Here is a 57,671-nt window from a genome sequence, read left to right as displayed (position 1 = left end):
TGGTACTGGACGAGAACGACAACGTGCTGCACAGCGAACTGGTCAGCGAAATCGGCCAAGAGCCGAACTACGAGGCAGCCCTGGCTGTTTTGAAGTAACTGTTACTACGCATTACTGTCGTTTTGCAGTAACACGCGTGATGCAGTATTACGGCCTGGCCTAGTCCAGGCCGTTTTTATTTGTGCTTCAGATGCTTAGCCAGATAGCGAATGGACTAAGCACAGAAGTTAAAAGTTGTAATCCAAGGTAAATAGCCGGTAAAGGCGCTTTTCTTAACGCGCCCCAGTGCTTATCTTTCAGCCTCCCGAAGAAGAAGCTCTCGCACCCAATGGTTGATCACTCCATGCAATCCACCCCTCGTCACTCCCGCCGCTGGCTGTTCGGCCTGCTCGTGCTGCTGGTCATTGCCGGCCTGTGCTGGAAGTTCTGGCCTGGCACCAGCCACAAGGACAGCGCCGAGAAGAAGCCCGCCGGGCATGCCGGCAAGTCGGGGATGATGCGCCCGGGCTTTGGGGGTTCTACTGGCCCGGTGCCGGTGCGTGTGGCGCCGGCGGTGCTGGGCGAATTCCCGGTGTACTACAAGGCGCTGGGTACGGTGACGGCACTCAACACCATCAATGTGCGCAGCCGGGTTGGCGGAGAGCTGGTCAAGATCGCTTTTGAAGAGGGGCAGATGGTCAAGGCCGGTGACCTGCTGGCGGAAATCGACCCGCGCAGTTACCAGAATGCGTTGCTCCAGGCCCAGGGCACGTTGCTGCAGAACCAGGCCCAGCTGAAAAACGCCCAGGTCGACGTGCAGCGTTATCGCGACCTGTATGCCCAGGACAGTATCGCCAAGCAGACCCTGGACACCGCCGAAGCGCTGGTGTTGCAGTACCAGGGCACGGTCAAGACCAACCAGGGCGCGGTGGATGACGCCAAGCTCAACCTCGAATTCACCAAGATCCGCGCACCGATTACCGGGCGTGTCGGCCTGCGCCAGGTGGACGTGGGCAACCTCGTCGCCGCCAACGACACCACCTTCCTGGCGGTGATCACCCAGACCCAACCCATCAGCGTGGTCTTCACGTTGCCGGAAAACACCCTGGAAACCGTGCTGGCGCGTTATCACGCCGGCAACAAGCTGCCGGTGGAAGCCTGGGACCGTGGCGATGTCGCGGTGAAAGCCACGGGGGTGCTGCAGAGCCTCGATAACCAGATCGACGTCACCACCGGCACCCTGAAATTCAAGGCGCGGTTCGATAACAAGGACCAGGCGCTGTTCCCCAACCAGTTCGTGAACGTGCACTTGCTGGCCGACACCCTGCACAACGTGGTGCTGGCGCCGTCGGCGGCGATTCAGTTCGGCAATACCGGCACCTTCGTCTACGTGCTCGATGGCGACAAGAAGGTCAAGGTGCGTCCGCTGGTAATCGGTGATTCCGACGGCGACAACACCGTGGTCAAGCAAGGCCTGGCCGCCGGCGACCGTGTGGTGCTGGAAGGCACCGACCGCCTGAAGGACGGCAGTGACATTGAAGTGGTCAACGACAGCACTGAAGTGCCGACCACGCCGACCGAACACCTCCAGGGTCAACCGGCAGCCAAGACGCAACAAGGCCCGGCTGATGCCGCCAAGGCGCAAAAGGGCGGCGCATGAACCTCTCGCGGCTGTTCATCCTTCGCCCGGTAGCCACTACCCTGAGCATGCTGGCCATTGTCCTGGCCGGCGTGATCGCTTATCGCCTGCTGCCGGTCTCGGCCTTGCCCCAGGTGGATTACCCGACCATCCGGGTGATGACCCTGTACCCCGGCGCCAGTCCGGACGTAATGACCAGCGCGGTCACGGCGCCCCTTGAGCGTCAGTTCGGGCAGATGCCCGGCCTGACCCAGATGGCGTCCACCAGCTCCGGCGGCGCCTCGGTGCTGACCCTGCGTTTCAACCTCGACATCAACATGGATGTCGCCGAGCAACAGGTGCAGGCCGCGATCAACGCCGCCACCAACCTGCTGCCCAAGGACCTGCCGGCGCCGCCGGTGTACAACAAGGTCAACCCGGCGGATACCCCGGTGCTGACCCTGGCCATCACCTCCAAGACCATGTTGCTGCCCAAGCTCAATGACCTGGTCGACACGCGCATGGCGCAGAAGATCGCGCAGATCAGCGGCGTCGGCATGGTCAGCATCGCCGGCGGCCAGCGCCAGGCGGTGCGGATCAAGGTCAACCCCGAGGCCCTGGCGGCCAACGGCCTGAACCTGTCGGACGTGCGCACCCTGATCGCCGCCTCCAACGTCAACCAGCCCAAGGGTAACTTTGACGGCCCCACGCGGGTGTCGATGCTCGACGCCAACGACCAGTTGGTCTCGCCCAAGGAATACGCCGAACTGATCCTCGCCTACAACAACGGCGCGCCGTTGCGGCTCAAGGATGTGGCGCAGATCGTCGACGGCGCCGAGAACGAACGCCTCGCGGCCTGGGCCAACGAAAACCAGGCGGTCCTGCTGAACATCCAGCGCCAGCCCGGGGCCAACGTCATCGAGGTGGTGGACCGCATCAAGGCGCTGTTGCCAAGCATCACCGACAACCTGCCGGCGGGCCTGGACGTGACGGTGCTTACCGACCGTACCCAGACCATCCGGGCCTCGGTCAAGGATGTACAGCACGAATTGCTGATCGCCATTGCCCTGGTGGTGATGGTGACGTTCCTGTTCCTGCGCCGCTTCAGCGCGACCATTATTCCGTCCATCGCCGTGCCGCTGTCCCTGGTGGGCACCTTCGGCGTGATGTACCTCGCCGGTTTCTCCATCAACAACCTGACGCTGATGGCGCTGACCATCGCCACCGGTTTTGTGGTGGACGACGCCATCGTGATGCTGGAGAACATTTCCCGCTACATCGAGGAAGGCGATACACCGCTCAATGCGGCGCTCAAGGGCGCCAAGCAGATCGGCTTCACCCTGATTTCCCTGACCCTGTCGCTGATCGCGGTATTGATCCCGCTGCTGTTCATGGCGGACGTGGTGGGGCGGCTGTTCCGTGAATTCGCGATCACCCTGGCGGTGGCGATCCTGATTTCCCTGGTGGTGTCCCTGACCCTGACGCCGATGATGTGCGCGCGGTTGCTCAAGCGTGAGCCGAAAGAGGACGAGCAGGGCCGTTTCTACAAGGCCAGCGGCGCCTGGATCGACTGGCTGATCGAGGCCTACGGGCGCAAGTTGCAGTGGGTGCTCAAGCATCAGCCGCTGACCCTGCTGGTGGCCATCGCCACCCTGGGCCTGACCGTGGCGTTGTACATGGTGGTGCCCAAGGGCTTCTTCCCGGTGCAGGACACCGGCGTGATCCAGGGCATTTCCGAAGCGCCACAGTCGATTTCCTTTGCGGCGATGAGCCAGCGCCAGCAGGAACTGGCGAAGATCATCCTCGAAGACCCGGCGGTGGAGAGCCTGTCGTCCTATATCGGGGTAGACGGTGATAACGCCACCCTCAACAGTGGTCGCCTGCTGATCAACCTCAAGCCCCACGGCGAACGGGACCTGAGCGCGGCGCAGATCATCACGCGCCTGCAGCCGCAGTTGGACAAGCTGGTGGGGATTCGCCTGTTCATGCAGCCGGTGCAGGACCTGACCATCGAAGACCGCGTCAGCCGTACCCAGTACCAGTTCAGCATGTCCTCGCCGGACGCCGAGCTGCTGGCCTTGTGGAGTGAAAAGCTGGTACACGCCCTCAGCCAGTTGCCGGAACTCTCCGACGTCGCCAGCGACCTGCAGGACAAGGGCCTGCAGGTGTACCTGGTGATCGACCGTGACGCCGCATCGCGCCTTGGTGTGTCGGTGTCGACCATCACCGACGCGCTGTACGACGCGTTCGGCCAGCGGCAGATATCCACCATCTACACCCAGGCCAGCCAGTACCGCGTGGTATTGCAGGCCCAGTCCGGTGAAACCCTCGGCCCGGACGCCCTGAACCAGATCCATGTGAAAACCACCGACGGTGGCCAGGTGCGGCTGTCGAGCCTGGCCCATGTGGAACAGCGCCAGGCCCAGTTGGCAATCGCGCATATCGGTCAGTTCCCGGCGGTGATGATGTCGTTCAACCTGGCCCCCGGCGTGGCGCTGGGCAAGGGCGTCGACCTGATCAACCAGACCCAGAAAGACATCGGCATGCCGGTGGGCGTGCAGACCCAGTTCCAGGGCGCGGCCCAGGCATTCGAGGCTTCGCTGTCGAGTACCTTGCTGCTGATCCTGGCGGCGGTGGTGACCATGTACATCGTGCTCGGGGTGCTCTACGAGAGCTACATCCACCCGATCACCATCCTCTCGACCCTGCCGTCGGCAGCGGTGGGCGCCTTGCTGGCCTTGCTGCTCAGTGGCAACGACCTGGGGATGATCGCGATCATCGGCATCATCCTGCTGATCGGCATCGTGAAGAAGAACGCGATCATGATGATCGACTTTGCCCTCGACGCTGAGCGCAACCAGGGCCTGGACCCGCAAACCGCGATCTACCAGGCGGCGCTGTTGCGCTTCCGGCCGATCCTGATGACCACCCTGGCGGCGCTGTTCGGTGCCGTGCCGTTGATGCTCGCCACCGGCTCCGGCGCCGAGTTGCGCCAGCCGCTGGGCCTGGTGATGGTGGGCGGGTTGCTGGTGAGCCAGGTGTTGACCCTGTTTACCACCCCGGTGATCTACCTGTATTTCGACCGCCTCGGCCGTCGCTGGCGCAAAGAGCCGGTGCGCCTGGAGCCGGTTGAGTCATGAACCTGTCCGGACCTTTCATTCGCCGGCCGGTAGCCACCATGCTGCTGAGCCTGGCGATCATGCTGCTGGGCGGCGTCAGCTTCAACCTGTTGCCGGTGTCGCCATTGCCGCAGATCGATTTCCCGGTGATCGTGGTGTCGGCCAGCTTGCCGGGGGCCAGCCCCGAGGTGATGGCGTCTACGGTGGCCACGCCGCTGGAGCGCTCCTTCGGCGCGATTGCCGGCATTACCACCATGAGCAGTTCGTCGAGCCAGGGTTCGACCCGGGTGATCCTGGCGTTCGACTCCAATCGCGACATCAACGGCGCGGCGCGGGAAGTGCAAGCGGCGATCAACGCCTCGCGTAACCTGCTGCCCAGTGGCATGCGCAGCATGCCCACCTACAAGAAGATCAACCCGTCCCAGGCGCCCATCATGGTGCTGTCCCTGACTTCGGACGTGTTGCCCAAGGGCCAGCTGTACGACCTGGCCTCGACCATCCTGTCCCAGAGCCTGTCCCAGGTGCCGGGCGTGGGTGAAGTGCAGATCGGCGGCAGCTCCTTGCCCGCCGTGCGTATCGAACTGGAACCCAAGGCCCTCGACCAGTACGGAGTGGCCCTGGACGATGTGCGTAATACCATCGCCAATGCCAACGTGCGCCGGCCCAAGGGTTCGCTGGAGGACAGCCAGCGCAACTGGCAGATCCAGGCCAACGACCAGTTGGAAAAGGCCAAGGACTATGAACCGCTGCTGATCCGCTACCAGAATGGCGCGGCCTTGCGCCTGGGGGATGTGGCGAAGATCAGCGACGGCGTCGAGGACCGCTACAACAGCGGCTTCTTCAACAATGACTCGGCGGTGCTGCTGGTGATCAACCGCCAGTCCGGCGCCAACATCATCGAGACGGTGAAGCAGATCAAGGCACAACTGCCGGCCTTGCAGGCGGTGTTGCCGTCCAGCGTCAAGCTGAACCTGGCCATGGACCGTTCGCCGGTGATCACCGCCACCTTGCACGAAGCCGAGATGACCCTGCTGATTGCCGTGGCCCTGGTGATCCTGGTGGTGTACCTGTTCCTCGGCAACTTCCGCGCCTCGCTGATTCCCACCCTGGCGGTGCCGGTGTCGCTGGTGGGCACGTTTGCAGTGATGTACCTGTTCGGCTTTTCCCTGAACAACCTGTCGCTGATGGCGCTGATCCTCGCCACCGGCCTGGTGGTGGACGATGCCATCGTGGTGCTGGAGAACATTTCCCGGCACATCGACGAGGGTGTGCCGCCGATGAAGGCGGCGTACCTGGGGGCCCAGGAAGTCGGCTTCACCTTGCTGTCGATGAACGTCTCGCTGGTGGCGGTGTTCCTCTCGATCCTGTTCATGGGCGGTATCGTTACCAGCCTGTTCCGCGAGTTTTCCATCACCCTCGCAGCGGCGATCATCGTCTCGCTGGTGGTGTCGCTGACCCTTACCCCGATGCTCTGCGCCCGCTGGCTCAAGCCCCATGTCAAAGGCCAGGAAACAGGCTTGCAGCGCTGGAGCCAGAAGATCAACGACCGCATGGTGGCAGGCTACGCCCGCAGCCTGGACTGGGTGCTGCGCCACAAGCGCCTGACGCTGCTCAGCCTGTTGGTGACCATCGGAGTCAACGTCGCGCTGTATGTGGTGGTGCCGAAAACCTTCATGCCCCAGCAGGACACCGGGCAACTGATCGGCTTTGTGCGTGGCGACGACGGGCTGTCATTCAGTGTGATGCAGCCGAAGATGGAAATCTTCCGCAAGGCCGTCCTGCAGGACCCCGCGGTGTTGAGCGTGGCAGGCTTTATTGGCGGCAACAGCGGCACCAACAACGCGGTGATGCTGGTGCGGCTCAAGCCCATCAGCGAACGCAAGATTTCTGCCCAGGCGGTGATCGAGCGCATGCGCAAGAATGTGCCACTGGTGCCCGGCGGGCGCCTGATGCTGATGGCTGATCAGGACCTGCAATTCGGCGGCGGCCGCGACCAGACCACCTCGCAGTATTCCTACATCCTGCAAAGCGGTGACCTGGCGGCCTTGCGCCTGTGGTACCCGAAAGTGGTTGCCGCGTTGCGTGAGCTGCCGGAGCTGACCGCCATCGATGCCCGTGAAGGGCGCGGCGCGGCCCAGGTGACGTTGATTGTCGACCGCGACCAGGCCAAGCGCCTGGGCATTGACATGGACATGGTCACTGCCGTGCTCAACAACGCCTACAGTCAGCGGCAGATTTCCACCATCTACGACAGCCTCAACCAGTACCAGGTGGTGATGGAGGTCAATCCGAAGTACGCCCAGGACCCGATCACCCTCAATCAGATGCAGGTGATCACGTCCACCGGTGCGCGCGTGCCGCTGTCGGCCATCGCTCACTATGAGAACAGCCTGGCGGACGACCGGGTCAGCCATGAAGGCCAGTTCGCCTCGGAAAACATTGCCTTTGATATGTCGCCCGGCGTTACGGTGGAGCAGGGCACGGCCGCCATTGAGCGGGCGATTGCCAAGGTCGGCCTGCCGGAAGAGGTGATCGCGAAGATGGCCGGTACGGCCGACGCCTTCGCCGCTACCCAGAAAGGCCAGCCGTTCATGATCCTCGGTGCACTGGTAGCGGTGTACCTGGTATTGGGGATTCTGTATGAGAGCTATATCCACCCGCTGACCATTCTGTCGACCTTGCCGTCGGCGGGGGTGGGCGCCTTGCTTTCGATTTACCTGCTGGGGGGCGAGTTCAGCCTGATCTCGCTGCTGGGGCTGTTCCTGCTGATCGGGGTGGTGAAGAAAAACGCGATCCTGATGATCGACCTTGCGCTGCAACTGGAACGCAAGGACGGCATGAGCCCGCTGGAATCGATCCGCGCCGCTTGCCTGGTGCGGCTGCGCCCGATCCTGATGACCACGCTGGCGGCGATTCTTGGCGCCGTGCCGCTGCTGCTCAGCACGGCCGAAGGCGCGGAAATGCGCCAGCCTCTGGGCCTGACGATTATCGGCGGGCTGGTGTTCAGCCAGATCCTGACCCTCTACACCACGCCTGTGGTTTACCTTTATCTCGACCGCCTGCGCCACCGTTTCAACGGTTGGCGCGGAGTGCGTACCGATGCTGCCCTGGACACTGCGCTATGACCGATTCAACGTTTCCCACCGTGCAACGTCTGGCGATGACTCGCGGCTCAAAGCTGCTGAGCCTGGCCCTGTGCGGCGTCATGCTCAGCGCCTGCGCCGTCGGCCCGGACTACAAACGCCCCGAATTGACCGAGCCGGCCCAGTACAAAGAGGCCCAGGGCTGGCGCCAGGCCGCGCCCAGCGACTCGCTGGCCCGGGGCGCCTGGTGGGAGCTGTACGGCGACAAACAACTGAATGAGCTGGTAGAAAAACTCAACAGCTCCAACCAGACCGTGGCCCAGGCCGAGGCGCGTTATCGCCAGGCCGCCTCGCAGGTGCGCAGTGCCCGTGGGGCGTTCTTCCCCACGGTTGACCTGAGTGCCTCGAAAAGCCGGGCCAGCCAGGGTACCGGCAGCAGTAACGCCAGCCTCAGCAGCTCCAGCAGCGGTATTCGCGACACCCTCAACACCCAGTTGGGCGTGAGCTGGGAAGCCGATATCTGGGGCAAACTGCGCCGGGGCCTGGAAGCCAATGAAGCCAGCGCCGAAGCCAGCGCGGCGGATCTTGCGGCGATGCGCCTGAGCCAGCAATCGGAACTGGTGCAGGATTACCTGCAACTGCGGGTCATGGACGAACAGACCCGTTTGCTGCAGGCCACGGTGGACACCTACCAGCGCTCCCTGCAGATGACCCAGAACCAATACCGCGCCGGTGTCTCGGGCAAGGACGCCATCGCCCAGGCCCAGACCCAGCTGAAAAGCACCCAGGCCAGCATGATCGACCTGATCTGGCAGCGGGCGCAGCTGGAAAACGCAATTGCCGTGCTGATCGGTGTGCCGCCGGCCAACTTCAACCTGGCGGTGAGCAAGGACATTCCGGCGCTGCCGCAGATTCCGGTGAGCCTGCCGTCGCAACTGCTGGAGCGCCGCCCGGATATCGCTCAGGCGGAGCGCTCGGTGATCGCGGCCAACGCCAACATCGGCGTGGCCAAGACCGCTTACTACCCGGACCTGACCCTGAGCCTGGCCGGCGGCTACTCCAGCAGCACCTACGCCGACTGGATCAGCCTGCCGAACCGCTTCTGGTCGGTGGGGCCGAAACTCGCCATGACCCTGTTCGACGGGGGCCAGCGTTCGGCCGAAGTTGACCGCGCCGAGGCGTCCTACGATGAAACCGTGGCCAAGTACCGCCAGACCGTACTCGACGGTTTCCGCGAGGTGGAAAACTACATGGTCCAGCTCAAGGTCCTGGAAGACGAGGCTGTCGTGAGTAACGAGGCCCTCGAAGCGGCCCGGGAATCCCTGCGCCTGACCCAGAACCAGTACAAGGCCGGGTTGATCGCCTATCTCGATGTGGTCACCGTGCAAGCCACCGCCCTGAGCAACGAGCGTACGGTGCTGACCCTGCTGCAAACCCGGCTGGTTGCCAGTGTGCAACTGATCGCTGCACTGGGCGGTGGCTGGGATGGCCAAATGCAGCTGAGCGACAAGAAGTAAACACCGCTCTGGCTGGTGTACGGGCTTGTGTGGGAGCGGGCTTGCTCGCGAAAACGGTGGGGCAGTCAACTGTGTATGAACTGACCCGCCGCTTTCGCGAGCAAGCCCGCTCCCACAAGGGTTCTGCGGTGTTTTTGAGCCAGCGGATTGGCGTCAAATTTTGAATGATGGCTATACGACAATATTTCAGGTGTACAAGATTTATTCTCGCTACAATCCCTGACTTTTCAGCCCGGCACGGATGCTGTTCGGCCCATAGGTCACGAGAAGTCCCATGCTCACCGGTAGTTATTCCCCCGCCCTGGTCCTGATTTCCCTGTTCGTCGCGATCCTCGCATCCTATACGGCGTTGGACCTGACCGGCCGCATCGCCACTGCCAGGGGCCGCGCGGTGTACCTGTGGATGGGCGGCGGCGCGCTGGCGATGGGCGTGGGGATCTGGTCGATGCACTTTATCGGCATGCTCGCCTTCCGCCTGCCCATCAGCCTCGGCTATGACGTCGGCATCACGGCGCTGTCGTTGTTGATCGCGATCCTGTCCAGCGGTTTTGCCTTGTGGCTGGTGAGCCAGCCGCGTTTGCCGGCGTGGCAACTGGCATTTGGCGCATTGATCATGGGCGCCGGCATCAGCGCCATGCACTACACTGGCATGGCCGCCATGCGCATGACCCCCGGCATCGACTACGACCCCACGCTGTTCACCGCCTCGTTGCTGATTGCCGTGGGTGCGTCGGCGGCGGCGTTGTGGATTGCCTTCAACCTGCGGCGCAACACGCCGTATGTGCGGTTGGCCCGAGGCGGGGCGGCGATGGTGATGGGCGTGGCGATTGTCGGCATGCACTACACCGGCATGGCCGCCGCGCGTTTCGCCGATGGCAGCTTCTGCGGCGCGGCCCTGGACGGCTTGAGTGGCAAGGGCCTGGATAACCTGGTGCTGGTTACCACCCTGGCAGTGTTGATCATCGCGCTGCTGACCTCCCTGGCCGATGCCCGCCTGGAAGCCCGCACCGCGGTGTTGGCCGACTCCCTGACCCAGGCCAACCAGGAACTCACCCACCTGGCCCTGCACGACATGCTCACCGGCTTGCCCAATCGCACCCTGCTCGCCGACCGGATCCAGCAGGCGATACAGCGGGTGAACGAAGAGGGCGGCTGCTTCGCGCTGATGTTTATCGACCTGGACGGCTTCAAGCCGGTGAATGACGCTTTTGGTCACCACATGGGCGACCAGCTGTTGCAGCAAGTCGGCCTGCGCCTGCGCGAAGACTTGCGCAGCCAGGACACCCTGGCCCGCATCGGCGGTGACGAGTTTGTATTGCTGGTGCAATTGGGCCAGCCCGACGATGCGTTGCGCTTGGCCGAGCGCCAGGTGGGCATGATCAACCAGGCCTTCCACGTCGCCGAGCATGAGCTGAAAATCTCCGCCAGCATCGGCATCGCACTGTTCCCCGGCAACGGCGCCACGCCCCAGGAACTGCTGATGAACGCCGACGCGGCGATGTATCACGCCAAGGGCATGGGCAAGAACGGCTACAGCTTTTTCGACGTGTCGATGAACACCAATGCGCGCAAGCAACTGCAACTGCTGCAGGACTTGCGCAATGCCGTGGAGCACGAGCAGTTCCGGCTTTATTACCAGCCCAAGTTCGACGCCATCAGCGGCCGCCCGGTCGGTGCCGAGGCGCTGCTGCGCTGGGAGCACCCGCAACAAGGCCTGTTGTTGCCGGACAAGTTTATCGAGCTGGCGGAAAAGACCGGGCTGATCATCCCCATCGGCGAATGGGTACTCAACGAAGCCTGCCGCCAGATGCAGGTGTGGTATGCACAGGGCTATCACGACTGGCGCATTGCCGTGAACCTGTCGGCGTTGCAGTTCTGCCACGCCGGGCTGGTCAAGAGTGTCGCCGCTGCCCTGGAACGCCACCGCTTGCCAGCCAACAGCCTGACCCTGGAAATCACCGAAACCACCGCCATGAGCGATGCCGACGCGAGCATGACGGTGTTGCAGAAGCTTTCGGACATGGGCGTCGACCTGTCCATCGACGACTTCGGTACCGGCTATTCGAGCCTGATGTACCTCAAGCGTCTGCCGGCCAATGAGCTGAAGATCGACCGGGGCTTCGTGCGTGACCTGGAGCACGACAGCGACGACGCCGCTATCGTCTCGGCCATCGTCGCCCTCGGTCAGGCCCTGGGCCTGCGCATTGTGGCCGAGGGTGTAGAGACCGACTCACAGCAGAGCTTCCTCACCCGGCTGGGCTGCGATTCGCTTCAGGGGTATCTGCTGGGGCATCCGTTGCCGGCCGAGGGTTTCATGGCCGACATCCAGCGCGCCGAGCAGGTGGTGAGTGTGCATTCGGTGATGTGAGCCCATGCAAAACCTGCAGGGCGCAGGTAGTATTGGATCCATCAGCTCACGTTGAACCAGGAGACCTTACACATGGACAAAGTCGTCGTCATCACCGGTGGCAGTCGTGGGATCGGCGCCGCCACGGCGCTGCTGGCCGCCGCCCAGGGCTATCGCATCTGTATCAATTACCAGGCCGATGAAGACGCCGCCCACCGCGTACTTGAGCAAGTGCGTGCCCTCGGCGCCCAGGCGATTGCCGTGCGGGCTGATGTCAGCATTGAAGACGAAGTGATTGGCCTGTTCCACCGGGTCGATACCGAACTGGGCCGGGTGACGGCACTGGTCAACAACGCAGGTACCGTCGGGCACAAGTCGCGGGTCGATGAGATGTCCGAGTTCCGCATCCTGAAGACCCTCAGGACCAATGTGTTGGGGCCGATCCTGTGTGCCAAGCATGCGCTGCTGCGCATGTCGCCCAAGCATGGCGGGCAGGGCGGCAGCATCGTCAACGTTTCATCGGCCGCCGCGCGGTTGGGCTCGCCGGGGGAGTATGTGGATTACGCCGCGTCCAAGGGTGCGCTGGATACCTTCACTCTCGGGCTCTCCAAGGAAGTGGCGGGCGAGGGGATCCGGGTCAATGGCGTGCGTCCCGGGTTTATTTTCACCGACTTCCACGCCCTGAGCGGCGACCCGGATCGGGTCAGCAAGCTTGAACCGGGCATCCCCATGGCCCGTGGCGGGCGTGCAGAGGAAGTCGCGGAAGGGATTATCTGGCTGCTCTCGGACAAGGCGTCCTATGCGACGGGAACCTTTCTTGACCTGGCGGGCGGTCGTTAGTTTTGTACCGCCTGTGGCGAGGGGCACGCCGCTCGCCACAGCCCAGGTATCAGGCGCCGCGCAGCGCTTCATAGCCCCTGAGGGAAAACGCCTTGAGCAGGCTGGCCTCCGAGTCTGGATGAATGGCGTAGCCGTGATTCGAAAAACCGTCCAGGACACCGTTGCGGCTATGGCTGGCGCTTAATTTGAGATCGTCCACGTTGTCGATAAATCGCAGTACCTTATCCAGGTTGTAGGTGGCGTCGGCGCGAGAGTCCGGGTCTTGGTTGGCCGCGCTCCAGTCACCCACCTGGCGCTTCAGGTCATCGCTCACTTCGTAGTGGTCGCGGTTATCCAGGAAGTTCTTCAGCACAGGGCTTTGTTCGGTAATCTGGTCACTCGATCGATGATCTCCCGCGGGGCGCCCGGTAGCGCCTGTCATTTCGCGCACCTGTTGCTGCTCTGCGGCACGCATATAGTGGGGAGGAACGGGAAGGGGGCGCAGGCCGGCAGCTGAAGAAATAGTCATAAGGCATCTCTGATGTGAACCAAGTGAATGCGCTCTTTCTATCGTAAGAAATAGCGCACTCCTGTGTGGTTCTTAGCCCGGCTACGGTTCCCATCCGTAGGTTAAAACGACCGCACAATCTTCCCCAGCGTCTCCATCGCCTTCTCACACGACTCATCCCACGGGCTGCCGTAGTTCAAGCGAATGCAGTTCCTGAAGCGCTGTGTCGGCGAGAAGATCGGCCCCGGTGCAATGCTGATGCCCTGGGCCAGCGCCATCTGGAACAACTTCAACGAGTCGGTCTGCTCCGGCAATTCCAGCCACAGGAAGTACCCGCCGGCAGGCTGGCTGACCCGTGTCTGCGCCGGGAAATAGCGCGCGATGGCGGCGAGCATGGCGCTTTGCTGTTCTTCCAGCGCGTAACGCAATTTACGCAGGTGCCGGTCGTACCCGCCGTGTTGCAGGTAATCGGCAATCGCCGCCTGGGCGGGCATCGAGGCACACAGCGACGTCATCAATTTCAGCCGCTCGATCTTCTGCGCATAACGTCCCGCGGCGACCCAGCCGATGCGGTAGCCCGGAGCCAGGCTCTTGGCGAACGAGCCGCAATGCATCACCAGGCCTTCGGTGTCGAACGCCTTCGCCGGTTTGGGCGCCTGTTGACCGTAGTACAACTCGGCGTACACGTCGTCTTCGATCAGCGGCACCTGGTGGCTGCGCAGTAACTCCACCAGTTCCTGTTTCCGGGCCTCGGGCATGGTTGCGCCCATCGGGTTCTGGAAACTGGTCATGCACCAGCAGGCCTTGATCGGGTAGCGCTCCAGGCTTTGCGCCAGCACCTTGAGGTCGATGCCATCGCGTGGGTGTACGGGGATTTCCACCGCCTTGAGTTTCAGGCGCTCGAGGATTTGCAGGCTGGCGTAGAACGCCGGTGCTTCGATGGCCACCAGGTCGCCCGGCTCGGTCACGGCTTGCAGGCACAGGTTCAGTGCTTCAAGGGCGCCGTTGGTGATCAACAGTTCTTCCATGGGCAACATCAGCCCGCCCACCATGTAGCGCAAGGCAATTTGCCGGCGCAGTTGCGGGTTGCCCGGCGACATGTCGGTGACCACCATGCGCGGGTCCATTTCCCGGCTGGCGCTGGCCAGGGAACGGGCCAGGCGTTGCAGCGGGAACAGCGTCGGGCTGGGGAAGGCCGAGCCGAAGGGCACGGTTTGCGGGTCCTTGATGGAATCGAGCACCGAGAACACCAATTCGCTGACGTCCACCTCGGTGGACTCGTGCACATGGGCACTCACCACCGGCTCGGAAAACGGGCTGGGCGCATGGGTGTTGACGAAGTACCCGGAGCGCGGCCGGGCGCGGATCAGCCCGCGTCGCTCCAGCAGGTAGTACGCCTGGAACACCGTGGACGGGCTGACACCGTAGGTCTGGCTGGCATAACGCACCGAAGGCACGCGCTGGCCGGGCCCGAGCACGCCGGAGCGGATCAGTTCTGCGATGTCGTCGGCGAATTTTTCGTAGCGTTTCATTGGGGCTCAGTGCTTTGAACAGATTTTGCTGATTGAACACAGATCAAACGGTGGGAGCGGGCTTGCTCGCGAAAGCAATCTTTCAGTTGATGTATCCATTGACTGGCACACCGCTTTCGCGAGCAAGCCCGCTCCCACATTTTGATCTCCAGTGTTGCTGAAAGCTGGGCTCAGCGATTCAATGGCGGCACAAACCGGCTGTCCGCCGCGCTGTAAATCCACGGCTCATCCACGTCCGAGACCTTGAAGCGGATCGTCTGCGAACTGCTGGCGGGCTTCTCTGCGGTCATCGCCACCGACACCGGCACATCGGTAATCTCACCTGGTGCCAGGCTGATCTCGGTCTTGCCCTGCAGCTGGAAGCCGTCGCCGTCCATCAGCTCCATGCGGTAATCCTGGCGCTGCTGGGTCTTGTTGATGACCTTGAGGCTGTAGATGTTCTCGATCAAGCCGTCACTGTTCTCGCGGAACATCCCCCGGTCCTTGGTCACGTCCAGCGACACCATCGGGCGTTCCACCAGCGCCACCACCAGCGCGCCGATCATCACCAGCAGCACGGCACTGTAGCCGATCAGGCGTGGCCTGAGCAGATGGGTCTTGCCACCCTGCAACTGATGCTCCGAGGTGTAGCTGACCAGGCCACGGGCATAGCCCATTTTATCCATGATCGAATCACAGGCATCGATACACGCGGCGCAGCCGATGCATTCCATTTGCAGGCCGTCACGGATGTCGATGCCGGTGGGGCATACCTGCACGCACAGCTGGCAGTCGATGCAATCACCCAGGCCGACGTCCGCCGGTTGCACGTCTCGTTTGCGCGGGCCACGGTTCTCGCCGCGGGCTACGTCGTAGGAAATGGTCAGGGTGTCCTTGTCGAACATCACACTCTGGAACCGTGCATACGGGCACATGTGCATGCACACCGCTTCACGTAGCCAGCCGGCGTTGATGTAGGTGGCGCCGGTAAAGAACAGCACCCAGAACAGGCTTACGCCACCCATCTGCCAGGTCAGCAGCTCCTCGGCCAGCGGCCGGATCGGCGTGAAGTAGCCGACAAATGTCAGCCCGGTCAGCACGCTGATCCCCAGCCACAGCGTGTGCTTGGCCGAGCGCCGCGCCAGCTTGTCCAGGCTCCAGGGCGCAGCTTGCAGCTTGATGCGTTGGTTTCGCTCGCCTTCAGTGACCTTTTCGCACCACATGAACAACCAGGTAAACGAGCTTTGCGGGCAGGTATAGCCACACCACACACGCCCTGCGAATACGGTGATCGCGAACAGGCCGAACGCGCAGATGATCAACAGCGCCGACAGCAGGATGAAATCCTGGGGCCAGAACGTGGCACCGAAGATGTGGAATTTGCTTTCAGCCAGGTCCCATAACACCGCCTGCCGTCCGCCCCAGTTCAGCCACACGGTGCCGAAAAATGCCAGGAACAGAAAGCCTGCGCCTGCCACGCGCAAGGTACGGAACAGGCCGGTAAAACTGCGGGTGTGAATCAGGTTGTCGCTGGATTTGGCCTTCATCTTCTTTGGATGTGCAGGCTCAAACACTTCTACGGTTCGGACGGGGATTCTATCGCTCATGGTCTTTCGCTCATCAGCCTCCATCAGGCAGATGAACTATGACCGGCGCTCTGTTTGCATAACAGACTCAGGTATGGCGATAAAAAGCGGATCAGATGGGCCGCCCGTGCATGCCTGCGACAATGTGCTGCACCCGGTGGTGCGCGGGGTGCAGCGCTTTTGAGGCGGGGCTGATCCAGGTCAATCAAATCACCGAATCACCGTCGGTAGCTTTCAAGTGCTTACGGCCGTCTTTGGCACCCGCTACGGTCAATGCGTCGGCTTCGGCTTCGGTGATATAGGTGCGGTCACCGTTCAGCTTCACGAACGACATGGATTTCTCGCTGTCGGTTTCGACCGTGACATGGGTGGCTTCCAGTTGTTTCTCGTGGCCGTCCACATCGACGGTGAAGAAACATTGCTGACCTTCGATACGTACGGGCATATCGATCTCCTTTTTGTGGACTATTACTGATTAGGGTGGGATGCGCAGGCAATGGTTCTGCGCAACTGACTGACGGTCGATGCTGTCCATGTTCTATCGACCCCCAACAAGGAAACGTCCATGGACGCCTGGTGGCATGAAGTCTGGGTAACCCTGCAAGCGGAATTTGCCGATATCGGCGATGCCCGGCAACTCACGCAAATCACCATTCGGCTGCTGATTGCGGCGATATTGGGCGGGATCCTGGGTTACGAGCGCGAACAGAAAGGCAAGGCCGCCGGGGTACGCACCCACATGCTCGTGGCCCTGGGCGCCGCGCTGTTCGTGTTGGTGCCGAGCATGTCCGGCTCCCAGGCAGACGCCATGAGCCGGGTGCTGCAGGGCGTGATCGCGGGCATCGGCTTTCTTGGCGCCGGCACTATCCTAAAGGGCAAGGAAGACGAGGAGGGTCAGCACGTCAAAGGCCTGACCACCGCCGCCGGCTTGTGGATGACCGCCGCCATTGGGGTGGCGGCGGGAATGGGGCGGGAATCCACGGCGGTACTCAGCACGTTGTTGGCCTTGGCGGTGTTCAGTGTGATGCCAAGAATCGTCAGGCTATTGGAAAAGAATTAGTCGCCGTATGTTTCATCAGGTCGCGCGTGAATGGGCTGACAGCGTGATATCGAGGCGTGTGCAACTTCACGCTCCTGCTGTATTGATCACTGTACCGGAATGGTGATTTGATCTTCTTTGTGATACGCGAATATGCGTTGGTCTTGAGCGAGCAAGTCAACACGAACCACCGGAAGCAGGCGCTGCGTATAGCCGTAATACTCGCGCTGAAGTTTCTTGGCCGCATCTCTTCCTGGCAAGTTGGCAGCGTTATAGAAGAAAGCCTGGAAGGGGACTTTATCAATCTCGGACACTGTCCAGGCTGAGGTGACGACTTCATTCCAATCTTCAATATAGTTTGCCGGCATCAGTTTTCTGACAGTGATGCTTAGAGAAAACTGCTGCACCGATCCACGAAACGCACACATAAAAAAATAAGCCGGTTTGACTTTGTTGAAGTGGGCCAGCCAGGTGGGGCCATCCACCACGCCTTGCTCATCGCAGTGCCGGCTCCATTCACGCTGGTAGCCTGGCAGCTCCCTGGAAGTTTCGCCGCATCCATCCGGGCGGTCACCTGTCGCACCATTGGTGGGAAAAGAGCAGCGCACGCTGATTGGGCCCGCTGCGGTGGAGGGCAATGCCGACATTATTACGCCAGCGTCCCGTGCAAACAGCTTCCTGATACCCAGGTCGGCTCGCAGGTAAGAGAATGCGGCGGCATTGCGCTCAAGCTCGCCGGGCGATGCTATGAGGCTGTCAGTGACGCGAATAAGCACCCCATTGCAGTGATACAGGGCCACGCCTTCGGCACACTGAGCAGCGGTGTCCTGGTAGCGGTTGTTTAATTTGCTTGCGATTTCCGTATCGAGCGGGCCGGAGGGTTCGGTGGTGCAGGCGGTCAAGGTGCAAAGGAAAAGCAGCAGGTAGGCGGCTGTTCTTTTCATGAGGTATCTCCGAGAGGTTTTATTGTTCTGTTCTTCGCGCGTCGCACACTTTGATCATGGGCGGCGTTCGTCTCGGTTGATACTGTCGGTTTTGACAGTTCTTTATAATTTTTTGTGAATGAAGTTGCAGCTTATAGATTCAAGTAAACGCGGAAGCCTGAAGCTTCCGCTTTTTACTTCCTGTGATCGGTCTCTTCAGACAATCACCGGCGGCATCGTCGTCGGTGGTTCCTCCACCGGTGGTGGCTGTGTGCCTGGCGGTTCCTGCTCGGGAACCGGGTCGGGTTCGGTCGGCGGTAATGTGGGCTTATCTATATTGGGATCAGGCGTTTCAGCCGGAATAGGGATATTCATCGGTATGGCCTCCTTTGTGCTTTGCTCTATCGGTGGACAATCGCGTGGTGGATTTGATTCCCCGCCCGATGGCGGGATATCCGCCTGAACTTTTCACTCGTCGGCATGCTCGGAACCTAGACGGCCCTGCTCAGGGAGAGTGGCGTCGTTTCAGAATTTGAATCAAGCACAAGAGCGTCCACTGGGCGTTAAGGGGAGATGCTCGATGACTGCTGAAACACTGACTCAAGACGATTCAACCTCCACATTACCGCTGTCCCAGGCACTGTTGCTGCCAAGGATCGCGATTGAAAGCACGACCCCGGTGATCGGTGGCGGCGAGTTCGCCGTCAAGGCTGTGGTTGGCCAGCGCGTGCAGGTTGCCAGCAAGGTGTTCGCTGATGGCCACGACAAGCTTGCGGTGATGATCCGCTGGCGCCCGCGCAGTGAAGAAAGCTGGCACAGCGTGGTGATGACCGATGTCGGCAACAACGGCTGGGAAGGCGCATTCACCGTGACCGCCCAGGGCCCGCATGAGTATTGCATCGAAGCCTGGATCGACACGTTTGCCAGCTTTCGCTACGAACTGAGCAAGAAACACGAGGCCGGGGTGCCGGTCAGCCTGGAGTTGCAGGAAGGCCGCAGCCAGGTCCTGCAAGCCGCCGAGCGCAGTGACAATGAGTTGCGTGACCGGCTGATGTTGCTGCACCACGAACTCTCCGGTTTGCTGGAAACCGAGCAGGTTGCGTTGTTCCTGCACGAAGACAGTGCACACCTGATGACCCAGGCCGATCACCGCGCCTATTTGAGCATCAGCCCGGTGTATCCGATTGATGTAGAGCGCGAGGCTGCGCAATTTGCCAGCTGGTACGAGTTGTTTCCCCGCTCGATCACCGACGATCCCGCCCGCCATGGCACATTCAACGATGTGCACTCACGGCTGTCGATGATCCACGACATGGGCTTTGACGTGCTGTACTTCCCGCCGATCCATCCGATCGGTCGCAGCCACCGCAAGGGCAAGAACAATTCCCTGACCGCCGGGCCGGACGACCCGGGCAGCCCGTATGCCATCGGCAGCGAAGAGGGCGGCCACGAGGCGATCCATTCGCAGTTGGGCACCCGTGAGGATTTCCGCAACCTGGTCAAGGCCGCCGCCGACCATGGCCTGGAAATCGCCCTGGATTTTGCCATCCAGTGCTCCCAGGACCACCCGTGGCTCAAACAGCATCCGGGCTGGTTCAACTGGCGGCCCGACGGCACGATCAAATACGCCGAGAACCCGCCGAAGAAATACCAGGACATCGTCAACGTCGACTTCTATGCGGCCGACGCGATTCCCAGCCTGTGGGTCGAGTTGCGCGACATCGTGGTCGGTTGGGTGGAAGAGGGCGTGAAGACCTTTCGCGTCGACAACCCCCACACCAAGCCGCTGCCGTTCTGGCAATGGCTGATCAGCGATGTGCGTTCTAAATACCCCGAAGTGATCTTCCTCGCCGAAGCCTTCACCACCCCGGCGATGATGGCGCGCCTGGGCAAGGTTGGTTACTCCCAGAGCTACACCTACTTCACCTGGCGCAACACCAAGGCCGAGTTGAGCGAGTACCTGAGCGAACTGAACGAGTCGCCGTGGCGCGAGTGCTTCCGGCCGAACTTCTTCGTCAACACCCCGGACATCAACCCCGGCTTCCTGCATGAATCCGGCCGCGCCGGCTTCTTGATCCGCGCCGCGTTGGCCACCATGGGCTCAGGCCTGTGGGGCATGTACTCGGGTTTTGAACTGTGCGAAGCGGCCCCGGTGCCGGGCAAGGAAGAGTACCTGGACTCGGAGAAGTACGAGATCCGCCCGCGAGACTTCACGGCGCCGGGCAACATCATTGCCGAGATCGCCCAGCTCAACCGCATCCGCCGGCAGAACCCGGCCTTGCAGACGCACCTGGGGCTCAAACTCTACAACGCGTGGAACGACAACATCCTGTACTTCGGCAAACGCAGCGAGGATGGCAGCAACTTTATCCTGGTGGCCGTGAGTCTCGACCCGTTCAACGCCCAGGAGGCCAATTTCGAGTTGCCGCTGTGGGAGCTGGGCTTGCCGGACGATGCCCAGACCCAGGGCGAAGACCTGATGACCGGCCACCGCTGGACCTGGTACGGCAAGACCCAGTGGATGCGCATCGAACCGTGGCATCAGCCGTTTGGCATCTGGCGCATTACCGTTTCCTGAATCGACACCGATCTCCAAACCACTGGAGATCAAAGGTGGGAGCGGGCTTGCTCGCGAAAGCGGAGTGTCAGTCTCCGAATCGGTCCACTGATATACCGCTTTCGCGAGCAAGCCCGCTCCCACATTGACCGAGTTCCTTCAGGCAGAATTTTTCGAATTCCCAGGAGTTTCCAATGGCGAAGAAACCCAAGGCTGCCACCTTTATCAAAGATCCGCTCTGGTACAAAGACGCGGTGATTTATCAGGTTCACGTCAAATCCTATTTCGACTCCAACAACGACGGCATCGGTGATTTTCCCGGGCTGATCGCCAAGCTCGACTACATCGCCGACCTTGGTGTGAACACCATCTGGCTATTACCGTTCTACCCCTCGCCACGCCGTGACGATGGCTACGACATCGCCGAATACCGCGGCGTGCACAGCGACTACGGGACCATGGCCGACGCCAAGCGCTTTATCGCCGAAGCCCATAAACGCGGGCTGCGGGTGATCACCGAGCTGGTGATCAACCACACCTCCGACCAGCACCCCTGGTTCCAGCGGGCCCGCAAGGCCAAGCCCGGCTCGGCGGCGCGGGATTTCTACGTATGGTCCGATGACGATCAGAAATACGACGGCACCCGGATCATTTTCCTCGACACCGAAAAGTCCAACTGGACCTGGGACCCGGTCGCCGGCCAATACTTCTGGCACCGCTTTTACTCCCACCAGCCGGACCTCAACTTCGACAACCCGCAGGTCATGAAAGCCGTCCTGTCGGTGATGCGCTACTGGCTCGACATGGGCATCGACGGCCTGCGCCTGGACGCGATTCCGTACCTGATCGAGCGCGACGGCACCAACAATGAAAACCTCCCCGAAACCCACGACGTGCTCAAGCAGATCCGCGCCGAGATCGACGCCAACTACCCCGACCGCATGCTCCTGGCCGAAGCCAACCAATGGCCGGAAGACACCCAGTTGTACTTCGGGGACAAAAAGGGCGACGACGGCGATGAGTGCCACATGGCGTTCCACTTCCCGCTGATGCCGCGCATGTACATGGCGCTGGCCCAGGAAGACCGTTTCCCGATCACCGATATCCTGCGCCAGACCCCGGAGATCCCGGCCAATTGCCAATGGGCAATCTTCCTGCGCAACCACGATGAACTGACCCTGGAAATGGTCACCGACAAAGAGCGCGACTACCTCTGGAACTATTACGCTGCCGACCGCCGTGCACGTATCAACCTGGGGATTCGCCGCCGCCTGGCGCCGCTGATGGAACGTGACCGCCGGCGCATCGAGCTGCTCAACAGCCTGCTGCTGTCGATGCCGGGCACGCCGACCCTGTACTACGGCGATGAGATCGGCATGGGTGACAACATCTACCTCGGTGACCGCGACGGCGTGCGTACGCCGATGCAATGGTCCATCGACCGCAACGGCGGCTTCTCCCGCGCCGACCCGGCCAGCCTGGTATTGCCGCCAATCATGGACCCGCAATACGGCTACCAGTCGGTCAACGTCGAAACCCAGACCCAGGACCCGCACTCGTTGCTGAACTGGACGCGGCGCATGCTCGCGGTGCGTAAACAGTCCAAGGCGTTCGGTCGCGGCAGCCTGAAAATGCTCTCGCCCAGCAACCGCCGCATCCTGGCGTATACCCGCGAATACGCAGGCGCCGATGGCAAGAATGAAATCATCCTGTGCGTGGCCAACGTGTCCCGCAGTGCCCAGGCCGCAGAACTGGACCTCTCGGCGTTTGCCGGCATGGTTCCGGTGGAGATGCTCGGTGGCAATGCCTTCCCACCGATTGGCCAGCTGAATTTCCTGCTGACCCTGGCGCCGTATGGCTTCTACTGGTTCGTGCTGGCGGCGGAAAACCAGATGCCAAGCTGGCACGTGGAACCGGCACAAAGCATCCCGGACTTCACCACCCTGGTGCTGAAGAAACGCATGGAAGAATTGCTCGAAGCACCGTGCCGCACCACCCTGGAACAGAATGCGTTGCCGGCGTGGCTGCCCAAGCGCCGCTGGTTTGCCAGCAAGGATACGGCAATCGACAGCGTGCACATCGCTTATGGCGTGCGCTTCGGCGACCCGCAGCATCCGGTGCTGCTCAGTGAAATCGAAGTCACCAGCGCCGGCCAGGTCAGCCGCTATCAACTGCCGTTCGGCTTCCTTGGCGAAGACCAGTTCACCAGCGCCTTGCCGCAACAACTCGCGCTTGCCCGTGTACGGCGAGTGCGTCAGGTAGGTTTGGTGACCGATGCCTTCAGCCTCGACACTTATATCCGCGGCGTGATCCAAGGCCTGCAAGCCAAAACCGTCCTCGACTCCACCGATGGCGAGATTCGCTTCGAGCCCACGGCGCAGTTGGCCAAGCTGGAATTGAACGACGAGTCGGAAGTGCGCTACCTCGCGGCGGAGCAGTCCAACAGTTCCGTGGTGGTGGGCGGCAGCCTGGTGCTCAAGCTGATCCGAAAAGTCAGCGCCGGGGTTCACCCGGAACTGGAAATGGGCGCCTACCTCACCGAAGCCGGCTACGAGCATATCTCGCCGCTGTTGGGCTCGGTGATCCGCCACGATGCCGATGGCCAGGACAACCTGCTGATGATCGCCCAGGGTTACCTGAGCAACCAGGGCGACGCTTGGGGCTGGACCCAGAATAACCTGGAGCGAGCGATTCGCGACGAACTGGCCGAAGCCATGTCCGAGCAGGAACAGCACTACAACGCCCTTGGCGAGCTGGCGGATTTCGCCGGCTTGCTCGGCCAGCGCCTGGGCGAGATGCACCTGGTGCTGGCGGCGCCCACCACTAACAAGGCGTTCAAGCCCGAGGTCACAACCCTCAAGGACAGCCAGGGCTGGGCCAGGCACGTGGGCGCGCAAATCGACCACGCCTTGCAGTTGCTCAAACAGCATCAAACCAAGTTGAACCCTGCCGATCAGGCGTTGGTCAGTGCTTTACTGGAGCAGAAAAAGGCCATCGCCAGTCACGTTCAGGACCTGGCGAAAGCCACGGTGGGCGGGTTGCGCATTCGCGTGCACGGCGACCTGCACCTGGGCCAGGTACTGGTGGTCAAGGGCGATGCCTACCTCATCGACTTCGAGGGCGAACCGGCGCGGCCGCTGCCTGAGCGTCGCGGCAAACACAGCCCGTACAAGGATGTGAGCGGGGTGCTGCGCTCGTTTGATTACGCGGCGGCCATGGCGGTGAATGTGCAGGGCGTCGACCAGTCGCCCGAGGCCAATGCGTCCCGGCAACGTGTGGCGGATCGCTACTTGCATGAGGCCAGGCAGGCATTTATCCAGGCCTATCACGCTGCCACGACTACACTGGCCCATGACTGGCAGGATGCCAAAGGCCAGGACGCAGCGCTGGCGTTGTTCAGCCTGGAGAAGGCCGCGTACGAAGTGGCCTACGAAGCAGAGAATCGCCCGAGCTGGTTGCCGGTGCCGTTGCAAGGTTTGCACGGGCTGCTCAGCGGGTTGAAACCAATATCGAAAACTGCACGCGGTGGGGAGACGTCATGAGTTTTACAAGCAAAGAACCGCTGCAGGAAAAGTTGAGTGTGATGCCCAAACCTGCTGATATCGAAGCCCTGGTGCGGGCCGAGCACCATGATCCATTCTCGATCCTGGGTCCCCATGACGACGAGCAGGGCGGCCAGTTCATTCGCGCCTTCCTGCCGGAAGCACTGAGTGTCCAGGTCCTGGCCCGCGACAGCGGCGACCACATCGGCAGCCTCGATGCGACCCAGGTGCCGGGCTTGTTTGTCGGGCATTTCGGCAGCCGTCAGGCGTACTTGCTGAAGATCCAGTGGGCCGGTGGCGAACAGATCACCGAAGACCCTTACAGCTTCCAGCAACTGCTGCTGGGGGAGATGGACCTGTACCTGTTTGCCGAAGGCAATCACCGCGACCTGAGCAGTTGCCTCGGGGCACAAGTGACCAGCGTCGACGGGGTCCAGGGCGTGCGTTTTGCGGTATGGGCACCGAATGCCCGCCGGGTCTCGGTGGTGGGCGACTTCAATATCTGGGACGGGCGCCGTCATCCGATGCGCCTGCGCCATCCGTCCGGTGTGTGGGAGATTTTCATCCCGCGCCTGCAACCCGGCGCGGCCTACAAGTATGAAATCCTCGGTGCCCACGGGATTCTGCCGCTCAAGGCCGACCCCATGGCCCTGGCCACGCAGTTGCCGCCGGATACTGCGTCCAAGGTCGCTTCGCCGCTGCAGGTCGACTGGCAGGACCACGACTGGATGCAATCGCGCAGCGAGCGACAAAAGCCCAGCGCACCCTTGTCGATCTACGAGTTGCATGCCGGTTCCTGGCAGTGCGAGCTGGATGAAGTCGGCGAGGTGTCCCGCCAGTACAGTTGGCGCGAGCTGACCGAGCGGTTGATCCCTTATGTACAGCAGTTGGGCTTCACCCATATCGAACTGATGCCGATCATGGAGCACCCGTTCGGCGGCTCATGGGGTTATCAGGCGCTGTCGCAATTTGCCCCGACGGCACGTTTCGGCTCGCCGGAGGATTTCGCGTTTTTCGTCAACGCCTGCCATCAGGCCGACATCGGCGTGATCCTGGATTGGGTGCCGGCGCATTTCCCCACCGACACCCACGGCCTGGCGCAATTCGACGGCACCGCGCTGTACGAATACGCCAACCCGCTGGAAGGCTTCCACCAGGATTGGGACACCCTGATCTACAACCTCGGCCGCACCGAAGTCCACGGCTTCATGCTGGCGTCGGCGTTGCACTGGCTCAAGCATTTCCATATCGATGGCCTGCGGGTGGATGCAGTGGCCTCGATGCTGTACCGCGACTATTCGCGCAAGGCCGGGGAATGGGTACCCAACCGCCACGGCGGTCGGGAAAACCTCGAGGCCATCGACTTCCTGCGCCACCTCAACGATGTTGTTGCCCTTGAGGCCCCCGGCGCGCTGGTGATCGCCGAGGAGTCCACCGCATGGCCGGGCGTAAGCCAGCCGACCCAACAGGGCGGTCTGGGGTTCAACTACAAGTGGAACATGGGCTGGATGCACGATTCGCTGCACTACATCCAGCAGGACCCGGTGTACCGTGCCCATCACCACAACGAGCTGAGTTTCGGCCTGGTGTATGCCTGGTCCGAGCGTTTTATCCTGCCGATTTCCCACGATGAAGTGGTACACGGCAAGCACTCGTTGATCGACAAGATGCCCGGCGACCGCTGGCAGAAATTTGCCAACCTGCGGGCATACCTGAGCTTCATGTGGATGCACCCGGGCAAGAAGCTGCTGTTCATGGGCTGCGAGTTCGGCCAATGGCGCGAGTGGAACCACGATCAGCAACTGGACTGGTACCTGCTGCAATACCCCGAACACCGGGGCGTGCAGAAACTGGTGGGCGACCTCAACCGTCTGTACCGCGAAGAGCCGGCGCTGCATGACCAGGACGACGCGCCACAGGGCTTCCAGTGGTTGATTGGGGATGACGCGATCAACAGCGTCTACGCCTGGTTGCGCTGGAGCAAGGATGGCAGGCCGGTGCTGGTGGTGGCCAACTTCACGCCGGTGCCGCGTGAGGCCTACAAGGTCGGCGTGCCGTTTGCCGGGCGCTGGAGCGAGGTGATCAACAGCGATGCCGACACCTATGCCGGTTCCAACTTCGGCAACGGTGGCGGGGCGTTTACGGAGGAGGAGCCCAGGCACGGGCAGCCGTTGTCGCTGTCGTTGAACCTGCCGCCATTGGGCGTGCTGATCCTGCGACCGGACGCCTGACTTCCAGACGATGAAGACCCCATGTGGGAGCGGGCTTGCTCGCGAATGTGCAGTACCAGTGCCAGATTTTTTGGCTGACACACTGCATTCGCGAGGAAGCCCGCTCCCACAGTGGGGATGTGTTGTGGCTTAGAAGTCGACCCTTATGCCAATCGTGCCTTTGCGCCCATTCAGCTGATTACCGTCCAGATTGCTGTTGTACCCCACCTCGCCATACACACTGACCGTACTCGATACCTGCAGCGTTGCCCCGGTGCTGACGTCCAGCGTGGTGGACTTCTGTTCGGTGCTGATGTCCGTGCTGTCATTGAACGTGACGGTGTTATTCCCGGCGCTGGCGTGCCACACGTTGGTACGCACATAAGGCAGCAGGGGCATGCCGCTCACGCTGTAGCTGCCCTTGAGGCGGACACCGAGACGGGTGACGACGTTAGTGTCGGCGCGGAATGAGACATCCGAGATTCCGTCGTTCTGGCTGCCCACATAGCTTCGATCGACAATCACCTGGGCCTGCGGCTCGACCTCCCACTGTTCAGACACCGCAAACGGCATTCCCACCTCCACAGACCCCAGCACGTTGTGGTCCTTGGTTGGGAGTTTGACGCCCCGGTCGGATTCACTGTGGCCATCGAACCGCGTGCCCATCAGCACGACATCGATATAGGCGCGGTTGGCGCCGATGAGCGTCCAATACGCGCCCAGGCTGTCACCGCGCAGGGTGGTGTTGCCGGCGTCCTTGCCCTGAAAACCGCCATTGAAACCCGCCACATTGCCGGTCAGGCGGCTGTGGCCGACAAAGAAGCCGAAGCGTTGGGTCAGGCCAGCGTCGTTGGTCCAGGCATACAGGTCAGTGCCAACCTGGAAACCGGACAGGGAGCTGTCCAGCGACGGGCTGACGGTGCCGGCGAATGATTGCCGCGTGCTGCTGCCATACACCCGGCCCCAACCGGCCGCTAGTGCACCAGGTTGGCGTTGCAGGCTTTGGTCGCCCATGCGTTCGTGGTAGGTGCCCAGCATGCCCTGGACCATCTGCTGCACGGCGGGAAACAACACGGCATACACCGGGACTTCCGGGCGATAGATGGGTATGGGTTCTTCTCCCGGGAAAATCCCCGGGAGGTCCGGCGTGCCATCGGCGGGTACGGGGGGGAGAATGCCCACTGGGTCGTCAGGATCCTCAGGGTTGGGCAGCGGCGGCGCCACCACCGAGGACCGCAGGAACCAGTTTTGCCCGGTGCCCGGCGTTACGCCTCCTTTGAACAGGTAGTACTCATAGGCGCCTGCGGAAACGGATCCACCGCGCAGGGTAAACGCCAGGTCGCTGCTCGTGGCACCGTTAAGCGCTTCAACCACCTGGATGCCGTTCTGCAGCGTCATGGCGCCGGGGCCGGCAAGGTTGGTGACGGTGATGGTAGTGCCGCCTTGCAGCGTGCCCTGGCTGACTACCAGCTTGTCACTGGCCGAGCCGTCGGCGCCGAGTACCGATTGCAGCGCGAGTTCGCCACCATTGCCGGTGTAGTTGCCGTTGACGGTCAGGCTGTCGGTGGCGCTGGAACTGCCGGTGGTCATGTCGATCAGGCCGCCGTTGTTCAGGTTGGCTGGTTGCCCGGCCGCGAAGGGGCTGATGCTGCCCTGTGTTACCTGCAGGGCGGCACTGCCAAAAATATTCAGGGTACCGGTGGCTGTAGCGCTGTCACCGAGCTTGAAGTCGCCGCCCAGGGTCAGGCGCGAATTGTTGTCCAGGTTGACGGTTTCCCAGTTGACATAGCGGGTTGGCGTGGCGGATCGGGTGTTGTCGAAGGTCAGGGTGTCGTTACCCAAACCACCGTCCAGAAGTGGTGTGGAGGCCAGGGTGGTTTCGGTCAGGTTGAGCAGGAAACCCCTGTCAGCGCCATCACCCATGAGGATTTCCTTATGGATCAGACCGCCGCCTTCCCAAGTGAACTCATCGTTGCCAAAGCTGGCGAGGATCTGCCCACTTATTTCCCCTCCGCTGACGTTGATGATGTCGTCGCCGCCGCTGACGCTGATGTTGCCACCAACCGTTCCTCCGGAAACCAGGATGGTGTCGTTTCCGAAGCCAGTAACGAGGTTGCCGATGATCGCTCCACCCCGCAGGTCAAACAGGTTGTTGTCGAGCTTCATGTCGACCCGCCCGATGCTGCCACCGGTCATCAGCGCTACATCTCCATCTTCAAAAGCACCGACAATCCTGCCACTGCTCATGGTGAACTCGTCACGGCCGTCGCCCTGAGCCAGTGAGGCGACGGTGCCACCGCTCTGGAAGTACTGGTCTACCCCGTCACCCTGGGAGATTGCACCGGAGCTGCCGCCGCTGATTTGCGCAATATCACCGCCCGCGCCTTGCGTCACCGTGCCGGAGATATTGCCATTGAACAGCTGGAAAATATTTCTTCCGTCACCTTGATTGATCGCACCGTTGATCGCGCCGGAATCCATCGTGACCCGATCATCTCCCGCTCCATAAGTCACGTTGCCGACGATGATGCCGGTGCCGCCGACGGGGAACTCAAGGATGTTGCTTCCTTGTAAATCCGTCAGCGCGCCAGCACTGCCATCGCTGCACAGGGTGGTGTCGTTGCCTGCGGTTATGACCAGCGTACAGGCGGCGTGCGCGGGGAGGGGCCAATTGAGCAACAGCGTCGTCACGCTGCAGACGCTCAGATACGTCACTGATGAAAACCGCGTGCTCATGATTCGCCCTCCCTGCAAGCCGGTGTTCCAAGCTAGCCACACAGAGAGAGCGTTCGCTACTGTCAGAAGTTACAGGTATAGACGAGTGGGTGCGCCTACAAAAACACAATCTCATAGGGCTCGCGCATGCGCTCCAGCAGCACCTGTGCCAGGATCGGCGCCAGGCCGATTTCCGGGTCGCCTGCCAGTTGGCTGGCATAGGCGTGGGCGGCGTGCAGCTTGCGGGCGACGCTCCAGGTGTCGAGCCGCACCTTGCGCGCGCGCTGCCAGGGGATGGCGGCGGTTTCCCGAAGCGGCCAGTGCCACGCCCAGATCGGCAGTTCGTGCAAGCGCACGCCCTTGACTGCGCAGGCTTTGGCAGCGGCACGGCCGACGGCGTCGTGGTCGTCATTGCCGTCGTTGCGCCAGGTGGTGAACACCACGTCGCCGGGTTGCAGGTAGCGCGCAATGAACTGGCTCATTTGCTGTTCCCGCGCGGCCAGGGCGTTGTCGGCGAAACCGCCGCGTATCCATTTCAGGCTGTGCAGGGGCACGCCCAGGCGGCGCAGGGCTTCGACACTTTCCTGGGGCCGCACCACGCTCAAGCGTTTGGCCGGCCACACGGCAGACCCCGGATGGCTGGCGCTGCCGTCGGTGATGGAGATCAGTTGCAGGGAGTATTCAAGGGTGCTGAGCAATTGCAGCAGACCGCCGCAGGCGATCACTTCATCGCCGGGATGCGGGGCGATGATCACCACGCGGGCGCCCTTGGGCACCAGGGTTGCGGGGTTGATGGCAGGGATTTGCGCGAGTTGCGGGGCGCTGTTCCAGATTTGCGCGGGGCCCCGGCGGTTGTCACTTAACAGTGCAGGCTTCATGGGTGTCACGTCCTTGTTTATCGGTGGTGCAGGCCGTACCCCGTTGACGGGACGGCTCTTGTGGTACGCGAGCGTCAGGTACTGCACGCTCGCGGCGCGACGGCGTTCCAACCCTGGATTGCCGTGCAAGGAATAGTGATGATAGTTATGAATCGCCGCTTTAACACCGCCGGGTGTCGCAATTTTTTCAGGAGGCCTGCATCAGGCTCTTCAGGTAATCACCGAAGCCGCCCTGGGCGCGACAATCCAGGCGGGCACTGGTAATCACCTGGGGCGAGTGGCTCCAGGCAATGGAAGCCCCGCAGCGCTCCAACTGGCGCACCAGCTCCACGTCTTCATGGCAGGGCAGGGGCTCGAAACCGCCGGCCCGCACGTAGGCGCCGGCACTGACGCCCAGGTTGGCGCCGTGGATATGCCGATGCCCGTCCCGGGCGGTGTAGGCCTGGTGATAACGGATCTGCGCCGCCGGGTCGAAGCCCTCGCTCCAGGCGTCCACCGTCACCGTGCCGCACACCGCATCCACGCCCAGGGCCAGTTGCGCCACCAGCCAATCGGGAGCGACGCGGCTGTCGGCGTCGGTGCAGGAAATCCAGCGCGCGCCGTTATTAAGCAGGTGCCGCGCACCCACGCCGCGCACGTGGCCCACGTTTCGCGCCTGCACTTCCAGGCTGTGCACCTGGTATTCGCGGGCGATCATGGCGCTGCGGTCGCTGCAGCTGTCGAGCACTGTCAGAATCTGCACCTCTTCACCCAGCAGGCCCGGATGACTGGCGGCGACCATCGCAGCTTTCAGGCATTCGGGCAGCAGATTTTCTTCGTTATGCACGGGTATCAGGATGCCGATCATCGCAGTCCCTCCAGGGTCGCAACCGTGGTGCCGTCGCGGCTCCACAAATCCAGTAGAAAATCGCTTTCGTGATGCTGCGCCAGATGTGGCATGCCCAGGCGCTGGCCGAGGCGCGCATGCACCTGTTCGGCGGTCTGCGGGCAGCCTTCGATGATCGGGCGCCAGTGGCAGGCGAGGATTTGTCCATCAGGCGTCAGGGAGGCGAGCGCGCGATCGATCAGCCCATCGAAATCCTTCGGGTCCAGGTAGTAGCAAAGCTCGCTGAGCACGATCAGCTCGAAGGTATCGCTGGGCCATTGCTGCGGCAGGCGGCTCTGCTGCACGGTGGCATGGCTGAAACCCCGCAGCCGCGCCTGTGCCAGGCTGACCGCCGCTTGTGCCGTGTCACAGCAGAGCAGGCGGTCACAGCGCGGGGCCAGCTCGAAGCTCAGTTCGCCATTGGCGCAGCCGGGTTCAAAGATCGAGGCATAGCGCGGCCGGGTCAGCAGCGCCAGGGTCAGGGCCCGCTTGCGCTGTTCATACCAGCGTTGCCGAAAGGCCCAAGGATCGTCGTTGCCGGCAAACAGCTCGTCGAAATAGGGCGTGGCGACACTCATACGAACACCACTTCAAAAGGTTGCAGCAGGCGCTCCAGCACATAGGGCGCGAGCACCGGCGGCAGGCCGATCTGCGGGTCGCCTTCCAACTGGCTGGCGAAGGCATGGATGGCGTGCCGTTTACGGGCCACGGCTTCAGGTGTCAGGGGGATTTTACGAGCGCGATCCCAGGGCACCTGGCTGTCTTCCGGGGTTGCCCAATGCCAGGTCCACACGGGCAGCTCGAGCAAGGTGGCGCCCACCGCCCGGGTCGCCTTGGCACTGGCACGGCCCACGGCCTCGTGGTCGCAATGGCCGTCTTCGCGCCAGGTGGTGAAGACCACGTCGCCGGGCTTGAGGTAACGCTCGATGAAGCGGCTCAGGTCTTCTTCACCTGCGGCGACCTGGCTGTCGCTGAACCCGGCCCGCAACCATTTCAGGCTGTGCAACGGCAATCCCAGCCGGTGCAGGGCCTGCGCCGACTCTTGCGGCCGCACCACGCTCAGGCGTTCCACCGGCCAGCGGCGCGAGCCGGGATGACTGGCGCTGCCGTCGGTGACGGAGATCAGCAGGATAGGGCGATCCAGCGCGGCAAGGCCTTGCAACAGGCCGCCGCAGCCCAGGACTTCGTCATCCGGATGTGGCGCGATGATCACGGCGCGGCTGCCTTCAGGCACCAGTTCGGCAATGTCTACGCAAGGCAGCTCGGCCAGTCGCGACGAGCTTTGCCACACATGCAAGGGCGTGCCCTGGCCGACGATTGGATTGATCTTCATAGTTCCCATCTCCCTGGGCGCTCATCGGCGACTTGTTGACCAAGGGCGGCCAGGTCGCGCTCGGCGTGACTTTGCCGCAGGTACACCGGCAAGTCGGCCATCAACTGGGCAAAATGCGGGTCCTTGCAATACGGCCCGGCGCCCAGTGCTCGGCCGACATGGTGAATCACCTGGTCGACGGTTTCTTCGATACAGGCCCGTGCCTGTTGTGCCAACAGCCGGGCATCTGCCTTGGGCTGCCGGTCGATATGGGTGGCGCTGTCGCGCAGCACACAGGCCGCGCTGTGCAAGGCACTGTCGACGCTGCCAAGGTGCGCCAGGGCGTGGGGCTCCGGGCGTTTTGCGCACTGCTCGCGCAAGGCCTCCGCCAGGCGTTGTGCCGCGCCGTACCAGCAGGCGGCGATGCCGATGCCGCCTTGCCAGAAGCCCGGGCGCGCCAAATAGTCCCCAGGCTTGCCGATGGCCAGGCCAACGGCGTCGTGGAAAAGCACTTCAACGCTGCCCGTAGCGGCCATGCCCACGGCGGCCCAGCCCTCATCGGTGACGGTTACACCGGGCTGGTGCATTTGCACCGCAACCAGTTGCTGGCGATCCTCTTCATCCCACGCCGTGAGCAACCCGTGGCTGACCACCGCCGTGCCCGAGCACCAGGCCTTGCGGCCCTCCAGCCGCACACGTTGGCCGTCACGCCGGATCCGCACCTTGGCGGTGGGCGGCTCGGCCGCCCACATGCCCCACGTGCTGCCAACCGGCGGCAAGGGGCTGTCGAGTTCAGCGATGATCGCCAGGGCGTCCGTGTGGCCTTCAAACAACTTGCACAACCGCAGGTCATGGCCGGCGACTTGCGCCAGCCGGCTGAAGCGTTCCAACGTTTGCCCGCTGCCCGGCAAGGGCAACTGATCCAGGCCTTCCTCCACCAAAGCCCTCAGCGCAGCGCCGAGGGCCTGGGTGTCCGGGTAATCCCGGTAGCCGCGAAGAAACTCATGCAAGGCCATGTCACACCTCGTCCTCATGCTGCAGTTCAAACAGCAGCAGCGAACGCCCGGTGACCGCGTATTCGTGATCGAAATCGAAGCGTTCCTGGCCACGCACTGCCGGCTGGTTGGTGTCGAGCATGCAGGTCCAGAAGCCGCCATCCGGCACCGGTGGCAGGCGGAAATTGACCATGTCGTGGTGGGCATTGACCACCAGCAACAATGTGGCATCGGCCCCCGGGCGGCGAATCCCGGTTTCCTGGGCGCGGCCATCCATCAGCATGCCCAGGCAACGGCCATGGCTGTCCTGCCATTGCTCGATGGTCATTTCATCGCCGCTCGGCGCGAGCCAGGTGACGTCCTTGACCCCGATATCTTCGTTGTAGTCGCCCACCAGGAAGCGCCCGCGACGCAGGATCGGGTACGCCAGGCGCAACTTGATCAGGCGCTTGACGAACTTGAGCAGGGCCTTGCCGTCTTCATCCAGTTCCCAATTGATCCAGCCGATCTCGCTGTCCTGGCAGTAGGCGTTGTTGTTGCCGTGCTGGGTCCGGGCGAACTCGTCACCGGCTACCAGCATTGGCGTGCCCTGGGCCAGCAGCAGGGTGGCGAAGAAATTGCGCATCTGGCGCAGGCGCAGCGCGTTGATTTCCGGGTCGTCGGTAGGGCCTTCGACACCGTGGTTCCACGACAGGTTGTTGTTGCTGCCGTCCTGGTTGTTCTCGTCGTTGGCTTCGTTGTGTTTGTCGTTGTAGGACACCAGGTCGTGCAGGGTGAAACCGTCGTGGGCGGTGATGAAGTTCACCGAGCTGTACGGCCGGCGGCCGCGCTGGTTGAACATCTCGCCCGAGGCGGTCATGCGTCCGGCGAAGTCGGCCAGTTGGCCGTCGTCACCTTTCCAGAACGAACGGACGGTGTCGCGGAAACGGTCGTTCCATTCCACCCAGCCCGGCGGGAAGCCGCCGACCTGATAGCCGCCGGGTCCACAGTCCCAAGGCTCGGCAATCATTTTCACCTGGCGCAGCACCGGGTCCTGGCGGCAGGCCACGAGGAAACTGTGGCGCTCGTCGAAACCGTCGCGGTAGCGGCCAAGGATGGTTGCCAGGTCGAAGCGGAAACCGTCGACATGCATCTCGGTCGCCCAGTAGCGCAACGAGTCAGTGACCATTTGCAGCACGCACGGGTGGCTCAGGTCGAGGGTGTTGCCGGTGCCGGAATCGTTGATGTAGAAGCGCTTGTCATCGGGCATCAGGCGGTAGTACGAGGCGTTGTCGATGCCGCGCATGGACAGCGTCGGGCCTTGCTCGTTGCCTTCGGCGGTGTGGTTGTAGACCACGTCCAGGATCACTTCCAGCTTGGCTTCGTGCAGGTGCGCGACCATTTCCTTGAACTCGGCGATCTTGCCGCTGGCCAGGTAGCGCGGGTCCGGGGCGAAGAAGGCGATGCTGTTGTAGCCCCAGTAGTTGGTCATGCCTTTTTGCAGCAGGTGCTGGTCGTTGACGAAGGCGTGCACCGGCAGCAACTCGACCGATGACACACCCAACTGGCGAATGTGCTTGAGCACATCGTCGACCATCAGCCCGGCGCAGGTGCCGCGCACTTCCTCAGGCACCGAAGGGTGGCGCATGGTGATGCCGCGCAGGTGGGTTTCATAAATGATCGTGCGATCCCACGGCGTGCGCACTGGCTGGTCGTTGCCCCAGGTGTGGGCCGGGTCGATGACTTTGCACTTGGGCACGAAGGGCGCGCTGTCGCGCTCGTCGAAACTGAGGTCGGCGTCCGGATGGCCGATGGTGTAGCCAAACAGGGCCTCGGACCATTTGAGCTCGCCCACCAGCTGTTTGGCGTAGGGGTCGATCAGCAATTTGTTGTGATTGAAGCGATGACCGGTGGCCGGGTCATAGGGACCGTACACGCGGTAGCCGTAGATCAGCCCGGGGTGGGCGTCGGGCAGGTAGCCGTGGAAGGTTTCGTCGGTGTATTCCGGCAGTTCGATGCGCTCCAGCTCGACTTCGCCGCTGTCGTCGAAGATGCACAGTTCGACTTTGGTGGCGTTGGCCGAGAACAGCGCAAAGTTGACCCCCAGACCGTCCCAGGTCGCGCCGAGAGGGAAGGGCAAACCTTCACGAATCCGCGACGGCTCGTTTTCCGGCGTCGAGTTGGGCTTGTTGGGTTTGCTCATTGAGATGCTCCTGCAAAAGGGTTTTTCCGGGCCGAACGGGGCCATTCCGGCGTGATGCCGGGTAGATATCGGTAGTTGGATAGCCTCCTGCGGTGCGGGCGCACCTGCAGGAGGATCTTTGGGTCAGGGGGCCTTGGGCTTCTTCGCAGCAGGCTTCTTCGCCGCCGGCACTGCGCTCGGCTTGGCTGCCGGTTTCGGCGCTGCCGCTGCGGGCTTGGCTTTTGGCTTGGCCTTGGCGGCGGCCTTCGGTACCTTGGATGGCGTCAGCGCTTCGGCTTCCGCCAGTTTGCGCGCCATTTCCCAGTGTCGTGCGTCCTCGCCATGGGGTTTACCTTCAGATTCCCAGATCTGATGTGCCAATTCGCGGATGCGTTTGTCTTCAGTACTCATCGCAATGCTCCTCACAGAAAATTTCAGCTTTCTTGATCATCAGGATTGATAAAGACATTGACCGGGAAATCCCCCAGGGCAGCGCTGATCATGAGCTCCTTGTTTGGTGTGACTGCGCCTGTTCGGAAAAGTCCCTTCCAATTTTGGGTTGGAGCGGCGAACGGTAATCGGACCCGGGTATCGCCCCAAATCTGCGCGTTGATCAGGGGATACACACCGTTTTCAAGCAGCCGGTGAGGCCAGCGTGGCACCACCACCAGCAGCTGTTTGCCCTGGTATTCGCGGTAGAAAGCGACCACCCGCTCGGCGTGTTCGCCCACCACTTCCAGAGGCTCGTACGTGCCCTGGCGAAACAGTTGCGGATGCGCCTTGCGCAACCCCAGGACCTGGCTGATCAACGCCTGTTTTATACGCCCGTCATGCCAGTTGAACATCAGCTCGCCGATGTCCGGCGGCGTGTGCAGCCCCTGTTGCCGTACGGGGTAGTCCACCGGGCGGCGGTTGTCAGGGTCTACCAATGTGAAGTCCCAGAACTCATCGCCCTGGTACAGGTCCGGCACGCCCGGCACGGTGAGGCGAAGCAAGGATTGCGCCAGCCCGTTGAGCGCGCCGGCCGGGGCGATGGCCTGGGCGGCCTCGCCGATGGCATCGCGCAGGGTCTTGCCGGCGTCCTCCAGCAGCAGCCGTGACAGGAACGCTTCGACACCTTGCTCGTACAACTCGTTGGGTGCGCTCCAGCTGCTGTTGAGCTTGGCTTCACGCAGGGCTTTTTGCTGCCACTGCCACAGGCGCTGGTGATAGTCCGCCAGGCCCTCGGTATCGTCGCGGTGCAGGTCCAGCGGCCAACTGCCCAGCAGCACCTGATAGAGGATCAGTTCGTCACCCGCGTACGGCGTGTTCGCATCGCTGCGCAGGCGGGCGGCGAGGGGGCGCCATTGCTCCACCTGCTCGGCATACCAGTCGGCGGCCTCGCTGAGCACGGCCAGGCGCGCACGGGTATCTTCGCCGCGCTTGTGGTCGTGGGTGGCGGTGGCCAGCAGGTTGTCGGGGAAGGTGCGCAGTCGTTGCTGATTGACCGCGTGGAAGTCTTCCAGCGGGGCGCTGAATTGTTCGGTGCTGAAACCCACGTCATTGCGCGACAACAACACACCCGAGCGGTAGAACGCAGTGTCTTCCACGGCCTTGGCCGCCGCCGGCGAGGTCAGTTGCTGGAAGCGTACGCAGGCGTGCTTGAGCATCTTGCGTTTGCGGCCCAGGGGGCGGTCGCGCCAGGGTTGGCCGCCGAGCCATTTTTCCAGGTAGTCGAGCACCGGCCAGTCGCCTTCGCTCAAGGTGCTGCGGGCACCGGCCAGGGCTTGCAGGAAAAACACGTCATCCAGTTCGCTGCGGCCCCGGGCGCTGATGTAGGTGCGGTACACCGGGAAATGCACGATCAATTCCTGCAACGCGCGGCGAATTGCACCCAGGGTCAGGTCGCGGCTCATCACATCGTCCCGGGCCACTTGCAGCAGGGCCTGGGCCACACTTTCAAAATCCCCGGCCAGGGAACCGTTGAGGATCTGCTGCCGGGCCAGCCAGGCTTCTTCGATAAATGAAGACGGGCGTTCGGTGTGGCGGGTCCATAACTCGGCCAGGGGTTCGAAGCCCTTCGGGTCATGTTGCAGCAATGACAGCTGGTTCATGAATTCGTAGCCGGTGGTGCCGTCCACGCGCCAGTCTTCACGCAAGGTTTCGCCTTCGCCGAGGATCTTCTCGACGAAGATCGGCAAGTGCCGCCCACTCGCCAGCGAGTCCACCCGGCGGCGCAGCTTGCGGCAGTAACCGCGCGGGTCGGCGAGGCCGTCGATGTGGTCGATGCGCAGGCCGTCGATCAGGCCTTCGCTGATCAGCTGGAAGATCTTGCCGTGGGTCGCTTCGAACACCGCGCTGCGTTCAACCCGCAGGCCGCCCAGCTCGTTGACGTCGAAGAACCGCCGCCAGTTGATATCGTCCGCTGCCGTGCGCCAGCTGGCCAGGCGATAGCTTTGTTGTTCCAGCAGGTGGTGCAGGCGGGCGAAACCTTCGGGCTGGCGGGCGTCGTAGAGGTCGAGGTTCGCTTCGATGGCCTTCAGGGTTTCGGGGTCGCGGGCGGCCTCGATCAGTTCCTGTTTCAGCGCGGCGGCCTGGGGATAGGCGTCCGGCTGGTAGGCCAGGCTGCTGAAGCGATCGGCCAGTGACTTGACGGGCACCAGCTCGCCGTATTCCCGCGGGCAGATCGGGAAGCGATGTTCGTAATGCTCGACGTAGAAGCTGCCGTGCTGCGGGTCGAAGCGCAGCGGCAGGGCACCCGACTGCAGGGCTTCGCCGTAGTCGCTGCCCAGGAACGGCATCAGCAGTTGGCCCTTGAGCAGCGGGTCTGGCGAGTGCCATTGAATGTCGAAGAATTCGCTGTAGGGACTCAGGCGACCCCATTCCAGCAAGTCCAGCCACCACAGATTATCGGCACCGCCGACGGCCATGTGGTTGGACACGATATCGAGGATCAGCCCCATGTCATGTTCGCGCAATGCCGCAACCAATCGCCGCAGCGCCGGTTCGCCGCCCAGCTCGGGATTGACGGTGGTGGGATCGACCACGTCATAGCCGTGCATCGAACCGGCGCGGGCGCTCAGCAATGGCGAGGCGTAGAGGTGGCTGATGCCCAGCTCGGCGAAGTACGGCACCAGCGGCACGGCGTCGTCGAGGGTGAAGCCCTTATGAAATTGCAGGCGCTGGGTAGCCCGAAGCGTCAATGCTTTCATCGGTCACGCTCTTGGGCCTGGATGCGCGCCACGGCCAGCAACTCAAGGCGGCGGGCGGCGTTTTCATCATCGAGCAGGGTGGCGGCATCGCCCGGCAGGCGGCGGCGCCAGTTCGGGTGGGTGTCGGTGGTGCCGGGCAGGTTGGATTGTTCCTCGACCCCCAGGGCGTCCTCCAGCGGCAGCAATACCAAGGGTGCGCGGGTGTGGCCCAGGTAGCGCACGCTGGCGTCGATGACGTGGTCGGTTTCGTTGCGCACTTCGTCGATGAAGTTCTGCGGGTCCTGGCTCAAGGCCTGGCGCAGTGCCTGGCGTTCCCGCAGGCGGTGTTCGCTCCATTGCTCGACGGTGGGTGCATCGATCAGGCCTAGCTGGATATTCCAGTCGATATCGCGGCTGTGCCACCAACCGTTGAGGGTCGGCAGGTCGTGGGTGCTGGTGGTGGCCAGCGCGTTGTCCGGCCAATCGAGGATCGGCTTGAACTGGCCGCCGTGGTCTTGTTCGAACAGCAGCACGCGCATGCCGAGGATCGAGCGCGCGATGAGTTTTTCCCGCAGGCCGTCGGGTACGGTGCCGAGGTCTTCACCGAGGACGATCGCCTGGTGACGGCTCGACTCCAGGGCCAACAGCCGCAGCAGGTCATCCACCGGGTAATACAGGTAGGCGCCGTCTCGTGGCGAGGCGTCCATCGGGATCACCCACAGGCGTTGCAGGCCCATCACATGGTCGATGCGCAAGCCGCCGGCGTGGGCGAAGTTGGCCCGCAGCATTTCGATAAACGCGCGAAAGCCGTTGCGCTTGAGGCCTTCAGGGGAAAACGCGGAGATACCCCAGCCCTGGCCGGCACGGTTGAGGATGTCAGGTGGCGCACCCACGGTCAGTTCCGCCAACAGTTCATCCTGGCGGCTCCAGGCCTGGCTGCCGCCGCCGTCGGCGCCCACTGCGAGGTCGGCGATCAGGCCGACACCCATGCCGCTGCCGCGCGCCGCTTGTTGCGCGCGTTCCAGGCACCGAGCAATCAGCCATTGGCTGAAGGCGTAGAAGCCGATTTCGTCCCGATTGGCTTCGGCAAACTGCACCAGGGCCGGGCTTTGCGGGCTGTGCCAGTCCTCTGGCCAGTGGCGCCAGTCGAGGCTCTCGCCGTTGGCCGCGCGTTCGGCTTGTACGGCTTCGAAGCGGCAGTGGTTTTCCAGGGCTTCACCGCCAGCCTGGCGAAAGCTCAGGAAGTCGGCATGTTGCGGGTGGTCGCCCTGGCGGAAGTCGTCATACAGGGTGCGCAACAGGCGCTGCTTGGCTTTGGCCGCGGCCGGCCAGTCGATCAGGCTTTGTTGCTCAAGGTCATTCAATTCGTCGGCCAGCCCGCTGGCCTCGATGGCAGTTTGCACCGCACGTTCGCCGAGGATGCAGCCGGGGGACGCGTACAAACTGTTGAGGAACAGGCGGCTGGACGGGGAATAGGGGCTGAAGCGCTCGGTGTCGGCGCCGAACATCGCGTGCATCGGGCTGATGGCCAGGGCGTCGGCGCCGCGTTCGGCGGCGGCGCGGGCCAGTTGTTCCAAGGCCTGGGTATCGCCAAAGCCGCCGTCGCCGCTGCGGCGCAGGGAATACAGCTGGGCGCTCAGGCCCCAGGCGCGGGCGGTCTGGGTGTCGACCGCTTCTGCAACGGTGTAGCAATGCGTCGGTGCCACGGCCAGGGTGAAATGCTGGTCGGCAATATGCACTTGTTGGTAGCCGACCGGAATCGAGCCGGGCAACACCGCGTTCTCGTCCAGGCTCAGGTCCAGCACGCTGGAATCTTCGAGGTGAATCTGGCACGGCGTACCGGGAGCGAAGTAGCGCGCCAGGTCCAGGCCGGCGCCGCTGTCGACGGTCATCAGGGGCGGCAGATGCTTGTCTTGTTGCACGCGTTCGAGGTCCAGCAGGCTGGCTTCGATCTCGGCGTCGCTGTCGGCCGGGTGGCCCAGGCCTTTGAGCACGGCGCGCAGGGCGTCGGGCTTTACATGTTGCGGGCGGCCATTCGCGTCGATCCAATCGACGGCCAGGCCCGCTCGGCTGGCGAGTATTTCCAATTGCGCGTCGCTCAAGGGTGCTCTCCAACAGGGGAATGGGTGAGGCTGACGCGGGCGCTGAGGGGAGCCAATTGTTCGGCCCCGCTGGCCTGCGTCACAAATAGGAGGTGCTCGGCAGCCGGGTAGTTCAGAGAATCGGCGCTCAGGTTGAGGTCGATCTGCAACAGGCTGCCATTGCCCAGGCGCCAGCGCGCCGTGACCGCGCCCTCCGCCAGCACGTGCGCACCCAGGGCCATGCTGCCGGGCAGGTGCGGCACGATATGTTGGTGGCGCAGGCTCAACAGGTGCCGGTAGAGCTGCGAGTCGCCGCAGTCGGCGAGGGCGGGTGCCGAGCGGCGGAAGGTCTGCAGGGAGTTGGGGTCGGGAATGCGTTCGCGGCGTTCGGGGTCGCTGAACGCGGCGAAGTCGGCAAACTCATTGCGCCGGCCTTCACGTACCGCCTCGGCCAGTTCGCCGTGATGGTCGGTGAAGAACAGGAACGGCTCCTCGGCGTTGACTTCATCGCCCATGAACATCAGCGGGATCATCGGGGACATCAGCAGCAAGGTCGTCGCGGCGCTCAGGGCCTGGGGCGAACACAGTTGATGCAGGCGTTCGCCCAGGGCGCGGTTGCCGATCTGGTCGTGGTTCTGCAGGAACAGCACAAAGGCGCTGGGCGGCAGGTGCCCGCTGGGCTCGCCGCGCGTGTGGCCGTGGCGCGTGGTGTGGCCCTGGTAGATAAATCCTTCGCTCAGGCAGCGCGCCAGTTTTCCTGTGGGGTCCTGGGCGAAATCGCTGTAGTAGGCGTCGGTTTCGCCGGTGAGCAGCACGTGCAGGGCGTTGTGGCCATCATCGTTCCACTGGGCGTCGAAACCGCTTTCCAGCAGGCTGGCCTGGTTGAATTCGTTTTCCAGCACCAGCCACACATGCCGCCCCGTGTCGACTTGCTGGCGTACTTTTTGCGCCAGCTCCTGCAGAAATTCGGGATCGTTGATGGCGTGCACGGCGTCCAGGCGCAGGCCGTCGAAGCGGTATTCCAGCAGCCACATCAGGGCGTTGTCGATGAAGAAATCCCGGACCTCCCGGCGATCAAAGTCGATGCCCGCGCCCCAGGGCGTGTGCACGTCTTCGCGAAAGAAACCCTTGGCGTAGGTGCCGAGGTAGTTGCCGTCGGGGCCGAAGTGGTTGTAGACCACATCGAGGATTACCGCGAGGCCATAGTGGTGCGCACTGTCGATCAGCTGTTTGAGCTGCTCGGGCGAACCATAGGAGGATTGGGGAGCGTAGGGCAGGACACCGTCGTAACCCCAGTTGCGTTCGCCGGGGAATTGCGCGATGGGCATCAGCTCAATGGCGGTGACCCCCAGCTCGGCGAGGCGCGGCAGTTGTTTCTCGACCTCGGCGTAGCCCCCCAGTACGCCCACGTGTATCTCGTAGATCACCGCTTCGTGCCACGGCCGGCCTTGCCAGTGGCTTTGGCGCCACTGATAGGCCAGGGGGGCGACCACCACGCTGAAGCCGTGAACGTCCGTGGCCTGTGCCCGGGAAGCCGGGTCGGGAACGTCCTGTTCGCCGTCGATGTTGTAGCGGTAGCGGGTGCCCGGCGGGCATTGCAGCTGCACCACAAACCAGCCATCGGCCTGGGGCAGCATCGCTACCGATTTTCCTTCCTCAAATTCAACGCTGACATAAAACGCGTCTGGCGCCCATAACGCGAAGCGGGTGTGTTCCGCATCCAGCATGATCGCGCCGTGGGGCCAGGTTTCCAGAGTCCGTGACGGCATCTATGAAGACCTCTTTTTACTGTTTCCCCGATCTTCCCAGCGCTTTCGCTACCAGTTGCTCATAAAGTTCGGCATAGGGTTCCACTGCCTGGCACCAGTTGAACGGTGCGGCCATAGCCCGGCAACGCATGGCGTTGAGCAAGCCTGGGAAGGCGAAGACCTTGAATGCGCGGCTGAGGGCCGCTTCGTAGCTTTCGACAGTGGATTCGTTGAACAGGAAGCCGGTGACGCCATCCTCGATGGTGTCGGCCAGGCCGCCGGTGTTGCGAGCGACCGGCAACGAGCCGAAGCGCTGGGCGTACATCTGGCTCAGGCCGCAGGGTTCGTAACGGGATGGCATCAACAGGAAGTCGCTGCCGGCAAACATGCGCCGGGCGTCGGTCTCGTTGAAGCCGATGCGCACGCCGATCTGGCCGGGAAAGCGCAGGGCCAGTGCACGCATGGCTTGCTCTTCTTCCGGCTCGCCACGACCGATGATCGCGATCTGGCCGCCGTTTTCGACGATAAAACTGGAGACCGCTTCGGTCAGGTCCAGGCCTTTCTGGTAGACCAGGCGCGATACCACGGCGAACAGCGGGCCGGTGGAGTCATCCAGACCGAACAGGTTGCGTACATGGGCGGCGTTCTGTGCCTTGCCTTCCCAGTCACCGATGTTGAAGGGGTGAGTCAGGTGCGGGTCGGTGGACGATTCCCAGCTTTCATCAATGCCGTTGGGAATGCCGCTGAGCAGGCCTTGCTGGGTCTTACTGGCGAGGAAGCCATCCAGACCGCAGCCAAATTCGGGGGTGGTGATTTCCTGGGCGTAGGTGGCGCTGACCGTGGTGATATGGCTGGAATACGCCATGCCGGCTTTCAGGAATGACAGCTTGCCGTAGAACTCCATGCCTTCTTGCTGCAAGGCGTGTTCTGGAATACCCAGCTCCGGGCACGAGGCGAGGCTGACCACGCCCTGGTAGGCGAGGTTATGAATGGTGAACAGCGTTGGAGTGCGTGACCCACGCCAGTGCATATAGGCTGGCGCCAGGCCGGCGGGCCAGTCATGGGCGTGCACCAGGTCCGGGCACCAGTGGATTTGCGCCAGGTTGGCGGCAATATCGGCGGCGGCCAGGCCCAGGCGGGCGAAGCGGATATGGTTGTCGGGCCAGTCACGGCCGTTGTTGGCGCCGTAGGGCGTGCCTTCGCGCTCGTAAAGCTCGGGGCAGATCAGCACGTAGATGACCAGGCCGTCCTTGAGGTCCATGCGCCCGATTTTGCACGGTGGCAGCGCGGCGTGGCCCCCCAGCTCACCGATGATATGAATAGGGTTGTCGCTGTCCAGCACTTGCGGGTAGCCGGGGATCAGCACGCGCACATCGTGCAGGTGCGCCATGGCGCGGGGCAGTGCGGCGGAAACGTCGCCCAGGCCGCCGGTTTTCACCAGGTCGGCCAGTTCGGAAGTGACAAACAGCACTTTTTTGCGATTGGGATTCACACGTGGGACCGGCCGCACCGTGTTGGGAAGGTCGGCCAATGAGGTCGGCCCGCCAACCGGCTGACTAAAACGCTCTCCCTGAGTATCTACAGCGGCACTGATCATAGTTCTCTCCCGAGTTTTGGTCGGCTGATGGCATATGGCAATCAGCGAAAGTTGACCGCGTCCTGCGGCCAGGCGCACAAGCGCTACACAGACTGGCAAGCCTTATGCCAGTTGTGCTGGAGTCTTAAATAGAGTGGATGGACGGGCGTTCGGTGGGAACCGTCAGCACTCGCCTTACCTTAAACCTGACCTGTGGCAGAGTTGGAAAGTTTCGATTTTTTGCGGGGTTTTTGTTTTGGATCGGACCCATCGGTCATGAGTCTAGGACAGATCCCAGAGCCTGTGGGGTCTGTGGGGTATTTTTGTAGGACAAATTTTTTTCATGAGCTCCGTAGCAGCTGTCGAGCCCCAGCGAGGCTGCGTCGGGCGCACTGCCGATCCTGAACCAGGGCGCGCCCGACGCAGCCTCGCTAGGGCTCGACAGCTGCTACGGGGGGGAGTGGGAGGTGAAATGTGTGCACTAGCTTAGTGCGCGAACGGGCACTCCTTTGGCCCAGGCTTGGATGTCTTCGATCATTTGCTGGTAGAACTGGCGGTAGTTCTGCTCGCTGACGTACCCCACATGAGGGGTGGCCAATACGTTGGGCAACTGGCGGAATGGATGCCCGGCTGGCAGCGGCTCCTGGGCGTACACGTCCAGTGCCGCGCCCGCCAGCCGGCCATTGGCCAGGGCGTCAATCAAGGCGGCCTCATCGACAATCGGCCCGCGTGCCGTGTTCACCAGATGCGCCGTAGGTTTCATCCAGCCCAACGCTTCGGCGTCCACCAGCCCGCGGCTGCGGTCGCTGAGCACCAGGTGAATCGACAACACGTCTGCCTGTTCAAACAACTCGCGCTTGCTGACCCAGGTCACGCCGCTTTCGGCAGCGCGCTCTGGGGTAAGGTTTTCGCTCCAGGCAATTACGCGCATGCCGAAGGCCTGGCCAAATTTGGCGACCTTCTGGCCAATGCTGCCCAGCCCGAGAATCCCCAGGGTCTTTCCGTACAAATCGCCGCCCAGGCCCACTTGCCAAGCCCCGGCGCGCAGGGAATTGGCTTCGGCCAGCAGGTTGCGGGTGGACGCCATGATCAGTGCCCAGGTCAGTTCCGGGGCCGCGTGCTTGTAACTGTCAGTGCCGCCTACCTGGATACCCAGGGCCTTGGCCGCAGGAATGTCGATGGCGGCGTTGCGCATGCCGCCGGTCACCAGCAACTTGAGCCTGGGCAAGCCTTGCAACAGAGCCCGGTCGAAGGTGGTGCGTTCGCGCATCACGCAGATCACCTCGAACCCCTGCAAACGCTCGATCAATGTGGCGGTGTCCGCCGGGTAATCGTGGAGGAAGTGCACCTGGCCGACCGACGCCAGGACTGACCAGTCCACCACGCCACTGGCCACATTCTGCCAATCATCAATCACTGCGATCTGTACCGACATTCACGCATGCCTCGAAAAAGGTTGGATTAAAGGGCGTTCAGCCCTTGCAACAGTGCCTTGTGAAACTGTGCCGGCTCTTCCATTTGCGGTGCATGGCCCAGGCCCGGGAATTCCACCAGGGTGGCGTGGGGAATCAGCTTGGCCACTTGCTTGCCCAGCACCGCGTAGTTGCCGAGCTTCGCCTTGACCGCCGGTGGCGCCAGGTCTTTGCCAATGGCGGTGTTGTCGGAAGTGCCGATCAGCAGCAGGGTGGGCATCTGCAGGTCCTTGAACTCGTAGTACACCGGCTGGGTGAAGATCATGTCGTAAATCAGCGCCGAGTTCCACGCCACCTGGGTGTGGCCGGGGCCTTTGTTCATGCCGGCGAGCATATCGACCCAGCGGTCGTATTCAGGCTTCCAGCGGCCGAGGTAGTAGGTGTCGAGCTCGTATTTGCGGATGCCTTCGGCGGTCAGTTTCAACTCGCGCTCGTACCATTGGTCAACGCTGCGGTAGGGCACGCCGATGGCCTTCCAGTCTTCCAGGCCAATAGGGTTTACCAGTGCAAGTTGTTCGGTTTGCTGCGGATAGAGCAGGGCGTAGCGTGTGGCAAGCATGCCGCCGGTGGAATGGCCGAGCAGGGTAGCCTTCTGAATACCAAGTTTTTCCAGGAGTTGATGGGTGTTGATCGCCAGTTGCTGGAAGCTGTACTGGTAATTGTCCGGCTTGCTGGAGGTGCAGAAACCGATCTGGTCGGGAGCGATCACCCGGTAGCCGGCGTCGCTCAGGGCCTTGATCGATTCATCCCAGGTGGCGCCGCAGAAGTTCTTGCCGTGCATCAGCACGATGCTGCGCCCGTTGGCCTTGCCTTTGGCCGGCACGTCCATGTAGCCCATCTGCAGGGATTTGCCCTGGGACTGGAAGGTGAAGTGCTCTACCGGGTACGGGTATTTGAAGCCTTGCAGCTCGGGGCCGTAGGTCGGACCTTCTTCGGCGGCGAAGGCGGGCAGGGCGCTGCCGAGCAACAGGCTGGCGACGCACAGAGAGCGGATCTTGGACATGGTTAGAGCTCCGGGAACAGTGCCCGGATGCTGTGGCGAGGGGATTAACGGGAGATTAAATCCAGTGCAGGGTGAGCATGGCCAGTACCCCGTAGCGCGCCCCTTTTGCAAGGGTTACCAGCACCAGGAACCGCCAGAACGGTTCGCGCATGACCCCGGCCACCAGGGTCAGCGGGTCACCAATGATCGGCACCCAACTGAGCAGCAACGACCAATGGCCCCAGCGCTGGTAATGAGTACGGGCGTTTTCCAGGTGCCTGGGGCTGACCGGAAACCAGCGTCGATCCTTGAAGCGCTCGACCGAGCGGCCCAGCAGCCAGTTCACCACCGAGCCCAATACGTTGCCGGCCGTTGCAACCCCGAGCAGCAGCCACACGCTGTAATGCCCGCTGATCATCAGCCCTACCAGCACCGCCTCCGATTGCATCGGCAACAGCGTGGCTGCGCCGAAGGCGGCGAAAAACAGTCCCAGGTAACCGGCAAGCATCAATCAGCGTGCCGGATAGTCAGCCACTACCACGTCTTTGCCATCGCGAGTCAGGCCGATGACCTGATAGGCATCGCTGCTGCCGTCCATCTCCATGCCAGGCGAGCCCATGGGCATGCCTGGCGCCGCAATGCCCAGCAAGTCGTCGCGCTTGCGCAGGGCCAAGACCTGGTCGGCTGGCACATGGCCTTCGACGAACTTGCCGTCGATCACGCCGGTATGGCAAGACGCCAGGCGCGGCGCCACGCCCAGGCGTTGCTTGACCTCGCTCATGTTGCTTTCCACATGGTCGTTGACCTTGAACCCGTTGCTCTCCAGGTGGGCAATCCACTTTTTGCAGCAACCGCAGTTGGCATCACGGTGCACGTCAATCGGGATCAGCTCGGCAGCCTGGGCCAGGGTGCTCATGAGCAGGGCCGACAGTGCGGCCAGTCGCAGGGTGGTTTTCATCGTCATCTCATCGGATAAAGGGCAACAGCGGGGCATTCTCCCTGCTTTTTGGAAAAGGGTTTCCCGGGATTGTTACGAGGTTTTACGAAAAACCGACAGCACCAGAATAACCGCCTGGTGCTGTCGGAAAACTGAGAGGGATATGACGGTTTTGTCAGGCTGGCGGGGATTCCAGGCGCTGCTTGAGCTGATCAAGGGCCTGGTTGGACAGTGCGATCATGCGCTCATGCAGGGTGGTCAGTTGCAGTTCGGTTTCATAGGTGAGGATGCGCTTGAACAGCGTGCCGTTGCCCTGTACTTGCAGCAGATAATGAATACAGCCATCGACCGCCAATGAGGTGAACGCGGTCTTGAACTCCCGCGGTCGCTGCGCAATCTGCACGCGATAGCTCATGGGAACCCGCACACCCAGCAGGTCGATGGTTTCAGTGAAACGATGACCGGCAGGCAATGAGCCGGCGATACCGGTGTCGGCGCCCAGGGATGTCGGATGCCATTCATGCCAGCGATCCGGTTGGGTAACGTAGTCGTAAACATCGTCGATAGAGGCTTGTATATAGCGTTCCTGACTGATCCGCTCCAGACGGATCGGGTGCTCAACTGCGTGCATGACACACCTCCTGTGTGGCGGAGCGAACTGTCAGAATAGTCCGGCTCCCGCGCATTGCACGGGAGCTTTCAGGCTATTTTTTCAACGCACCTTGAAGCGACCCATCAATGCAATAACCCGGCCATTGGCATCCAGCAGGCTCTGGGTGTTGTGCTCCGTGGCGTGGCCGCTTTGCACCAGCTCTTCGACCATGTGGCGGATGTGCACCATGCTGCGGTTGATTTCCTCGGTCACTGCGCTTTGCTGTTCGGCGGCGGTGGCGATCTGGGTGCTGAGGTTGTTGATATGGCTGACGGAGCCGGCCATCTCGTCCAATCCCGTGTTCACCCGGGCCGTGGCGTCAGCCGCAGACTGGCAGCTGGCCTGGGTGGCTTCCATGGCCGTCACCGAGGAACTCACGCCCGTGGTCAGGCGCGCCAGCATCTCATTGATCTGCGAGGTGCTGGCCTGGGTGCGGGCGGCGAGGGCGCGGACTTCGTCGGCCACCACCGCAAAACCCCGGCCTTGTTCGCCGGCCCGGGCGGCTTCGATGGCCGCGTTGAGTGCCAGCAGGTTGGTCTGGCCCGCGATGGCGCCGATCACGCCGAGGGTTTCGGTGATGCGGGCGGCATCCTGGCGCATGTTTTCCACGGTGTGGGTGGCGCTGGAGACCTCGCCGATCAACGCGCTGACGCTGCGGGAAGCTTCGCCGACCACCACCCGCGAACGGTCGGCGTGCTCGTTGGCGCGCTGGGTGAACGCAGCCGTTTCGGCGGCGTTCTCGGCCACGGTGTCGGCGGTGGAACTCATCTCGGTGATGGCCGTGACGGTCTGGTCGGTTTCCGAGGCATGGCGGACCAGGATCTGGTTGGTCTGGGCCGACGTCTGCTGCAATTGCGCCAGGCTCGACGACATGGCGCCGGTGGCCAGGGTCACTTCTCCAATCATGTTTTGCAGGTAGACGATAAAGCGGTTCACCGAATGGCCAATCGCCCCCAGTTCATCCTCGGCGCGGATGGTGATGCGCCGGGTCAGGTCGGCATCGCCGTTGGACAGTGCGTCGATATTGGTTTTCAGGGCGGTCATCCGGTGCACCAGCTGGCGGATGGCGTACACCGCCAACAGCACCAACAGCAGGATCATCGGGATTTGCAGCATCGCCAACGTGCCCAGTACGTCATCACGTTGGGCGGTGATCAGCGAGGTCGGCAGCGCAGTGGCGAGGAACCACGGGGTGCCTTCGATCGGGCGCATGAAGAACGTGCTGGCCACGCCCTGGTTGTCGAACTCGCTGCGTTGCAGGGTTTGATCACGATGGGCCAGGCCGGCGCTGACCTGGGCGGCAAAGGCCGAGGTGCCGGCCAATTCGCTGATGTTCTTCAACACCACGGGGCCGCTGATGCGCGTGCTGTTGCTGATGATCTTGCCGTCGCCTTCGACGATCAGCATCTGCCCGCCGAGGTCTTTTTCCTTGCTGGCCACCAGGTCGTTGAAGAAGCCCAGGGTCACGTCGATGGTGGCGACGCCATAGGCTGCGCCGTCACGCTGGATCGCCATCGCGCAGTTGGTGCGTGGCTCCTGGCTGGCGTCATCCTTGTAGGCCGCCGCCCAGGCGCACTGGCCGCGGGGCGAAGCGAGGCCGCCCTTGTACCAGCTCTGGTCGTAGTAGTTGGGGGCCGCGTCGCTGTTCCAGAAGGTGTTCACCGCCAGCTTGCCCGAGGCATCGCGGTGCCAGAAGGTGCTGTGCTTGTTGCGCTCCGGCGTGCGCTGGTTGGGCAAGGGCCAGATGCCGCCGCCGAACACTTTCAATTCGCCGTACTGGTCCACCAGGCCTGGCAGCACCTTGTCGATGGCGTCGCTGTCCAGCAGCGGGATGGTTTGGGTGATGCTGCGTTGCTGGGCCTGAACCTTGTTCAGTTCGCCCTGGATCTGCTCGGCCACTTCGGCAATGCGATTGAGAGCCACCTGTTCTTCGGTGTGGCGCAGCTTGGGGGCCACCAACTGTCCGATGCCCACCACCGTCAAGACGAATAACAACAGGACGAACAGCACCAGGAACAGGGTGTAGCGGGCTTGGATAGAGCGCAATGAGGGCATGGGGTCGTCCTTACGAAGCGTTTATTGTGCGACGCGGCTTTGTTAGAGCTTCGAAGGGCTATCGGCTTGGGACGGGCGAGCTTGAGGCACTATCGTGCAAGAAAAACCAGGGCAGGGATTCAAGGCGCGGAGCTGGCGAGCCAGCCCCGATCCGGCGTGGCAGGATTATTTGTCCAGCATCTGCATGACCGCTTCCGGGTAGCGCAGCCCGGCTGTGGCGTTGGCCGGGAAGATGGCCTCCAGCGCCGCCAACTCGGTCGGGCTGAGCTTGACCTCCAGTGCCGCGACGTTCTCTTCCAGGTATTTGCGTTGCTTGGTCCCCGGGATCGGGATCAGGTAATCCCCTTGCGCCAGCACCCAGGCCAACGCCAGTTGCCCGGCGGTCACGCCCTTGTCGGCGGCCAGGGCTTGTACCTGTTTCACCAGCAGCAGGTTCTTCGCAAAGTTTTCACCCTGGAAACGCGGGCTGAACCGGCGATAGTCATCCGCCGCAAAGTCATCCGGGCTTTTCAGCGCGCCGGTCAGGAAGCCTCGGCCCAGTGGGCTGTAGGGCACAAACGCGATTCCCAGGCGTTGGCACGCCGCGAGGCAACCGTTGTCTTCCTGGTCGCGGCTCCATAACGAATATTCGCTTTGCAGGGCGCTGATGGGATGCACCTTGTGGGCGCGCTCCAGGGTAGCCGCCGACGCTTCACTCAAGCCCAGATAACGCACCTTGCCTTGCTTGACCAATTCGGCCATGGCGCCAACGGTTTCTTCAATCGCCACTTCGGGGTCGATGCGGTGCTGGTAATACAGGTCCAGGGTTTCCACGCCCAGGCGCTTCAAGGTGCCGTCGATGGCCTCGCGAATGTATTCCGGGCGGCCGTTGACGCCACGCAGTGCCGGGTTCGCCGGGTCGCGCACGATGCCGAACTTGCTGGCGAGGAACACCTGGTCGCGCCTGCCGGCGATGGCCTTGCCGATCAGCGCTTCGTTGGTGTGGGGGCCATACATGTCGGCGGTGTCGAGCAGGTTGATCCCCAGCTCCAGGGCGCGGTGCAGGGTGTATATGGCTTCAGTGGTGTCGGTGCCGGTGGTGTAGAAATCGGTCATGCCCATGCAGCCGAGGCCGATGGCGGAAACCTGAGGGCCGTTTTTGCCGAGTTGACGTGTGTGCATGGGTCCAGCTCCTGTGTGGGAAGGGCTCCATTGTTGCCCTCGACAAAAGCGGGATAAACCGGCTAAAACCACTATCACTATTATGAAATTCTAAATAATCCAGGTAGGAAACCAGCCAGTGGACCGTTTCAACGCCATGCGCGTGTTTGTGCGGATTGTCGAGTTGGGCGGCTTTGCCAGGGCGGCCGACAGCCTGCAACTGCCGCGTGCCTCGGTGACCATCCTGATCAAGCAACTGGAGGCGCACCTTGGGGTGCAACTGTTGCAGCGCACCACGCGCCAGGTCAGCCCGACCCTGGACGGTGCCGCCTACTACCAGCGTTGCGTGAGCCTGCTGGCGGACCTTGAGGAAACCGAGGCGGTGTTCTCCACCAGCCGACGAAACCCGCGCGGCACGTTGCGCATCGATATGCCGTCCGGGATCGGGCGTTTCCTGGTGATTCCGGCAATGCCCGAGTTCACCACACGTTACCCGCAGATTGATCTGGAAATCGGCCTCAACGACCGCCCGGTGGACCTGATCCGCGAAGGCGTTGACTGCGTGTTGCGCGGCGGCCTGGCGCTGGATGAGTCACTGGTGGCCCGGCCGCTGGCAATGATGGATCAAGTGACCTGCGCCAGTCCCGGGTACTTGCAGCAGTTCGGTATGCCATCGACGCTGGATGACCTGGCCGGCCATCAAGTAGTGGAATATTTCTCCAGCACCAGCGGCAAGCGTTATGGCCTGGAGTTTCAGATCGGCAACGACATCCGTTTGGTCGACCTGCCCAAGCAAGTGGCGGTCAACAGTGCCGATGGCTACCTGGCGGCCTGTGAAGCGGGTTACGGCCTGGTGCAGACGCCGTACTACCACGCCGTTCGCCAGTTGGAAGCGGGCACGCTGGTGGAGGTGCTGGCGCATGAGCCGCCGCCGAAGTTGCCGCTCACTGCGTTGTACCCGCCGCATCGCCAGCTGTCGCAACGGGTGCGGGTATTTGTCGATTGGCTGGTGGAGCTTTGCGCCCGGCCGGGCAACGGGTTGCAGCGTCAGCCTTGAGCCTTGCGGTAGGCGCCGGGCTGGATGCCGGTGACTTTATGGAAGGCGCGGGTAAAGGCGGCGACCGATTGATAACCCACGGCGAGGGATACGTCCGCCACCGTCTGGTCTTGCTTGAACAGCTGGCAGGCGTGGCGTACGCGCATCATCAGCAGTACTTGCCCCGGCGACTGGCCGCAGAGTTCATTGAAACGCTTGAAGAACGCCGACCGCGACAAGCCCGTGCAGGCCGCCATGCTTTCCAGGGTCCAGGGATCGGCGGGGCGTGCAATCAACTGTTCCAGCAGGTTGGCAAACGCCGGTTGCCGGGCCAGCGCCGCGAGCCCGCCGAGGTCGGTGTTGTCCAGCACCTGTTGGCGCAGCACGTACAGAAACAGCAGGTGGCACAGGCGCTCCAGCAAGGCGGGCGAGGGCGCCGGCGTGCGCTCGCATTCCTGCAGGATCAATTCGAACAGGTTGCGCGCAGCGGTCAGCGAAGGGTCACCGGCCCGCAGGATGATCCAGGCGGGCAGCGTGTCGACAATCATCGCCGACAGCCCGGACTGGAAATGAAAAAATCCGCACACCAAACCCACGCCGTCACTCGCCTGGTTGTCCAGCGGCACCATTGGCTTGCGCGGGCATTCCTGGGCGCCGGCGGCGGTGCCATCGCTGGACAAGCGGTACGCCAGGTCCCGCAGCAGGAAGACTGCATCGCCGTTGTTCAATGGGTAAGGGGTCGAGTCGCCGTCAATGTGCATCCAGCACTGCCCTTGCACCACCAGATGAAAACTCGCGCTTGCCAGGCCATGGGTGCTGGCGTGCCAGTCGCCGCAGTAACGCCCGACGTGAAACAGGCTGGTGTTGAGTTCAAGGCTATCTAATAACCAATCGACGAGTGAACTGGACGAATTCATCTAACGGAAAGACTCTAGAGCAAGTAATCGCTACTTTAGACTATTGAGCGGATTTTTTATAACCAACAGACTTGGTACACGAATCCATGAGGAGACCACTCCATGTCCCGCGTACCGATGCTAACCCTGGAAACCGCTCCTGAGGCGGCCAAGCCCTTTCTGGAAAATGCCCTGAAGGGTTCCGGGTTCATCCCCAATCTGTTGGCGGTGCTGGCCAATGCCCCGGCGGCACTGGAAACCTACATCACTGTCTCCGGCCTGAATGCCAAATCCGACCTGAGCCTGGCCGACCGCGAAGTGGTGCAACTGATTGCCGCCACGAACCACGGTTGCGATTTCTGCGTCGCCGGGCACACTGCCGTAGCGCGCAACAAAGCCAAGCTGCCGGAAGACGTGATCGACGCCCTGCGCCAGCGTGGCGAACTGCCCAACGAGCGTTATGAGACACTGGCCGCGTTCACCCGTGAAGTGATCGCCACCCGCGGTGATGTCAGCGACGCCGGCTACACCGCGTTCCGTGAGGCAGGCTACACCGACGGTCATGCCCTTGAGGTTATTCTGGGTGTGAGCCTGGCCACCCTGTGCAACTTCGCCAACGTGTTTGCCCGTACCCCGTTGAACCCGGAACTGGCGCAATACCGTTGGGAAAAACCGGCTAGCTGAAGGCGCGCAAGCGTTCGCGATGGTAAACATGCTGCAACAAGGAGAAACATGAATGCTTGACCCAATCTTGAGCCGTTGGCTCGATGTTCAAGCGCAGGCCCTGGATGTGGGCAGTTGCGATCCGCAGGAAGTGCTGCCACGGCTGGCAGAGGCCAATGTATTACGTATCGGTGTGCCCAAGGACCTCGGTGGCCTGGGCGGCGATGTCACCGGCGCGGTGGAAGCTATCGCCGACGTAGCTAGCCATTCCCTGGCGTCGGCGTTTGTATGCTGGGGCCAACGCTCGTTTATCGAATACCTGCTGCAAAGCCCGAATCAGCGCCTGCGTGAGCAACTGCTGCCGGACCTGCTGAGCGGCAAGCTGGCCGGGGCCACCGGGCTGTCCAACGCGATGAAGTTTTTGTCTGGCATCGAGTCGCTGCAAATCACCGCAGAGCCGACCGACGACGGCTGGAACCTCAATGGCCGCCTGCACTGGGTGACCAACCTGCGCAAGAATGGGTTTGTGGTGGCCGCCGCCATCGAGCATGCCCAGGGCGGCGCGCCGTTTATCCTGGCGATCCCGGATTCGGTGTCCGGGCTGCAACGTTCCCGTGACCTGGAACTGTTGGGTCTGCAATCGAGCAATACCGCAGCCCTCGGCTTTGAAGCCGTGGAACTGAGCCGCGACTGGTTGTTGCATGAGGATGCACGCAAGTTCCTGCCGGCCGTGCGCCCGGCGTTTCTGGGCTTGCAATGCGGCATGTCCATCGGCCTGGCGCGGCGCTCGCTGGCGGAGGTGGCCAATCACCTGGGCTCCAGCCGCACCGTATTGCGTGAAGAGCTGGAAGTGTTGCGTACCTCCTTGGAACAGGCGGTCAACGACCTGAAGAAAGGCCTGCTGGCCGGCCGCTTCGGCACTGAGCCGGTACCGTTGTTCCGCCTGCGCATCGCCCTTGCGGAAATCGCTGCCAGCGCTGTGCAACTGGAGCTGCAAGCCAGCGGCGGCAAGGCCTACCTGACGGCCCACGGCAGCGGTTTTGCCCGGCGCTGGCGCGAGTCGGCGTTTGTGCCGATCGTGACCCCGAGCCTGGTGCAGTTGCGCACCGAGTTGAACCGTCAGGCCAATCTATGAACCAGGCGGTATTGCACGCCCAGGGAATTTGCCTGGGCTATGGGGGCAATTCGGTGCTGGAAGGTTTCGACCTGCAATTGCAGCCCGGCGAAGTGGTGTCGATCCTTGGCCCCAGCGGCGTTGGCAAGTCCAGCCTGCTACGGGTGCTCGCCGGTTTGCAAGCGCCCCAGGGCGGCAGCATCCGCCTGTTGGGCGAGCCGTTGAATGGCCCGCACCCGCGCGTGGCGGTGGCGTTCCAGGACCCCAGCCTGCTGCCGTGGCTGAGCCTGGAAAAGAACGTCGCCTTCGGCCTGGACTTTGCCCGCCAGCCGCACCTCAGCCCTGAAGAACGTCGCAGCCGCGTCGACCATGCGATCCACGCCGTAGGCCTGGAACACGCCCGCCAGCAATTCCCGGCGGCGCTGTCCGGCGGCATGGCCCAGCGCACGGCGCTGGCCCGTTGCCTGGCCCGCCAGCCGCAGGTATTGCTGCTGGACGAGCCCTTCGGTGCCCTGGATGAAGTGACCCGTGCCGACATGCAGCACCTGCTGCTCAAGGTCAATCGCGAGCAAGGTTCGGCGGCGGTGCTGATCACCCACGATATCGACGAAGCGCTGCTGTTGTCCGATCGGATTCTGCTACTGGGTAACCGCCCGGCGCGGACCCTCGGCGAATGGCGCATCGACTTGCCGCAACCGCGGGAAGAACAGGTGGAAGCCATTGGCACCCTGCGCATCGAAATTCTCAAAACCCTACGGCGGGCGAGCCGCACTGACCCCCAACCCCCTGAACTGCTGGAGCCTTGCCATGTGTCTGGATGACCTCACTCACTCGCGCCGTGACTTTCTCAAACTCTCGGCCGTGCTCAGTGCCGCCGGAGCCTTGCCATTGCTGAGCAGCTTGCAGGCCCGGGCGGCCAGTGAGCCGGACGCACCGGTACGCATCGGCTATTTGCCGATCACCGACGCCACGCCGTTGCTGGTGGCCCACAACAATGGCCTGTTCGAGGCCGAAGGCATCAAGGCCGAGCGCCCGGTGCTGCTGCGCAGTTGGGCGCAGGTGATCGAGGCGTTCATTTCCGGGCAGGTCAACGTGATTCACCTGCTGTCGCCGATGACCGTATGGGCGCGGTATGGCAGCAAGGTCCCGGCCAAGGTCGTGGCCTGGAACCATGTGGGTGGCTCGGGCTTGACCGTGTCGCCGGGCATTACCGACGTGAAGCAACTGGGCGGCAAGTCGGTGGCGATTCCGTTCTGGTACTCGATTCACAACGTGGTGGTGCAGCAGTTGTTCCGCGACAACGGCCTGAGCCCGGTGGCCCGTGCCGCCGGCAGTGCGATTGCCGCCAACGAGGTCAACCTGATCGTGTTGCCGCCCTCGGACATGCCGCCGGCCCTGGCCAGCAAGCGCATCGACGGCTACATCGTCGCCGAGCCGTTCAACGCCCTGGCGGAAAACCTCAACGTGGGCCGCGTACAGCGCTTTACCGGCGATGTGTGGCGCAACCATGCGTGCTGCGTGGTGTTCATGCACGAGCATGACCTGACCAACCGCCCGGAATGGTCGCAGAAGGTGGTGAATGCAATCGTCAAGGCCCAGGTCTGGACCCGCGACAACCGTGAAGAGGCGGTGAAGCTGCTGTCCAAGGACGGCGAGAACCGCTACACCCCGCATGCCGAACCAGTGCTGCGCAAAGTCCTGGCGCCGGCTGCCAGCGACCGTGCGGCTTACCTGGCTGACGGCGCGATCCAGCACGCCAACTGGGACGAGCACCGCATCGACTTCCAGCCGTATCCATTCCCCAGCTACACCGAGGAACTGGTACGCCGCCTGAAAGACACGCTCATCGAGGGCGACAAGAAATTCCTCGCCGACCTGGACCCGGCGTTTGTCGCCAAGGACCTGGTGGACGACCGCTTCGTGCGCAATGCGATCGCGGCGGTGGGCGGCATGAAGACCTTCGGCTTGCCTGAGGGCTTTGAGCGAAACGAGGAGATTGGCGTTTGAACAACGGCAAAACCTTGGGGTTGCCGGGCTGGTTGCTTGGCTTGAGCGGGTTGGCGGGGTTGTTGTTGCTCTGGTGGCTGGGGGTGAAGGTCTTTGGCAGCGCGGACGGTTTGTCTGCGCGGTTTTCGCTGTCGGCGACCCTCGCCAGCCTGTGGGAGTTGCTGGGCCGCAGCGAGCTGTACCTGAACATAGCCGTGAGCCTCAAGCGGATCTTCGTCGGGCTGTTCCTGGCATTGCTGATTGGTGTACCGCTGGGCTTGCTGGTGGGCAGTTCGCGCAAGCTGGAGGCGGCGACCACGCCGGCGTTCCAGTTTCTGCGGATGATCTCGCCGCTGTCGTGGATGCCCATCGTGGTGATGTTGATGGGCGTGGGCGACCAGCCGATCTACTTCCTGCTGGCGTTCGCAGCGGTGTGGCCGATTCTGCTGAATACGGCGGCGGGTGTGCGTCAGCTCGATCCGCGCTGGTTGCAACTGAGCAAGAGCCTGAGCGCCACGCGCTGGGAAACCTTGCGCCGGGTGATTATTCCCGGGGTGATGGGGCACGTGCTGACCGGCGTGCGCCTGGCCATCGGGATCCTGTGGATCGTGCTGGTGCCGTGCGAGATGCTCGGGGTCAGTGCCGGGCTGGGTTATTACATCCTCGACACTCGCGACCGGCTGGCCTACTCGGAGCTGATGGCGATGGTGCTGCTGATCGGCTTGTTGGGGTTTGCCCTGGATGCGTTTGCGCGCTGGTTGCATCAGCGCTGGGTGCATGGAGGGTGAACACCTCATGCAAAGGCTCGGAGGCTTTCCGGGCCTTTGCGATGTGCTCAGGGTTTCACGTAGATGCGCAGGTCGCCTGGAATATCGTTGG

44 protein-coding genes (2 of these 44 running past the window's edge) are annotated in these 57,671 nt (G+C 62.6%); 17 read left to right on the top strand and 27 right to left on the bottom strand.

From position 1 onward, the window contains the following. The 7 genes from tpx to A462_RS16450 form a co-directional block, all read left to right on the top strand. Nucleotides 1–98: the 3' end of a thiol peroxidase gene (gene tpx, locus A462_RS16420; RefSeq protein ID WP_003207496.1), read on the top strand. The gene continues 403 nt to the left of window position 1, outside the view; only the last 98 of its 501 coding nucleotides appear in the window; its start codon lies off the left edge, out of view; its stop codon occupies nucleotides 96–98. Between the two features lie 230 nt (nucleotides 99–328). Further along, nucleotides 329–1,639, top strand: coding sequence for an MdtA/MuxA family multidrug efflux RND transporter periplasmic adaptor subunit (locus tag A462_RS16425; RefSeq protein ID WP_003207498.1), 1,311 nt, complete (start codon nucleotides 329–331; stop codon nucleotides 1,637–1,639). Further along, nucleotides 1,636–4,737: an MdtB/MuxB family multidrug efflux RND transporter permease subunit gene (locus tag A462_RS16430; RefSeq protein ID WP_008435181.1), complete on the top strand. Its 3,102-nt coding sequence runs from the start codon at nucleotides 1,636–1,638 to the stop codon at nucleotides 4,735–4,737. The genes A462_RS16425 and A462_RS16430 overlap by 4 nt, the downstream gene beginning before the upstream one ends. Then, complete coding sequence (locus A462_RS16435) at nucleotides 4,734–7,841, top strand: efflux RND transporter permease subunit (RefSeq protein WP_003207502.1); 3,108 nt, start codon at nucleotides 4,734–4,736, stop codon at nucleotides 7,839–7,841. The genes A462_RS16430 and A462_RS16435 overlap by 4 nt, the downstream gene beginning before the upstream one ends. Next, nucleotides 7,838–9,316 carry an efflux transporter outer membrane subunit gene (locus A462_RS16440; protein WP_003207503.1) on the top strand — a complete coding sequence of 493 codons (1,479 nt, stop codon included), beginning with the start codon at nucleotides 7,838–7,840 and terminating at the stop codon, nucleotides 9,314–9,316. Before A462_RS16435 ends, A462_RS16440 begins: the two co-directional genes overlap by 4 nt. Before the next feature lie 274 nt (nucleotides 9,317–9,590). Next, complete coding sequence (locus A462_RS16445) at nucleotides 9,591–11,684, top strand: putative bifunctional diguanylate cyclase/phosphodiesterase (protein ID WP_003207505.1); 2,094 nt, start codon at nucleotides 9,591–9,593, stop codon at nucleotides 11,682–11,684. Between the two features lie 72 nt (nucleotides 11,685–11,756). Next, on the top strand, nucleotides 11,757–12,503 hold the full coding sequence (locus A462_RS16450; RefSeq protein WP_008435175.1) for an SDR family oxidoreductase: 747 nt from the start codon (nucleotides 11,757–11,759) through the stop codon (nucleotides 12,501–12,503). A gap of 49 nt (nucleotides 12,504–12,552) precedes the next feature. Here the strand turns inward: A462_RS16450 and A462_RS16455 are convergent, their stop codons facing one another. The 4 genes from A462_RS16455 to A462_RS16470 form a co-directional block, all read right to left on the bottom strand. Next, nucleotides 12,553–12,924 carry a hypothetical protein gene (locus A462_RS16455; protein WP_008435173.1) on the bottom strand — a complete coding sequence of 124 codons (372 nt, stop codon included), beginning with the start codon at nucleotides 12,922–12,924 and terminating at the stop codon, nucleotides 12,553–12,555. A gap of 188 nt (nucleotides 12,925–13,112) precedes the next feature. Further along, nucleotides 13,113–14,522 carry a GntR family transcriptional regulator MpaR gene (mapR, locus tag A462_RS16460; protein WP_003207510.1) on the bottom strand — a complete coding sequence of 470 codons (1,410 nt, stop codon included), beginning with the start codon at nucleotides 14,520–14,522 and terminating at the stop codon, nucleotides 13,113–13,115. Between the two features lie 170 nt (nucleotides 14,523–14,692). After that, nucleotides 14,693–16,108, bottom strand: coding sequence for a cytochrome c oxidase accessory protein CcoG (gene ccoG / locus A462_RS16465; protein ID WP_032899366.1), 1,416 nt, complete (start codon nucleotides 16,106–16,108; stop codon nucleotides 14,693–14,695). 184 nt (nucleotides 16,109–16,292) lie between these two features. Next, the gene (locus tag A462_RS16470; protein ID WP_003207514.1) at nucleotides 16,293–16,532 is read right to left on the bottom strand and encodes a DUF3203 family protein; all 240 of its coding nucleotides are present in this window, start codon (nucleotides 16,530–16,532) and stop codon (nucleotides 16,293–16,295) included. Nucleotides 16,533–16,652: 120 nt separating this feature from the next. On the opposite strand from A462_RS16470, the gene A462_RS16475 reads away from it, so the two are divergent. Then, nucleotides 16,653–17,147, top strand: coding sequence for an MgtC/SapB family protein (locus tag A462_RS16475; RefSeq protein WP_008435167.1), 495 nt, complete (start codon nucleotides 16,653–16,655; stop codon nucleotides 17,145–17,147). An 86-nt stretch (nucleotides 17,148–17,233) separates the two neighbouring features. On the opposite strand, the gene A462_RS16480 is transcribed toward A462_RS16475, so the two are convergent. Together A462_RS16480 and A462_RS34630 are read right to left on the bottom strand one after the other, a co-directional pair. Beyond that, entirely contained in the window at nucleotides 17,234–18,070 is an 837-nt protein-coding gene (locus tag A462_RS16480) for a hypothetical protein (protein WP_008435164.1), read from the bottom strand. A 195-nt stretch (nucleotides 18,071–18,265) separates the two neighbouring features. Then, entirely contained in the window at nucleotides 18,266–18,424 is a 159-nt protein-coding gene (locus A462_RS34630) for a hypothetical protein (RefSeq protein WP_166742161.1), read from the bottom strand. A 205-nt stretch (nucleotides 18,425–18,629) separates the two neighbouring features. Between A462_RS34630 and A462_RS16485 the strand changes: the two genes are divergently transcribed. The 3 genes from A462_RS16485 to glgB all read left to right on the top strand — a co-directional run bounded on the left by A462_RS16485 (nucleotide 18,630) and on the right by glgB (nucleotide 26,379). Then, entirely contained in the window at nucleotides 18,630–20,627 is a 1,998-nt protein-coding gene (locus A462_RS16485; protein WP_008435162.1) for an alpha-1,4-glucan--maltose-1-phosphate maltosyltransferase, read from the top strand. 173 nt (nucleotides 20,628–20,800) lie between these two features. After that, nucleotides 20,801–24,148 carry a maltose alpha-D-glucosyltransferase gene (gene treS / locus A462_RS16490; RefSeq protein ID WP_008435160.1) on the top strand — a complete coding sequence of 1,116 codons (3,348 nt, stop codon included), beginning with the start codon at nucleotides 20,801–20,803 and terminating at the stop codon, nucleotides 24,146–24,148. Then, nucleotides 24,145–26,379: a 1,4-alpha-glucan branching protein GlgB gene (gene glgB, locus A462_RS16495; protein ID WP_008435158.1), complete on the top strand. Its 2,235-nt coding sequence runs from the start codon at nucleotides 24,145–24,147 to the stop codon at nucleotides 26,377–26,379. Before treS ends, glgB begins: the two co-directional genes overlap by 4 nt. Before the next feature lie 129 nt (nucleotides 26,380–26,508). On the opposite strand, the gene A462_RS16500 is transcribed toward glgB, so the two are convergent. From A462_RS16500 to A462_RS16590, 19 genes are all read right to left on the bottom strand, one after another. Further along, nucleotides 26,509–29,094: an autotransporter family protein gene (locus tag A462_RS16500; protein WP_008435155.1), complete on the bottom strand. Its 2,586-nt coding sequence runs from the start codon at nucleotides 29,092–29,094 to the stop codon at nucleotides 26,509–26,511. 95 nt (nucleotides 29,095–29,189) lie between these two features. Then, a complete protein-coding gene (locus A462_RS16505; protein WP_003207524.1) occupies nucleotides 29,190–29,951 on the bottom strand; it encodes a PIG-L deacetylase family protein in 762 nt (253 codons plus the stop codon). 187 nt (nucleotides 29,952–30,138) lie between these two features. Continuing rightward, nucleotides 30,139–30,798, bottom strand: coding sequence for a glycosyltransferase (locus A462_RS16510; RefSeq protein WP_008435152.1), 660 nt, complete (start codon nucleotides 30,796–30,798; stop codon nucleotides 30,139–30,141). Beyond that, the gene (locus A462_RS16515) at nucleotides 30,795–31,394 is read right to left on the bottom strand and encodes an SAM-dependent methyltransferase (RefSeq protein ID WP_008435150.1); all 600 of its coding nucleotides are present in this window, start codon (nucleotides 31,392–31,394) and stop codon (nucleotides 30,795–30,797) included. Before A462_RS16515 ends, A462_RS16510 begins: the two co-directional genes overlap by 4 nt. After that, the gene (locus tag A462_RS16520) at nucleotides 31,391–32,149 is read right to left on the bottom strand and encodes a PIG-L deacetylase family protein (protein WP_003207531.1); all 759 of its coding nucleotides are present in this window, start codon (nucleotides 32,147–32,149) and stop codon (nucleotides 31,391–31,393) included. Before A462_RS16520 ends, A462_RS16515 begins: the two co-directional genes overlap by 4 nt. Beyond that, nucleotides 32,146–33,144: an acyl-CoA dehydrogenase family protein gene (locus A462_RS16525; protein WP_008435147.1), complete on the bottom strand. Its 999-nt coding sequence runs from the start codon at nucleotides 33,142–33,144 to the stop codon at nucleotides 32,146–32,148. Before A462_RS16525 ends, A462_RS16520 begins: the two co-directional genes overlap by 4 nt. Nucleotide 33,145: 1 nt before the next feature. Continuing rightward, nucleotides 33,146–35,305: a glycogen debranching protein GlgX gene (gene glgX, locus A462_RS16530; protein ID WP_008435145.1), complete on the bottom strand. Its 2,160-nt coding sequence runs from the start codon at nucleotides 35,303–35,305 to the stop codon at nucleotides 33,146–33,148. A 123-nt stretch (nucleotides 35,306–35,428) separates the two neighbouring features. Then, the gene (locus A462_RS16535; protein ID WP_008435142.1) at nucleotides 35,429–35,695 is read right to left on the bottom strand and encodes a DUF2934 domain-containing protein; all 267 of its coding nucleotides are present in this window, start codon (nucleotides 35,693–35,695) and stop codon (nucleotides 35,429–35,431) included. Between the two features lie 23 nt (nucleotides 35,696–35,718). Then, nucleotides 35,719–38,475 carry a malto-oligosyltrehalose synthase gene (locus A462_RS16540; protein WP_008435140.1) on the bottom strand — a complete coding sequence of 919 codons (2,757 nt, stop codon included), beginning with the start codon at nucleotides 38,473–38,475 and terminating at the stop codon, nucleotides 35,719–35,721. Then, complete coding sequence (malQ, locus tag A462_RS16545; protein WP_008435139.1) at nucleotides 38,472–40,556, bottom strand: 4-alpha-glucanotransferase; 2,085 nt, start codon at nucleotides 40,554–40,556, stop codon at nucleotides 38,472–38,474. The genes A462_RS16540 and malQ overlap by 4 nt, the downstream gene beginning before the upstream one ends. Beyond that, nucleotides 40,553–42,304: a malto-oligosyltrehalose trehalohydrolase gene (gene treZ, locus A462_RS16550; RefSeq protein WP_008435135.1), complete on the bottom strand. Its 1,752-nt coding sequence runs from the start codon at nucleotides 42,302–42,304 to the stop codon at nucleotides 40,553–40,555. Before treZ ends, malQ begins: the two co-directional genes overlap by 4 nt. A gap of 16 nt (nucleotides 42,305–42,320) precedes the next feature. Beyond that, complete coding sequence (glgA, locus tag A462_RS16555) at nucleotides 42,321–43,880, bottom strand: glycogen synthase GlgA (protein WP_008435133.1); 1,560 nt, start codon at nucleotides 43,878–43,880, stop codon at nucleotides 42,321–42,323. A gap of 460 nt (nucleotides 43,881–44,340) precedes the next feature. Continuing rightward, the gene (locus tag A462_RS16560; RefSeq protein ID WP_008435131.1) at nucleotides 44,341–45,294 is read right to left on the bottom strand and encodes a D-2-hydroxyacid dehydrogenase family protein; all 954 of its coding nucleotides are present in this window, start codon (nucleotides 45,292–45,294) and stop codon (nucleotides 44,341–44,343) included. A gap of 26 nt (nucleotides 45,295–45,320) precedes the next feature. Beyond that, a complete protein-coding gene (locus tag A462_RS16565) occupies nucleotides 45,321–46,334 on the bottom strand; it encodes an alpha/beta fold hydrolase (RefSeq protein WP_008435128.1) in 1,014 nt (337 codons plus the stop codon). Between the two features lie 55 nt (nucleotides 46,335–46,389). Further along, nucleotides 46,390–46,821 carry a YqaA family protein gene (locus A462_RS16570; protein ID WP_003207548.1) on the bottom strand — a complete coding sequence of 144 codons (432 nt, stop codon included), beginning with the start codon at nucleotides 46,819–46,821 and terminating at the stop codon, nucleotides 46,390–46,392. Nucleotides 46,822–46,824: 3 nt separating this feature from the next. Beyond that, nucleotides 46,825–47,271: a DUF411 domain-containing protein gene (locus A462_RS16575; protein WP_003207550.1), complete on the bottom strand. Its 447-nt coding sequence runs from the start codon at nucleotides 47,269–47,271 to the stop codon at nucleotides 46,825–46,827. A 154-nt stretch (nucleotides 47,272–47,425) separates the two neighbouring features. After that, nucleotides 47,426–47,881, bottom strand: a complete 456-nt coding sequence (locus A462_RS16580) for an SRPBCC family protein (protein WP_003207553.1) — start codon at nucleotides 47,879–47,881, stop codon at nucleotides 47,426–47,428. Between the two features lie 81 nt (nucleotides 47,882–47,962). Beyond that, the gene (locus tag A462_RS16585) at nucleotides 47,963–49,957 is read right to left on the bottom strand and encodes a methyl-accepting chemotaxis protein (protein WP_008435124.1); all 1,995 of its coding nucleotides are present in this window, start codon (nucleotides 49,955–49,957) and stop codon (nucleotides 47,963–47,965) included. Between the two features lie 165 nt (nucleotides 49,958–50,122). Continuing rightward, entirely contained in the window at nucleotides 50,123–51,118 is a 996-nt protein-coding gene (locus tag A462_RS16590) for an aldo/keto reductase (protein WP_008435122.1), read from the bottom strand. A 118-nt stretch (nucleotides 51,119–51,236) separates the two neighbouring features. Between A462_RS16590 and A462_RS16595 the strand changes: the two genes are divergently transcribed. Further along, nucleotides 51,237–52,154: a LysR family transcriptional regulator gene (locus A462_RS16595; protein ID WP_008435120.1), complete on the top strand. Its 918-nt coding sequence runs from the start codon at nucleotides 51,237–51,239 to the stop codon at nucleotides 52,152–52,154. On the opposite strand, the gene A462_RS16600 is transcribed toward A462_RS16595, so the two are convergent. Then, nucleotides 52,145–53,050: an AraC family transcriptional regulator gene (locus A462_RS16600; RefSeq protein ID WP_008435118.1), complete on the bottom strand. Its 906-nt coding sequence runs from the start codon at nucleotides 53,048–53,050 to the stop codon at nucleotides 52,145–52,147. The two genes, A462_RS16595 and A462_RS16600, sit on opposite strands and share 10 nt — an antisense overlap. Nucleotides 53,051–53,152: 102 nt before the next feature. Here A462_RS16600 and A462_RS16605 point away from each other — a divergent pair, with 102 nt between their 5' ends. The 5 genes from A462_RS16605 to A462_RS16625 are packed head-to-tail and all read left to right on the top strand — an operon-like array spanning nucleotide 53,153 to nucleotide 57,580. Continuing rightward, nucleotides 53,153–53,713, top strand: coding sequence for a carboxymuconolactone decarboxylase family protein (locus A462_RS16605; protein ID WP_003207562.1), 561 nt, complete (start codon nucleotides 53,153–53,155; stop codon nucleotides 53,711–53,713). 52 nt (nucleotides 53,714–53,765) lie between these two features. After that, nucleotides 53,766–54,827: an acyl-CoA dehydrogenase family protein gene (locus A462_RS16610; protein WP_008435115.1), complete on the top strand. Its 1,062-nt coding sequence runs from the start codon at nucleotides 53,766–53,768 to the stop codon at nucleotides 54,825–54,827. Beyond that, on the top strand, nucleotides 54,824–55,627 hold the full coding sequence (locus A462_RS16615; RefSeq protein ID WP_008435112.1) for an ABC transporter ATP-binding protein: 804 nt from the start codon (nucleotides 54,824–54,826) through the stop codon (nucleotides 55,625–55,627). The genes A462_RS16610 and A462_RS16615 overlap by 4 nt, the downstream gene beginning before the upstream one ends. Then, nucleotides 55,614–56,813, top strand: a complete 1,200-nt coding sequence (locus A462_RS16620; protein WP_008435110.1) for an ABC transporter substrate-binding protein — start codon at nucleotides 55,614–55,616, stop codon at nucleotides 56,811–56,813. The genes A462_RS16615 and A462_RS16620 overlap by 14 nt, the downstream gene beginning before the upstream one ends. Before the next feature lie 14 nt (nucleotides 56,814–56,827). Further along, nucleotides 56,828–57,580: an ABC transporter permease gene (locus A462_RS16625; RefSeq protein WP_172834573.1), complete on the top strand. Its 753-nt coding sequence runs from the start codon at nucleotides 56,828–56,830 to the stop codon at nucleotides 57,578–57,580. 47 nt (nucleotides 57,581–57,627) lie between these two features. Here the strand turns inward: A462_RS16625 and A462_RS16630 are convergent, their stop codons facing one another. Beyond that, nucleotides 57,628–57,671, bottom strand: the 3' end of a protein-coding gene (locus tag A462_RS16630) for a membrane-targeted effector domain-containing toxin (protein WP_238544236.1). Its footprint extends 3,319 nt past the window's final position; the window shows 44 of its 3,363 coding nt (coding positions 3,320–3,363); its start codon lies off the right edge, out of view — the gene reads right to left on this strand; it ends in the stop codon at nucleotides 57,628–57,630.

It is taken from the genome of Pseudomonas sp. Ag1, assembly GCF_000278565.1.
Lineage (GTDB): Bacteria > Pseudomonadota > Gammaproteobacteria > Pseudomonadales > Pseudomonadaceae > Aquipseudomonas.
This window is presented reverse-complemented; position numbering and strand designations above follow the sequence as displayed.

Excerpts from the sequence above, each read along its gene's own strand:
- A462_RS16425 (WP_003207498.1), top strand. The coding sequence starts at position 329 with ATGGTTGATCACTCCATGCAATCCACCCCTCGTCACTCCCGCCGCTGG.
- A462_RS16430 (WP_008435181.1), top strand. The coding sequence starts at position 1,636 with ATGAACCTCTCGCGGCTGTTCATCCTTCGCCCGGTAGCCACTACCCTG.
- A462_RS16435 (WP_003207502.1), top strand. The coding sequence starts at position 4,734 with ATGAACCTGTCCGGACCTTTCATTCGCCGGCCGGTAGCCACCATGCTG.
- A462_RS16440 (WP_003207503.1), top strand. The coding sequence starts at position 7,838 with ATGACCGATTCAACGTTTCCCACCGTGCAACGTCTGGCGATGACTCGC.
- A462_RS16445 (WP_003207505.1), top strand. The coding sequence starts at position 9,591 with ATGCTCACCGGTAGTTATTCCCCCGCCCTGGTCCTGATTTCCCTGTTC.
- A462_RS16450 (WP_008435175.1), top strand. The coding sequence starts at position 11,757 with ATGGACAAAGTCGTCGTCATCACCGGTGGCAGTCGTGGGATCGGCGCC.
- A462_RS16455 (WP_008435173.1), bottom strand. The coding sequence starts at position 12,924 with ATGACAGGCGCTACCGGGCGCCCCGCGGGAGATCATCGATCGAGTGAC.
- mapR (WP_003207510.1), bottom strand. The coding sequence starts at position 14,522 with ATGAAACGCTACGAAAAATTCGCCGACGACATCGCAGAACTGATCCGC.
- ccoG (WP_032899366.1), bottom strand. The coding sequence starts at position 16,108 with ATGAGCGATAGAATCCCCGTCCGAACCGTAGAAGTGTTTGAGCCTGCA.
- A462_RS16470 (WP_003207514.1), bottom strand. The coding sequence starts at position 16,532 with ATGCCCGTACGTATCGAAGGTCAGCAATGTTTCTTCACCGTCGATGTG.
- A462_RS16475 (WP_008435167.1), top strand. The coding sequence starts at position 16,653 with ATGGACGCCTGGTGGCATGAAGTCTGGGTAACCCTGCAAGCGGAATTT.
- A462_RS16480 (WP_008435164.1), bottom strand. The coding sequence starts at position 18,070 with ATGAAAAGAACAGCCGCCTACCTGCTGCTTTTCCTTTGCACCTTGACC.
- A462_RS34630 (WP_166742161.1), bottom strand. The coding sequence starts at position 18,424 with ATGAATATCCCTATTCCGGCTGAAACGCCTGATCCCAATATAGATAAG.
- A462_RS16485 (WP_008435162.1), top strand. The coding sequence starts at position 18,630 with ATGACTGCTGAAACACTGACTCAAGACGATTCAACCTCCACATTACCG.
- treS (WP_008435160.1), top strand. The coding sequence starts at position 20,801 with ATGGCGAAGAAACCCAAGGCTGCCACCTTTATCAAAGATCCGCTCTGG.
- glgB (WP_008435158.1), top strand. The coding sequence starts at position 24,145 with ATGAGTTTTACAAGCAAAGAACCGCTGCAGGAAAAGTTGAGTGTGATG.
- A462_RS16500 (WP_008435155.1), bottom strand. The coding sequence starts at position 29,094 with ATGAGCACGCGGTTTTCATCAGTGACGTATCTGAGCGTCTGCAGCGTG.
- A462_RS16505 (WP_003207524.1), bottom strand. The coding sequence starts at position 29,951 with ATGAAGCCTGCACTGTTAAGTGACAACCGCCGGGGCCCCGCGCAAATC.
- A462_RS16510 (WP_008435152.1), bottom strand. The coding sequence starts at position 30,798 with ATGATCGGCATCCTGATACCCGTGCATAACGAAGAAAATCTGCTGCCC.
- A462_RS16515 (WP_008435150.1), bottom strand. The coding sequence starts at position 31,394 with ATGAGTGTCGCCACGCCCTATTTCGACGAGCTGTTTGCCGGCAACGAC.
- A462_RS16520 (WP_003207531.1), bottom strand. The coding sequence starts at position 32,149 with ATGAAGATCAATCCAATCGTCGGCCAGGGCACGCCCTTGCATGTGTGG.
- A462_RS16525 (WP_008435147.1), bottom strand. The coding sequence starts at position 33,144 with ATGGCCTTGCATGAGTTTCTTCGCGGCTACCGGGATTACCCGGACACC.
- glgX (WP_008435145.1), bottom strand. The coding sequence starts at position 35,305 with ATGAGCAAACCCAACAAGCCCAACTCGACGCCGGAAAACGAGCCGTCG.
- A462_RS16535 (WP_008435142.1), bottom strand. The coding sequence starts at position 35,695 with ATGAGTACTGAAGACAAACGCATCCGCGAATTGGCACATCAGATCTGG.
- A462_RS16540 (WP_008435140.1), bottom strand. The coding sequence starts at position 38,475 with ATGAAAGCATTGACGCTTCGGGCTACCCAGCGCCTGCAATTTCATAAG.
- treZ (WP_008435135.1), bottom strand. The coding sequence starts at position 42,304 with ATGCCGTCACGGACTCTGGAAACCTGGCCCCACGGCGCGATCATGCTG.
- glgA (WP_008435133.1), bottom strand. The coding sequence starts at position 43,880 with ATGATCAGTGCCGCTGTAGATACTCAGGGAGAGCGTTTTAGTCAGCCG.
- A462_RS16560 (WP_008435131.1), bottom strand. The coding sequence starts at position 45,294 with ATGTCGGTACAGATCGCAGTGATTGATGATTGGCAGAATGTGGCCAGT.
- A462_RS16565 (WP_008435128.1), bottom strand. The coding sequence starts at position 46,334 with ATGTCCAAGATCCGCTCTCTGTGCGTCGCCAGCCTGTTGCTCGGCAGC.
- A462_RS16570 (WP_003207548.1), bottom strand. The coding sequence starts at position 46,821 with ATGCTTGCCGGTTACCTGGGACTGTTTTTCGCCGCCTTCGGCGCAGCC.
- A462_RS16575 (WP_003207550.1), bottom strand. The coding sequence starts at position 47,271 with ATGAAAACCACCCTGCGACTGGCCGCACTGTCGGCCCTGCTCATGAGC.
- A462_RS16580 (WP_003207553.1), bottom strand. The coding sequence starts at position 47,881 with ATGCACGCAGTTGAGCACCCGATCCGTCTGGAGCGGATCAGTCAGGAA.
- A462_RS16585 (WP_008435124.1), bottom strand. The coding sequence starts at position 49,957 with ATGCCCTCATTGCGCTCTATCCAAGCCCGCTACACCCTGTTCCTGGTG.
- A462_RS16590 (WP_008435122.1), bottom strand. The coding sequence starts at position 51,118 with ATGCACACACGTCAACTCGGCAAAAACGGCCCTCAGGTTTCCGCCATC.
- A462_RS16600 (WP_008435118.1), bottom strand. The coding sequence starts at position 53,050 with ATGAATTCGTCCAGTTCACTCGTCGATTGGTTATTAGATAGCCTTGAA.
- A462_RS16605 (WP_003207562.1), top strand. The coding sequence starts at position 53,153 with ATGTCCCGCGTACCGATGCTAACCCTGGAAACCGCTCCTGAGGCGGCC.
- A462_RS16610 (WP_008435115.1), top strand. The coding sequence starts at position 53,766 with ATGCTTGACCCAATCTTGAGCCGTTGGCTCGATGTTCAAGCGCAGGCC.
- A462_RS16615 (WP_008435112.1), top strand. The coding sequence starts at position 54,824 with ATGAACCAGGCGGTATTGCACGCCCAGGGAATTTGCCTGGGCTATGGG.
- A462_RS16620 (WP_008435110.1), top strand. The coding sequence starts at position 55,614 with ATGTGTCTGGATGACCTCACTCACTCGCGCCGTGACTTTCTCAAACTC.